Annotated in this window: 42 protein-coding genes and 4 pseudogenes (1 of these 46 cut by a window edge); 14 read left to right on the top strand and 32 right to left on the bottom strand. The window is 62.7% G+C overall.

Annotated features, from left to right (window positions below; all coding sequences use genetic code 11):
• Positions 1-108 (top strand): annotated as a pseudogene (locus tag AC1RRP_RS17910) (LysR substrate-binding domain-containing protein); the annotation flags it as partial.
• Between the two features lie 132 nt (positions 109-240).
• On the opposite strand, the pseudogene AC1RRP_RS17905 reads toward AC1RRP_RS17910, so the two are convergent.
• The 8 genes and pseudogenes from AC1RRP_RS17905 to AC1RRP_RS17870 all read right to left on the bottom strand — a co-directional run.
• Positions 241-357 (bottom strand): annotated as a pseudogene (locus AC1RRP_RS17905) (3,4-dihydroxy-2-butanone-4-phosphate synthase); the annotation flags it as partial.
• 52 nt (positions 358-409) lie between these two features.
• Entirely contained in the window at positions 410-1,855 is a 1,446-nt protein-coding gene (locus AC1RRP_RS17900; RefSeq protein ID WP_493038576.1) for an NAD-dependent succinate-semialdehyde dehydrogenase, read from the bottom strand.
• Positions 1,856-2,216: 361 nt separating this feature from the next.
• Entirely contained in the window at positions 2,217-3,056 is an 840-nt protein-coding gene (locus tag AC1RRP_RS17895) for a carbohydrate ABC transporter permease (protein ID WP_493038574.1), read from the bottom strand.
• Entirely contained in the window at positions 3,053-3,940 is an 888-nt protein-coding gene (locus AC1RRP_RS17890) for a carbohydrate ABC transporter permease (RefSeq protein ID WP_493038572.1), read from the bottom strand. The genes AC1RRP_RS17895 and AC1RRP_RS17890 overlap by 4 nt, the downstream gene beginning before the upstream one ends.
• Before the next feature lie 58 nt (positions 3,941-3,998).
• Positions 3,999-5,339 (bottom strand): ABC transporter substrate-binding protein, encoded by a 1,341-nt coding sequence (locus AC1RRP_RS17885; RefSeq protein ID WP_493038570.1) that lies wholly within the window; start codon positions 5,337-5,339, stop codon positions 3,999-4,001.
• A 62-nt stretch (positions 5,340-5,401) separates the two neighbouring features.
• Positions 5,402-6,487, bottom strand: a complete 1,086-nt coding sequence (locus AC1RRP_RS17880) for an ABC transporter ATP-binding protein (protein WP_493038568.1) — start codon at positions 6,485-6,487, stop codon at positions 5,402-5,404.
• The gene (locus tag AC1RRP_RS17875) at positions 6,487-6,723 is read right to left on the bottom strand and encodes a hypothetical protein (protein ID WP_493038566.1); all 237 of its coding nucleotides are present in this window, start codon (positions 6,721-6,723) and stop codon (positions 6,487-6,489) included. The genes AC1RRP_RS17880 and AC1RRP_RS17875 overlap by 1 nt, the downstream gene beginning before the upstream one ends.
• Positions 6,724-6,865: 142 nt before the next feature.
• The gene (locus AC1RRP_RS17870; protein ID WP_493038564.1) at positions 6,866-8,503 is read right to left on the bottom strand and encodes a GMC family oxidoreductase; all 1,638 of its coding nucleotides are present in this window, start codon (positions 8,501-8,503) and stop codon (positions 6,866-6,868) included.
• A gap of 86 nt (positions 8,504-8,589) precedes the next feature.
• On the opposite strand from AC1RRP_RS17870, the gene AC1RRP_RS17865 reads away from it, so the two are divergent.
• The 3 genes and pseudogenes from AC1RRP_RS17865 to AC1RRP_RS17855 all read left to right on the top strand — a co-directional run.
• Positions 8,590-8,883, top strand: a complete 294-nt coding sequence (locus tag AC1RRP_RS17865; protein WP_493038562.1) for a hypothetical protein — start codon at positions 8,590-8,592, stop codon at positions 8,881-8,883.
• Positions 8,843-9,745, top strand: a complete 903-nt coding sequence (locus tag AC1RRP_RS17860; RefSeq protein WP_493038560.1) for a LysR substrate-binding domain-containing protein — start codon at positions 8,843-8,845, stop codon at positions 9,743-9,745. The genes AC1RRP_RS17865 and AC1RRP_RS17860 overlap by 41 nt, the downstream gene beginning before the upstream one ends.
• Positions 9,746-9,804: 59 nt before the next feature.
• Positions 9,805-10,320: pseudogene (locus AC1RRP_RS17855) on the top strand (transposase); the annotation flags it as partial.
• A gap of 365 nt (positions 10,321-10,685) precedes the next feature.
• Here AC1RRP_RS17855 and AC1RRP_RS17850 read toward each other — a convergent pair.
• A complete protein-coding gene (locus AC1RRP_RS17850; protein ID WP_493038558.1) occupies positions 10,686-11,135 on the bottom strand; it encodes a MarR family winged helix-turn-helix transcriptional regulator in 450 nt (149 codons plus the stop codon).
• Positions 11,136-11,553: 418 nt separating this feature from the next.
• Here AC1RRP_RS17850 and AC1RRP_RS17845 point away from each other — a divergent pair, with 418 nt between their 5' ends.
• The 5 genes from AC1RRP_RS17845 (at position 11,554) to AC1RRP_RS17825 (ending at position 16,708) form a co-directional block, all read left to right on the top strand.
• Entirely contained in the window at positions 11,554-12,708 is a 1,155-nt protein-coding gene (locus tag AC1RRP_RS17845) for a cytochrome P450 (protein WP_493038556.1), read from the top strand.
• Positions 12,709-12,743: 35 nt separating this feature from the next.
• On the top strand, positions 12,744-12,947 hold the full coding sequence (locus tag AC1RRP_RS17840; RefSeq protein ID WP_493038554.1) for a ferredoxin: 204 nt from the start codon (positions 12,744-12,746) through the stop codon (positions 12,945-12,947).
• On the top strand, positions 12,944-14,128 hold the full coding sequence (locus tag AC1RRP_RS17835; protein ID WP_493038552.1) for an NAD(P)/FAD-dependent oxidoreductase: 1,185 nt from the start codon (positions 12,944-12,946) through the stop codon (positions 14,126-14,128). Before AC1RRP_RS17840 ends, AC1RRP_RS17835 begins: the two co-directional genes overlap by 4 nt.
• 101 nt (positions 14,129-14,229) lie before the next feature.
• The gene (locus AC1RRP_RS17830; RefSeq protein ID WP_493038550.1) at positions 14,230-15,207 is read left to right on the top strand and encodes a Bug family tripartite tricarboxylate transporter substrate binding protein; all 978 of its coding nucleotides are present in this window, start codon (positions 14,230-14,232) and stop codon (positions 15,205-15,207) included.
• Positions 15,208-15,271: 64 nt separating this feature from the next.
• A complete protein-coding gene (locus AC1RRP_RS17825; protein WP_493038548.1) occupies positions 15,272-16,708 on the top strand; it encodes an NAD-dependent succinate-semialdehyde dehydrogenase in 1,437 nt (478 codons plus the stop codon).
• A gap of 109 nt (positions 16,709-16,817) precedes the next feature.
• Here the strand turns inward: AC1RRP_RS17825 and AC1RRP_RS17820 are convergent, their stop codons facing one another.
• From AC1RRP_RS17820 to AC1RRP_RS17810, 3 genes and pseudogenes are all read right to left on the bottom strand, one after another.
• The gene (locus AC1RRP_RS17820; RefSeq protein WP_493038546.1) at positions 16,818-17,120 is read right to left on the bottom strand and encodes a hypothetical protein; all 303 of its coding nucleotides are present in this window, start codon (positions 17,118-17,120) and stop codon (positions 16,818-16,820) included.
• An 86-nt stretch (positions 17,121-17,206) separates the two neighbouring features.
• A pseudogene (locus AC1RRP_RS17815) lies at positions 17,207-17,752 on the bottom strand (Mu transposase domain-containing protein); the annotation flags it as partial.
• A 529-nt stretch (positions 17,753-18,281) separates the two neighbouring features.
• Positions 18,282-19,400 carry a tyrosine-type recombinase/integrase gene (locus AC1RRP_RS17810; protein WP_493038598.1) on the bottom strand — a complete coding sequence of 373 codons (1,119 nt, stop codon included), beginning with the start codon at positions 19,398-19,400 and terminating at the stop codon, positions 18,282-18,284.
• 202 nt (positions 19,401-19,602) lie between these two features.
• Here AC1RRP_RS17810 and AC1RRP_RS17805 point away from each other — a divergent pair, with 202 nt between their 5' ends.
• Positions 19,603-20,631 carry a DNA-binding protein gene (locus AC1RRP_RS17805; protein WP_493038544.1) on the top strand — a complete coding sequence of 343 codons (1,029 nt, stop codon included), beginning with the start codon at positions 19,603-19,605 and terminating at the stop codon, positions 20,629-20,631.
• 273 nt (positions 20,632-20,904) lie between these two features.
• Here the strand turns inward: AC1RRP_RS17805 and AC1RRP_RS17800 are convergent, their stop codons facing one another.
• From AC1RRP_RS17800 to mltG, 14 genes are all read right to left on the bottom strand, one after another.
• Positions 20,905-21,300, bottom strand: coding sequence for a phosphosulfolactate synthase (locus AC1RRP_RS17800; protein WP_493038542.1), 396 nt, complete (start codon positions 21,298-21,300; stop codon positions 20,905-20,907).
• A gap of 10 nt (positions 21,301-21,310) precedes the next feature.
• Complete coding sequence (locus AC1RRP_RS17795) at positions 21,311-21,832, bottom strand: chemotaxis protein CheW (protein ID WP_493038540.1); 522 nt, start codon at positions 21,830-21,832, stop codon at positions 21,311-21,313.
• A 3-nt stretch (positions 21,833-21,835) separates the two neighbouring features.
• Complete coding sequence (locus AC1RRP_RS17790; RefSeq protein ID WP_493038538.1) at positions 21,836-22,306, bottom strand: hypothetical protein; 471 nt, start codon at positions 22,304-22,306, stop codon at positions 21,836-21,838.
• Between the two features lie 22 nt (positions 22,307-22,328).
• Complete coding sequence (locus tag AC1RRP_RS17785) at positions 22,329-25,193, bottom strand: hybrid sensor histidine kinase/response regulator (protein ID WP_493038536.1); 2,865 nt, start codon at positions 25,191-25,193, stop codon at positions 22,329-22,331.
• A 39-nt stretch (positions 25,194-25,232) separates the two neighbouring features.
• Positions 25,233-27,026 carry a HAMP domain-containing methyl-accepting chemotaxis protein gene (locus AC1RRP_RS17780; protein ID WP_493038534.1) on the bottom strand — a complete coding sequence of 598 codons (1,794 nt, stop codon included), beginning with the start codon at positions 27,024-27,026 and terminating at the stop codon, positions 25,233-25,235.
• A gap of 48 nt (positions 27,027-27,074) precedes the next feature.
• Positions 27,075-27,686 (bottom strand): chemotaxis protein CheW, encoded by a 612-nt coding sequence (locus AC1RRP_RS17775; RefSeq protein ID WP_493038532.1) that lies wholly within the window; start codon positions 27,684-27,686, stop codon positions 27,075-27,077.
• Positions 27,687-27,697: 11 nt separating this feature from the next.
• Entirely contained in the window at positions 27,698-28,051 is a 354-nt protein-coding gene (locus tag AC1RRP_RS17770) for a response regulator (protein ID WP_493038530.1), read from the bottom strand.
• Between the two features lie 45 nt (positions 28,052-28,096).
• Positions 28,097-28,459, bottom strand: a complete 363-nt coding sequence (locus tag AC1RRP_RS17765) for a response regulator (RefSeq protein ID WP_493038528.1) — start codon at positions 28,457-28,459, stop codon at positions 28,097-28,099.
• Between the two features lie 24 nt (positions 28,460-28,483).
• A complete protein-coding gene (locus tag AC1RRP_RS17760; protein ID WP_493038526.1) occupies positions 28,484-29,320 on the bottom strand; it encodes a response regulator in 837 nt (278 codons plus the stop codon).
• 254 nt (positions 29,321-29,574) lie between these two features.
• A complete protein-coding gene (locus tag AC1RRP_RS17755; RefSeq protein ID WP_493038524.1) occupies positions 29,575-30,384 on the bottom strand; it encodes a TatD family hydrolase in 810 nt (269 codons plus the stop codon).
• Between the two features lie 50 nt (positions 30,385-30,434).
• Positions 30,435-30,800, bottom strand: coding sequence for a PilZ domain-containing protein (locus AC1RRP_RS17750; RefSeq protein ID WP_493038522.1), 366 nt, complete (start codon positions 30,798-30,800; stop codon positions 30,435-30,437).
• Positions 30,801-30,822: 22 nt separating this feature from the next.
• Positions 30,823-31,818, bottom strand: a complete 996-nt coding sequence (locus AC1RRP_RS17745) for a DNA polymerase III delta subunit-related protein (RefSeq protein ID WP_493038520.1) — start codon at positions 31,816-31,818, stop codon at positions 30,823-30,825.
• Positions 31,815-32,450, bottom strand: a complete 636-nt coding sequence (tmk, locus tag AC1RRP_RS17740) for a dTMP kinase (RefSeq protein WP_493038518.1) — start codon at positions 32,448-32,450, stop codon at positions 31,815-31,817. The genes AC1RRP_RS17745 and tmk overlap by 4 nt, the downstream gene beginning before the upstream one ends.
• On the bottom strand, positions 32,451-33,437 hold the full coding sequence (mltG, locus tag AC1RRP_RS17735; protein WP_493038516.1) for an endolytic transglycosylase MltG: 987 nt from the start codon (positions 33,435-33,437) through the stop codon (positions 32,451-32,453). It lies immediately after the preceding gene.
• Positions 33,438-33,484: 47 nt separating this feature from the next.
• Between mltG and ygfZ the strand changes: the two genes are divergently transcribed.
• A complete protein-coding gene (ygfZ, locus tag AC1RRP_RS17730) occupies positions 33,485-34,399 on the top strand; it encodes a CAF17-like 4Fe-4S cluster assembly/insertion protein YgfZ (RefSeq protein WP_493038514.1) in 915 nt (304 codons plus the stop codon).
• On the opposite strand, the gene AC1RRP_RS17725 is transcribed toward ygfZ, so the two are convergent.
• A complete protein-coding gene (locus tag AC1RRP_RS17725; RefSeq protein WP_493038512.1) occupies positions 34,396-35,271 on the bottom strand; it encodes a YbgC/FadM family acyl-CoA thioesterase in 876 nt (291 codons plus the stop codon). The two genes, ygfZ and AC1RRP_RS17725, sit on opposite strands and share 4 nt — an antisense overlap.
• Positions 35,268-36,227: an alpha/beta hydrolase gene (locus AC1RRP_RS17720; protein WP_493038510.1), complete on the bottom strand. Its 960-nt coding sequence runs from the start codon at positions 36,225-36,227 to the stop codon at positions 35,268-35,270. The genes AC1RRP_RS17725 and AC1RRP_RS17720 overlap by 4 nt, the downstream gene beginning before the upstream one ends.
• A gap of 70 nt (positions 36,228-36,297) precedes the next feature.
• Here AC1RRP_RS17720 and gbd point away from each other — a divergent pair, with 70 nt between their 5' ends.
• Positions 36,298-37,434, top strand: a complete 1,137-nt coding sequence (gbd, locus tag AC1RRP_RS17715) for a 4-hydroxybutyrate dehydrogenase (RefSeq protein WP_493038508.1) — start codon at positions 36,298-36,300, stop codon at positions 37,432-37,434.
• 20 nt (positions 37,435-37,454) lie between these two features.
• On the opposite strand, the gene AC1RRP_RS17710 is transcribed toward gbd, so the two are convergent.
• The 4 genes from AC1RRP_RS17710 to AC1RRP_RS17695 form a co-directional block, all read right to left on the bottom strand.
• Complete coding sequence (locus AC1RRP_RS17710) at positions 37,455-37,616, bottom strand: DUF3012 domain-containing protein (protein ID WP_493038506.1); 162 nt, start codon at positions 37,614-37,616, stop codon at positions 37,455-37,457.
• 61 nt (positions 37,617-37,677) lie between these two features.
• On the bottom strand, positions 37,678-38,784 hold the full coding sequence (locus tag AC1RRP_RS17705; RefSeq protein ID WP_493038504.1) for a patatin-like phospholipase domain-containing protein: 1,107 nt from the start codon (positions 38,782-38,784) through the stop codon (positions 37,678-37,680).
• Between the two features lie 25 nt (positions 38,785-38,809).
• A complete protein-coding gene (locus AC1RRP_RS17700) occupies positions 38,810-39,616 on the bottom strand; it encodes an HDOD domain-containing protein (RefSeq protein ID WP_493038502.1) in 807 nt (268 codons plus the stop codon).
• 137 nt (positions 39,617-39,753) lie between these two features.
• A complete protein-coding gene (locus AC1RRP_RS17695; protein WP_493038500.1) occupies positions 39,754-42,084 on the bottom strand; it encodes a Tex family protein in 2,331 nt (776 codons plus the stop codon).
• Positions 42,085-42,300: 216 nt separating this feature from the next.
• Between AC1RRP_RS17695 and AC1RRP_RS17690 the strand changes: the two genes are divergently transcribed.
• Both AC1RRP_RS17690 and AC1RRP_RS17685 read left to right on the top strand, forming a co-directional pair.
• Positions 42,301-43,092, top strand: coding sequence for an N-acyl amino acid synthase FeeM domain-containing protein (locus AC1RRP_RS17690; RefSeq protein WP_493038498.1), 792 nt, complete (start codon positions 42,301-42,303; stop codon positions 43,090-43,092).
• 187 nt (positions 43,093-43,279) lie between these two features.
• Positions 43,280-44,974: the 5' portion of a putative bifunctional diguanylate cyclase/phosphodiesterase gene (locus AC1RRP_RS17685; protein ID WP_493038496.1), read on the top strand. It continues 1,245 nt past the right edge of the window; the window shows 1,695 of its 2,940 coding nt (coding positions 1-1,695); the start codon lies at positions 43,280-43,282; the stop codon falls past the right edge of the window.

Here is a 44,974-nt window from a genome sequence, read left to right as displayed (position 1 = left end):
CCACTCGCCGGTCGGAAGCGAATCCGGTTGGTGGAGCTTCATCGGCAGCCTCTGGTATTGCTGCCAGAAGCTTTCGCGACCCGCGCCATGCTCGATGAGTGCTTTCGCCTGCACCGCCGGCAAAAGCAGCCAACGGTCATCCGCAATCTGTTTAAGGAAAAACATGTCAGATACGCCGCGTGATTCGTTACGCACTATTTATGGGCCGGCTCAGTAAGTTTCCTTAAGAATCGAACACTACACTAGGTCGTTCGCCGTTGCATTCACGGCGACCGCCGCCCGAACTGTCCTGGCTCGGTCGGCCGCGGAAATCCCGGTAGTAACGCCACAAACGGCTTCAATGGAAACCGTGAATGCTTATCGACTCCCGGAACTCATACCGGCTCGCTGCGATGAAGTCTCAGCCATCTCACACGGCCAGGATCGACACGGACTTGGTGGCCAAGTAGGCCTCCATCGCCTCGGGCCCGCCTTCGGAGCCGTAGCCGGAGTCCTTGATGCCGCCAAAGGGCATCTCCGGGGAGGTCACGGCAGGCTGGTTGATCCAGAGCATGCCGACTTCCATCTGCTGGGAAAGCAAGTGTGCATTCCTGATCGACTTCGTAAAGGCGTAGCCTGCCAGGCCGTAAGGTAAGCGATTGGCTTCGACGATGGCCTCTTCCAGGGTGTCGAATCCTCGGATCGCGACGATCGGGCCAAAGGGCTCATTGTTGAACACATCGGCCTCGATCGGAACGTCGGCCAGCACGGTCGGCGCGAAGAAGCACCCGTCCGAGCCCACACGTGCGCCGCCGGTCGCTACCCTGGCACCCGTGAGCTGCGCATTTTCGAGCAGCTTGTCCATCGCGGCGACCCGACGCGCATTGGCAAGCGGGCCAAGAGTGGTGCCTTCGGCCAAGCCGTCACCGAGCTGAAGGTTCTCAGCATGTTTCACCATCTGCGCCACGAACGCGTCCTTCAAGCTGTTGTGCACCAAAAAACGGGTAGGCGCGATGCAGATTTGCCCGGCATTGCGGAACTTGGCGGCGCCCGAGGCCTTCACGGCGAGTTCCACATCGGCGTCCTCGGCCACGATAACGGGCGCGTGGCCGCCCAGCTCCATGGTCGCACGCTTCATGTGCGCCCCGGCGAGGGCCGCTAGCTGCTTGCCGACCGGCGTGGATCCGGTAAAGGTCACCTTGCGGATGATTGGATGGGGGATCAGGTAAGAAGATATCTCGGCGGGGTCACCGAACACCAGGCCGACGGTACCAGCGGGCACTCCCGCATCGACGAAGGTCTGCAACAGCGCGGCGGGCGACGCCGGTGTTTCCTCTGGGGCCTTCACGAGGAAGGAGCAGCCGCTCGCCAGCGCTGCACCGAGCTTGCGCACAATCTGGTTGATCGGAAAATTCCAGGGCGTGAATGCGGCCACCGGCCCCAACGGCTCCTTGATCACCAACTGCTGGGCGGCCAGGTTGCGTGAAGGCACGATGCGACCATAGGTGCGGCGCCCCTCGTCGGCGAACCACTCGATGATGTCCGCGGCAGCCAGCACCTCGCTACGGGCCTCGAGGATAGGCTTGCCCTGCTCAATTGTCAGTAACCCGGCGATCTCACCGGCCCGCTCGCGCAGCAAGCCCGCAGCCTTGCGCATGATCAACGCGCGTTCGTTCGCCGGTATCCTCCGCCAAGCCTCAAAACCGCGCTGTGCCGCGGCCAGCGCGCGGTCCAGATCGGGAATGCCCGCGTGCGCAACCCTGCCGATCGTCTTGCCGGTCGCCGGGTTGATCACATCGATCGTTCTGCGGCTTGCCGCGTCAAGCCATTCATTGTCGATCAGCAGGCGGGTGTCGGTGTAGTTGTGGGGTTTCATGGAAATAATTCGATGTTCAAAAAAATAATGGGGAAAATCCGGTCAACGTCGCGTCGGACGCTAGATCACTTGCGCGCTGCGCAGCTCCGCGATCCGAGTAGTGACCACACCCAGTTCCGCGAGCACTTCGTCGGTGTGCTGCCCCAGCGCCGTCGATATAGAGAGCTAGTTGCGGATACATAATTGCTTACAATAGAAAGGTCATTTGAGCCGGGTGCTCACGTTTGGTGGTGAAGCTGCCAGGCAGGGCGTTACTGCAGGTCAGGTGAGGATTTTGACGCGGGTCGAGGGCTGATCAAAGGCGCGATACTGCAGCTCATGTGGTTGAAATTCCTATCCGTTCAAGCCAAAGTCCATCTCATCACCCCTTCATGGCACCGGCTGCGAGGCCTTGGATGAAGTAGCGGCTGAGAAACGTGAACAACACCAGCAGGGGTAGCGCAATCAACGTGGCGCCGGCCATCAGCTCACCCCAGCGCGCGTCGAAGGTGCCAAGGATCGACGCCAGGCCGACCGGCAAGGTCTTCTGGCTATCACTGCTGACCAGGACGAACGCGAAGATGTAGTCTGTCCAAGAGAGAAGGAAGGCAAAAATCGCCACGGTGACAATACCTGGCAGAGACAAAGGCAGAACCACCCGAAAAAACGCGCCAGCGCGGGTGCAGCCGTCGACCATCGCAGCCTCTTCAAGGTCGAGTGGCATCACCTTGAAGAAACCCCACAACAACCACACGCCGAGCGGGATGGTCAGCGTGCAGTGCGCAGCAATTACCGACCACAGACTGTCGGCCAGTCCCAGGCCGGCAAAAATCGACAGCAAAGGAATGGCGAGCAGCATTGGCGGGAACATATAAGCGTAGAGCATGCTGCCGACGATGATCGTCTTGCCCGGAATACGGTACCGGGTGACCACATAGGCTATCACCACCGACACCAGCAAGGTAATGACCACAACGGCGCCAGCCACCATCACGCTGTTCAGAAACTGCAGCGGGTAGTCGGTCAACTCCAGCAAAGTCCAGTAAGCCTTGAAACCAGTGTCGAAGCTGGTTGGGATCAGCGTCGGCGGCGCGAACAGGTCGCGCTCAGGGCGTAGGCTGGAGACAATCATCCAGTAAATGGGGAAAAACGACCACAGACACATCAGTGCCACGCCGCCCAGCAGGGTAACGCGAGCAGTCAGCGAACGGCGCAAGCTCATGATTTTTCTTCCTTCTCTTCAAGCGGAAAGTAGTGAAAATAAACGGCGATCAACACGGTAAGTACCAAGAATGACAATGTCGCCACCGTAGCGCCACCGCCCACATCGAACTGGCTGAAGGCACGCCGGTAAGCCAACACCGGTAAATGTTCCGTGGCTGACAGGGGCCCTCCCTTGGTGAGCAGCCACACCACGTCGAATTTGTTGAACATCCAGATGCTGCGCAGTAGCACGGTGACGGTCAGCATCGGCGCCAGCATCGGGATGGTGATGTGCCAAAAACGCATCCAGGCGCTGGCCCCGTCGACCCGCGCCGCTTCGTACAGCGACTTCGGCACCGTCTGCATCGCGGCAAGAAAACACACGGTCACAAAGGGTGTCCAGGTCCATACGCTGACCACGATCAGGATCAGCATGGCAGAGGTCGGGTTCTCGAACCATGCAGGTCGGCCCAGCCCTATGTGCTCGGCCCAAACGGTGAATAGGCCGAGCCCGCCGTCGAGCAGCCACTGGAAGATGACCGTCACCACGACAGTTGGAAGCAGGTAGGGCAGCACCGTGATGCCACGCACCACCGGTCGACCGGGGAATGGCTGATCGAGCAGCAGTGCAAAGAGCACGCCCAGCACCACCTGTGCGGCGATGGTCGTGATGGCGAACAGCAGGCCGATGCCAAAGGCATGCCAGAAGGTCGGGTCCGACAGAATGCGCGTGTAATTGGCCAGACCGACCCAGGTTTGCGCTGAAATGAACGACTCGGCCTGGTACAGGCTGAGCCGAACCGCGTCCAGCACCGGCACGAGGATCAATAACAACGTCGTGCTGACGCCCGCGACGAAGGCCAACAGCAGCGCGCGGTCGCTGAAGGTTCTGATTCTTTTCATGAGTGCAGACTCGGTAGGCATGCCAGCGCTGGGCTGGCATGCGGAACTAAAAGCGGTCTTACAAGACCGCGCGGTACTTCTTCGCCATGATGTCCACTGCTTCGGCGGCAGGCATGTCTTTGAGCAAACGGTTCTGGATCGCTTCGCTGATCGCAAAAGTCTCGAACATCTTGCCGGGCCGCAAGTCGATCCTTGGACCTTCAGTATCGATGGATCGAATGATTACGTCCTTACTCGAGAGGATGCCCCGCATGAACTCGACCAGTTCGGCGTGTTTTTCGATCAGCGGATGAGCACGCCAGCGCGCGTCTTCGTACACATCGAGCCGCGGCGGCTGGAAATGCAGCGGCGCCGAGTGCAGGAAGTTGATGTAGTGGCGCTCGGTAAACCACTCCATGAACTTGTAGGCCTCGTCGCGCATCGGTGTGTTTAGCAGAACCCATCCATCGGCTGCATGGTTGACTGCCTGCGCCTTGCCCGCGCTGTCCGGGTACATGAAAAAACCGGTCTTGCCTGCCAAGTCGGGCGCGCGATCCTCCAGAACCTCCATCAGGCGACCGGCGTATGGGGCATGCGCGATTTGCCCGCCGGAATACTGGGCAAGCACGGTGCCAAACAGCGCTTGCGTCATGCCGGGCGGCATTGAGGGCTGCAGCTTCTTCATGAAATCGAGGTAGCGGATCATGCGGGGTTTCATATCGGCGTTGTCGATCAACAGCTTGAAGTTATCGTCGAGCATCTTCAAACCATCGGCCCACAGGTAGCCGATCGACATCCACTGCGTGGCCGAATTCGCGCCCAGTGGATGGCCCACACCGAACTTCCCGCCTTCGGTGAGCGCCTTGCAGTTCTCGGCCATTTGCTCAAAGGTGGTTGGCACCTTCAGCCCTTTTTGCTGGTACAGGTCTTTACGGTAGTACATCCAGCAGAAGTTGTAATCGTACGGGTACCAGTAGTGCTCGCCCTTGACTGGGAACAGAATGCGCGGCCCCCACTTGGATTTTTCGATTAGCTTGGTCATCGGTACCAGCTTGCCGGCCTCAGCCAGTATCAGCATGTGGCCGGCAAAAGCCAGTGTTCCGATGTCGTAGGGAGTTCCGCTGGAGAGCGACGCCTGTAACTTGCTGTAGGCGTCGTCGGGCGGCACGGTGTCGACCACTACCTTGACACCGGTCTGTTTCTCGTACTCGGCTGCTGCCACACGCAAGGCCCGCACCGATTCCCGACCCGGTTCGGCGTTCAGAAAGCGAATGGTCTTGGTCTGGGCATGCACGGCCGGGGCACCGAGCGCCATCAGCGCCGCGCCGGTGGCGGCCGTCGTGATCACGCGCCGCCGCGAAAATGTGTCCGTGGTTGCGCTGGGGGGAATCAACGCCTTGCTGCTGTCTTGCTCTGCCATGTCTGTCTCCAGTTGGTTATGTAATTCTCGGCTTCCTCATTCGAGGGCTCTGAGGGGGATGCTCATTGCGGCGGCGACAGCAAGCTGCTGCCGTCTTCCGCGTCGAACAGGTGCATTTTTTGCGGCATCAAGGCGAGCCGGCATGGCATGCCGTGCGAGAAGCGGTCTTCGCGACCGGACAACACCCGCAGGCTGCCACCGTGACCGGTGTCGCACACCAGCAATGTCTGCGCACCCAGCTGCTCGACCAGGCCCACAGTGGCGGCAATCTGTCCGGCATCGCTGAGCGATACATGCTCGGGGCGTACACCCAGAACCGCCCGGCCTGTGGCGGGTCGCGTCAGGCGCTGGGCCGGCAAGGCCACTTCCATTCCTGCGCCACGGAAGCATGCGCCATTGACACTGGTCGTCAGCTCACCCTCGAGAAAGTTCATCTCCGGCGCACCGATGAAGCCGGCCACAAAGCGGTTGGCCGGGTGGTCGTACACCTGCAACGGCGTGCCTACCTGCTGCACCCTGCCCTGGTTCATCACCACGATGCGATCACCCAGCGTCATGGCTTCGACCTGATCGTGGGTGACGTAGATCATGCTCGTGCCGATACGTTTGTGCAGTTCACCGATCTCTTCGCGCATGCGCACGCGCAGCTTGGCATCGAGGTTGGACAGCGGCTCGTCGAGGAGGAAGGCATCCGGCCGCCGCACTAGCGCGCGGCCTAGCGAGACGCGTTGCATCTGCCCGCCCGATAGCTGACCCGGCTTGCGTGTCAGCAGGTGTTCAATGCCCAGAATGTCGGCCGCCCACTTCACTTGCCGCTCGATTTCCGCCGGTTCGGTCTTGCGCATGCGCAGACCAAAGGCGAGGTTGTCGTAGACCGACTTGTGCGGGTACAGCGCGTAGTTCTGGAACACCATGGCGATGTTGCGGTCCTTGGGCTCCAGGTCCGTCACGTCACGCTCGCCGATGCGGATGCTGCCGCTGCTGGTATCTTCCAGACCGGCCACCATGCGCAGTGTGGTCGACTTGCCGCAGCCCGAAGGCCCGACGAGCACGATGAACTCGCCGTGCTCAACCGTCAGCGAGAACTCGGCCACCACGGTCAAAGGACCAAACGCCTTGCGCACTTTGTCGAGAATGATCTGTGCCATCAAAGGCCTCCTTTTGCCGCTGTAACGGGCATCACCGGCAACCTGGACAAGGCATGATTCACCACCGCCAGCCCGCGCTGCGCCTGCTTGTAGAGCGCGAACAGTTCGGTATAGAAAGCCGCCCGCTGCGGATCAGGTTGGGCAGTTTCGAGCACCTCGGTGCAGGCTGTTGCGGCGCTGTACTCATCGCTGAAAACACCCACACCCACACGATACGGTTCGATCAGCTCAGTCATGATTTCATCCTTATGATTGCTTGAGACGATGGTGTTGCAATACGCGGATTACCGCGGCCTGCAGTGATGTATCTGGCGCAACGCGGGTGCACCAGTTCATCGATGAAATAGGTCACTCAGCGGTTTTGAGATGTTCGGACCGTCAAGCTGACTGCTTTTTGGTAGCGGCACCTGACTGCCTCGTCTCGTTGCTTCCCGCAATTAGTTCGGCGGCTTTTTCGGCCATGGCCATGATCGGCAGATTGGTATTTCCGCTGATTACGGTCGGCATGATCGAACCATCGATGACTCTGAGGTTGTCTATCCCCCTGACCCGCAACTGACCATCGACAACAGCGTTGCTGTCTTCGCCCATGCGGCAGGTGCCGACAGGATGGTAGATCGTTTCGGCGCGCTCCCGAATCCATTTTTTGCGGGAGTCGACACTGGTAAACGCATCGATATCGATCTTTCGTTTCACGAATTTTCTCAGACCAGGTTGATCGATAATCTCGCAAAGCTGTTTGACGCCTTCCTGCATGCTGACGAAATCCGACTCGTCAGAGAGAAAACGGGGATCGATAGCGGGAGTGTCAGATGGGTCTGCCGATCGCAGTCGCAATGTTCCACGGCTCTTGGGCCGAAGCTGGCAAACGCGAATCGCGAAACCATGAGCGATGCGTTCGTTGGGCGGCGGATTTCGGAGTGCGACGATGAGATGAGCTTGCCACTCCGGCAGCGACGAATTTTTATCGGGCCCCCAGAAGGCGCCGGCTTCGACGCCTTGCGACGTTGCGGGACCCGTGCCCCGAAGAATGTATTGCGCCCCCGCGAGGCCGCCCTTGATCAGGCCGAGATACGGCGTCAGCGTAACGGGCTGAGAGGCTTCCAAGCGAATCGCACAGTCCAGATGGTCCTGCAGGTTGTCTCCGACGCCAGCGGAATCGAGGACAGGCTTGATGCCAAGCGATTGCAGGTGATCCGCGGGCCCGATCCCCGACAGCATCAGCAGTTGCGGTGAGCCGATGGCTCCGGATGTCAGCAGTACCTCGCGCTCTGCCGAGATGGTTATCTCGCATCCTCCTTTCTCGATGACCACGCCGCGCGCGCGCGTTCCCTCCATCGCGATCCGGCGAACTCTGCAGTTGGTCATGAGGGTGAGATTGCTTCGTCCCTTCGCGCGATCGAGATACTTGAAGGCTCCGGATCGCTTTCCTTCCGCAATGGTGAGTTCGTAGAAGCCGGTGCCAACCTGGGACGGGCCGTTGAAGCCATTGTTCTCCGGCAAGCCGGCCGAGACCGCGCTTTCAATGAACGCCTTTGAAATTGGATGTTGGAGAGTGCCGTAGGACAGCCGAATAGGACCAGAATATCCTCTGTCCTGATCGCGCTCCCGTGTCACCAGGGTGGCATCCTCGATCTTTCGGAGGTAAGGGCGCAGGTTTTCGTAGCTCCATGACGGCAGGCCCTGGGCGGCCCACGAGTCGTAGTCCCAGGCGTTGCCTCGAATCGCAATCATCGAGTTGATGGAGGACGATCCACCCACAACCCGACCACGAGGGATGTAGATCTTTCGATTGTTGAGATGGGCCTGGGGCTCGGTCCAGAACTGCCAGTTGTATTTCGGACTTGTGTAGAGCACGCGAATGCCGGCCGGCATGTGAACGAAGATGGATGCGGATGGAGCTCCGGCCTCGATCAGCAGGACATTGACGTTTGGATTCTCGCTTAGTCGCGACGCCAGCACGCATCCCGCCGATCCCGCGCCGACGACGATGTAGTCATATCCGGATAGTTTCATTTCGAATCCCCCTTGGGAACGCCCGCGGCTGCCAGCGTGGCTGGTATGGCAAGAAGCGAGTAGCCCGCCGAGGAAGATACTTTCCGATGCGGGTGACCCATGTTCAAAGTCTCAAGGTGGTCAGCCCTCGGGCAACATCGAATCGCGCCGTTTCCCAGTTTCAGGCTCTGGTCCCAATCCCGATCGGCTTGCATTGTGAGTCTCCTGGTTTTGTAGCGAATTACATTGCAACGTCTGCAGATGTAGGCGTATTTGACGGCGAATCAACAAAAGATAACAATGATTATTTTCAACAAAAATCATCGATACCATCGATAGATTTGGCATCAGGAGAAAAGAGTGGAACTCAGGCACTTGCGCTATTTCGTGTCTTTGGCTGAATGCCTGAATTTCACCCGCGCCGCAGAACGGGTGCACATCACACAATCCACCCTGTCTCACCAGATTCGCCAACTCGAAGAGGAGATAGGGGAGCTATTGTTTGAGCGGGTGGGCAAACGTGTCTTGATCACGGAACGAGGAGAATTGTTTCTCAGCTACGCCGCTAAAGCGCTGAAGGAAGTCGATCAGGGCATGGCCGCATTGAAAGAGTCTGCCCAGGGCCTTACAGGCAAATTGCGCATCGGCTCCACACATACGTTCAACCAAGGATTCATTCCCGAATGCATCGCCACCCTGTTGGTACGGCACCCCACCGTGAAAGTGGCCGCGAGTGAGTTTACTGCTGACGACATAGGAGAAAGGCTGGCTTCAGGGGTGCTCGATCTGGGGATTTCCTATCGGCCCCGCACCGTGGGCGACCTTTGGTTCGAGCCCCTGTACAACGAGCAGATGGTCTTAGTCGTTTCGCCCCAGCATCCACTCGCCGGTCGGAAGCGAATCCGGTTGGTGGAGCTTCATCGGCAGCCTCTGGTATTGCTGCCAGAAGCTTTCGCAACCCGTGCCATGCTCGATGAGTGCTTTCGTGCATGTGATGCCGAGCCTCTCGTGGTTGTGGAAATGAATACGCTCGCCCCCATGCTGGCACTGGTGGAAAGAACGCAGATCGGCGCCATCGTTTCCGAAAATGCGATACGGGAGCGCTCCACGCTGCGCGCAGTCCCACTGGAGAGCCCAACGCCCATGCGTACCCCAGGGATCCTCTGGAAGCGCGATGTAGACAAGACGGCGCCGATGCGCGCGTTCGCGTCCATCGTCCGCGCGATTGCACTCAGCAGCAGATTGCGCCGGCCGTCGGACTAGGAGTCTGCGCGGCAGAAGCCTGAAGTCATCGTTTTGTGAGGTCTGGGCGTTACAGCTGGATGCCTGCCAGCTACCTACCCTACCTGCCGGACCAAGACATGCTGCTGCCGCACTCGATGCGCGAGTGGCTGCCCGAAGGGCACTTGGCGTATTTCATCAACGACACAGTGGCCAGTCTGGACCTGCAGGCGTTCCACGCGAGGTATTTGGCAGGCGGCTCACGTAACCAGCCCTTTCACCCCGCCATGATGGTCAAAGTGCTGATCTATGGCTACGCCAGAGGCGTGTTCAGTTCACGTAAGCTTGCCCGCAAGCTGCACGAAGACGTGGCGTTTCGCCTGCTCGGGGCAGGCAACTTCCCGGCGCACCGCACGCTGAGCGACTTTCGGGCGTTTCACCTCAAGGAGCTCAGCGATCTGTTCGTGCAAGTCGTTCGACTGGCGCGCGAGATGGGGCTGCTCAAGCTGGGCACCATCGCGGTGGACGGCACCAAGATCAAAGCCAACGCGAGCCGCCACAAGGCCATGAGCTACGACCGAATGCTCAAGGCCGAGGCCGAACTCAAGGCGCAGATAGCTGGACAGGGTATTGGGTCCTGACCCCGTTGGCCTTCAATTTGGCCACTCCCAACTGAAAGTTCAAAAGTGACAGATTGAAGGGAAACCGACACCTGGCGCCGGCACCCGTTGCCGTTGATCGACTATGAGCACGCGCCGAGTCGATCATAGCGGGGTCGGATCGGATGAGCGCAGCAGCTTGATTTGAGCTCGATAGGTCGAGCTGCTACGCGCGGTTGCGAACGGCTCGCGCAGTTCCTATTTGATCCAGTGGTGCAAACCAAGGTCATCGGCAGACATTTGATACTTGTCGATCTGAATTCGCGACGAACTGATCGAGCAGTCCGTGGGTCCTCGCTCAATCTTTGCACCAGAGCCAACCGTCACACCTGAGTGTCGCTCCAAGGCTCCTGCCTAAACATCTTGTCGAGAATCGATACCAACTTGTGCAGCAGGTTTAGCTCGTCGCTGTCCAGCGTCGCCATGCGTTGTACCAACAATTCGGTGCGTTGTTTCGCGAGCTTGCGCGCCACCGCCGCCCCTTTCGGCGTAATGTGTATCAGGTTGTTGTAGCTGCCGGAAGGGCCCGCGCGCGACACCAACCCAGCAATCTCCATGCGTCCGACGATCTGCGTCATTGTCGGCAACTTGACCCCCTCGTTGCGCGCTAGATCGCTGACGCGCATGGCTCCGCCGATCAACAACGCACTAAGGACTGCGCTCTGGGCGACGGTCACGGGCGCGGATTTCATTTCACGTCGCATGGCGACGCCAATGCGCATCAGCCGGGGTCGCAGTTCATCTGCGATCACCTGGCGTCTGTTGGGCTTCACGGTTTCATTCAAGGTAGACCAGCATGGCTGCAGTGGGATTCGAAGATTCGGATGGGCAAGCCATTTGTAATGGCCAGCGCAACATATGTCGCAGAGCACCGTCTGGCGCGCTCGCGTACGGAGGGAAATTCTGCCCGACCACCTCCACACAGCGACCAAAGCTTGGTGCAACGCTTGAAAACGAGTATACCGGCGAGTTCCTCGCGGAATTGGCGAGGCCAATCCCGTATGCGGGTTTGCCCTCATTGTATAAATTAGTTAGCCTACCTAATATACGAACCATATTTCGTGAAGGAGACTAGAAATGCATGTCAATAGCGCTTCCCATCCCGCGTCTGGTGGCTGCCCTCATTTGGCGAACCGTGCCGCCCAACTCCGGGACACGTTGCCGAGTTTTCCGCCGCCCCGAATAGATCCGATGGACCCGCCGCCGGTCTACGCAGAAATGCGCAATGCGAAGATACTTGGAAAGGCCCGGTTGTGGGACGGCAAGGATGCATGGCTTATCACGCGCTATGACGACGTGCGCGCGGTACTGAGCGATCCGCGCTTCAGCTCCAACATCACGCTGTCCGGCTATCCCACGGTCAGCGCGGCTATGAAAGTGGCGCGTGGCAACAACCGTACCTTCATCACCATGGATCCACCAGACCACACGGAGCAGCGCAGGATGCTAACGGGGGAGTTCTCCGTCAAGCGCGTCGAAGCCTTCCGTCCCAGGATCAAGGAGATCGTCTATCACCTGATCGATAAGATCCAGGCGTGCGAGCAACCCGTCGACTTGGTCGAGGCGCTCACGTTGGCGACGCCTGCGCTCGCTATCTGCGAATTGCTCGGCGTTCCCTATGAGGATCATGACTTCTTCCAGGCCCAGGCGATGATCCTCACGTCCAGCACGGCCACGGTCGAGCAGGCGCAGGCCGCGAATGAGGCGCTGTGCGAAAAATACCTGACGCAGTTGGTGCGCCGAAAAATGAAGGAACCGACGGACGACCTCCTCAGTCGTCTCGTGGTCAACCATGTCAAGAAGGGGAATTTGACCGAGGTTCAGGTGGTGTCCCTGGCGCGTCTTCTTCTAATTGCGGGCCATGAGACCACGGCTAACACGACCGCCATGGGTGTGCTGTTGCTGTTGCAGCGTCCGGCGGTGTGGGAAGAATTGCACCAGAACACCGCGCTCGTGCCGCAGGCGATCGAGGAGATGCTGCGCTTTGTGGACGTGACGCAATCTGGGAAGCGGCGTGTTGCGTTGGAGGACGTGGTCATTGGCGACCAGCTCATCTGTGCGGGCGACGCCGTCGTCGTACTGAGTGTGGCGGCCAATCGCGATGAATCGGCCTTCCAGGCGCCTGAGGATTTCAATATCCACCGCGAGGCACGACATCAGGTTTCCTTCGGCTACGGCATTCACCAGTGCATCGGACAGCCCCTAGCCAGGATGGAGATGCACGTCGTCTTCGAAGCACTGTTGCAGCGCATGCCCAAGTTGCGTCTGGCCGTTCCATTCGAGGCGCTCGAATTTAAACCGGACACGCTTATGTACGGCGTCAAGGCGCTTCCAGTAACTTGGTAGTCAAGGCCATCAAGAAAATTAAGGAGCACAACCCCATGAAGATCACTATCTATCCCGAAAAATGCTGCGGCTCCGGTCAATGCGTGATGAACGCACCGGCGGTGTTCGACCAGCGCGACGAAGACGGCATCGTAGTGCTGCTCAACGAAACCCCTCCGGTCGAACAGCACGTTAATGTGAGGCGATCGGCGCAGATCTGTCCTGCACTCGCGATCCGGATCGAGGAGGATCGCCAGTGAAAGCACCGGAGCGCATCGTGGTCGTGGGCGCGTCAGCCGCAGGGGCCAGTGCCGCGCATGCGCTGCGCGCTGCGGGCTATGGCGGTGCGCTCGCGCTGGTCGGAGAAGAAAGCGATCTGCCCTACGATCGCCCGCCACTTTCAAAGCAAGCGCTCTTGGGTCCATGGCAGCCGGAGAAGTTGCAGCTCATCAATGCAGCCGGATACAGCGAGATGGCGATCGACCTCGTTCTGGGGAGCCGCGCGGTCCAACTCGACCTCGACCAGCGCACGGTACGCCTTAGCGATGGAGAGCGCCTGGCGTTCGACGGCTTGATCATTGCGACCGGTTCGTCGCCCAGAATGCTGCCGTCGCTTTCTGCAGCTGTCAATGTCCACAGCCTCAGAACCACCGGCGATGCGATGAAGCTGCGCCAAGTGTTCGAGAAGAAGAACGCGCGGCTGGCGGTGATCGGTGCCGGCTTTGTAGGCACCGAGCTCGCCGCTACGGCGCGCATGGCTGGCCTGTCGGTCACGCTCATCGACTCGGCAGCCAACCCGCTCGAAGCCCGGCTCGGACCCACCGTCGGAAAGTTGCTGACACAACTGCACCGCGCCCAGGGGGTAGATCTGCGCATGGGGGTCAGTATGGAGGGGGCCGTCGGATCTTTGCCGGGGCAGCGCATCGAGGCACTTCGATTGAGCGATGGCTCGATGGTCGAGTGCGATGCCGTGGTCGTTGCCATCGGCGCTGCACCTAACATAGACTGGCTCAAGAACAGCGGCCTGCAATTGGGTAACGGCGTCGAATGCGACTCGTTTTGTCGCGTCGCCGAAGGAATCTACGCGGCTGGCGATGTTGCCGAATGGCTTCATCCGGGCTACGGCAGGCGCTTGCGCATCGAGCACCGCACAAATGCTGCCGAACAGGCGGTCGCCGCAGCGAAAAACATGCTCGGGGCGAACACGCCTTATGCGCCCATGCCATTTTTCTGGTCGGACCAGTACGAGGCCAAGCTCCAGATGCATGGAGTCGTCTCGCATACGAACGACGTTCGGGTGCTTCACGGAACGCTGGACGACGCGCGTTTCGCTCTTGGTTTCTACGCGCATGAAAGTCTGACAGGGGTTTTGAGTTGGGGTGCCCCGAAGCAGGCACGCCAGTGGATTCCGGTGTTGAGAAGCCATTGGAAGAGTTTTTAGCAAAGCGGCACACTGTAAATGAAGTCGATGCGGGCTTTGACGATGATGCGAATCGACTTGAGCAGAGGTGCCTTTAATAATGAACGTCAAAGGAGACAAAGATGAATGCGATAAGGTTTGTTCGATTGTTTTTTTGTGCCGCTCTGTCGGCGGTAGCGCTTGTTAATTCGGCTTGGTCACAGCCGAGAGTCTTTCCGCATGGTCCCGTAAAGCTGCTGGTTGGATTCGGGCCGGGTGGAGGTACCGATATCACGGCCCGGCTCATTGCCGATGACCTCAGTAAAATGTGGGGGCAGCCGGTCGTGATCGAGAACAAGCCGGGTGCTAACGGTGCCATCGCAAGCACGCAGGTCGCGCGCGCAGTGCCCGACGGTCTCACCCTGCTGGTGATGCCTCCCACCACCATGATGATTGATGCCGCGTGGCGGCCGAACGTTGCCATCGATCCGGCGAAGGAACTGACGATGATCGCGGGTCTTGCATCCACGCCTCTTGTGTTCACGGTCAACAGCAACTCACCGATGAACAACGTGCGCGATTTCGTCGCGACGGCGAAACAGACGACGAGTGGATTGAACTACGGGTGGGGCAATCCAGGTATGCGAGTTGTGGCGCAATTGTTCAGCGAGGTGGCGCAGGTCAAGATGTTCCCGGTCGGCTACAAGTCAGCGGGACAGAGCGTTCCAGCATTGATTGCCGGCGATGTTCAGATGCTGCTGATCGATCCGGGCCCGGTTGCCGGCCTTATCAAGGCCGGCAAGGTCAAGGCGCTGGCGGTCACCACGCCCACCCGCTCGCCGATGCTGCCGGATGTACCGACGCTGCGTGAACAAGGGATAGATCTCGACTGGACAGGGTTCATCGCGCTCTATGGCCCCGCACACCTTCCTGCCAACGTCCGCACGAAGATCCAGGCCGACGTGGCGACCGTTCTCAAGCGCGCCACAATCCAGAGCCGTTTGTTTGCGGCCGGCATGGACGCCAGCACGATGACCCCGAAAGAATTGGATGTCTGGCTTGACAATGTGCGCAAGCGCATCCATGGCGTGATGTCGACGCCGGGCTTCTCGTTGGACTGACACCGCTCATCCTTTTTGCTTCTACAACGCTCTGGCCAGTATCCCTGTCGACTACAAAATTAGCATGAAATACACAAACTTGGGTCTCTATATCGACGGCGAGTGGCTGGGCACCAGCTCCGGCGGCATACAGCCAGTGAGCAACCCCGCTGACGATTTGACGTTGGGCGAGTTGCCGCTGGCGGGTGTGGCGGAGCTTGATCGTGCCCTTGATGCGGCGAGTCGAGGTTTTGCACTTTGGAGGCGCACATCGGCCCACGACCGCTATACGCTCCTGCGTAAAGTGGCGCTTTTGGTTCGAGAACGTCATCAGCGCATGGCCGAACTGATAACTCTAGATCAGGGCAAGCCGCTGGCTGAGTCGTTGATGGAGGTTAAAGCCGCAGCGGACCACATCGAATGGTATGCCGAGGAAGGTCGGCGTGCATATGGCCGCGTGATCGCACCGCGGGGCCCTTCCGTTCGCGCCAGCGTTATCCGTGAGCCGGTAGGCCCGGTTGCGGCATTCACGCCGTGGAACTTTCCGATTAACCAGGCCGTGAGAAAGATTGCAGGTGCGCTTGCGGCAGGATGCTCCATTGTGATCAAGGGGCCGGAGGATACGCCGGGTTCCGTGGTCGAGCTGGTGCGTTGTTTTGCTGACGCCGGGTTACCGGATGGCGTTTTGAACCTGGTATTTGGACGGCCCGCAGAGGTTTCGGCGCATCTCATTCCATCACCTGTCATCCGAAAGATTTCGTTTACCGGTTCTGTGCCGGTAGGCAAGGCACTCGCTGCCCTGGCGGGTACCCATATGAAGCGTGCCACGATGGAACTGGGCGGCCACGCACCGTTTATCGTCTTCGCCGATGCCGATCTTCAGTCTGCAGCCACAATTGCTGTGGCCCTAAAGCACCGCAATGCCGGCCAAGTGTGTGCTGCACCGTCACGGTTTTACCTGCACGAAAGCATCCATGATGAATTCGTGAAAGCTTTTGTCGAAAAGTCGCGGGCGCTCAAACTTGGCTCCGGCACGCAGAAAGCGACGCAGATGGGTCCGCTCACGATGTTCAAACGGGTCGAAGCCATGCAGCGTCTGACTGAGGACGCGTGCGCTCACGGCGCCAAGGTCGTGACTGGTGGTGAGCGCCTTGGTGATTCGGGCTGCTTTTTCCAGCCCACCACGCTGACAGATGTGTCCGAAAAGGCTTTGGTCTCCTTTGAAGAGCCCTTCGGCCCGATCGCTCCTATGTATCGGTTCAGGGGGTTTGACGAGGTGGTCGCCCGCGCGAACGCGCTTCCGTTCGGGCTTTCAGCGTTCGTTTTTACAAAGTCGCTGAAGACCTCCATCGACGTTTCCAATGAGCTTGAAAGTGGCATGATTTCTATCAATCATTATGGCTTAGCTTTGCCAGAGACACCTTTTGGCGGCATCAAGGACAGCGGTTACGGAAGCGAAGGCGGCACTGAAGGGCTCGACGCTTATCTGTCGACCAAGTTCGTTTCTGAGCTGGGCGTCTGACCACCCCAATATGCCCCGCCCCGACCTAGAGCGTGTTAACCTGAAGTTCCTCCCCCAAAAGAGCGATTTTCCCCTCTCAAACAGCCGCAATTGAGGTTCCGCGTTCTGTCTACATTTTTATTTGACTGATCAGGTCGAGAGCGCGTTTTTGCTTTGCCGTGGGCGTAGTGGTGATCTGGAAAGTAGGTGCGTCCTTAGCGCCGTTGGGTGTGCGGCAGCTATTGCGCGTGATGGTTGAGAGGTCCTGCATCAAGGAGTGCAAACTGTGTGCTGGAGTGCCGTCGTCCAGCATGAGGCTTGCCACCTTCTTCATCGCCGCATCCGAGCGCTGGGCCGGGGCCACCGGGTCGCGCGTAAGCTTGGCCTGCTGATCGCAATCGGCAAACATCAACTCGCGCCAAGCCTCGCGCATGTGCCACTCCACGTAATAGGCCAACATGCAAAGAAAGATGTGCGCACGCACCCGACCCTCCAGGTGGTGATGAATCGGTCGCACTTTCAAGTCGACCGTCTTGAGCGAACGAAACGCGCGCTCCACCTGGGCCAGGCATTGGCTGTGGGCTCAATGCGCAGCTTCAAAGGCAGATGTACGAGCTCAGCGGCCATGGCTTCGCCCAGGTTGGCTGCTGGCGTATTACTTTTCAGGCGCGCCAACACGTTCAAGACATGCTCACCACTGGGCTTGCCAGACTCCAGCGCCAACTCGGCGGCGACCAGCACCGCATCAAGTCCGTGCACCGGTACGGCAGCCAGAACTTGCGCCATGACCGTATCACCGCCAGATTTGCGCACAAGAATAGCTTGCAGTTGCTTGAACGCCGCAGGCATGGTCTCAAACGGTGCGCCGTTGCGCAGCCCGCCGGGTTTGCGTTCGAGCAGGCTGATGTAGTGCTGCCAGTCGTAGAAGGTTTGGCTGCGATCAAAGCAGCGCGGGTGCGCTGCCACCCGCACGCCATCGGCCACGGCGGCAATATGGTCATGGTAGATCCGCAGGCTGACGACACTGTTGGCGTGCTCAGTGGGAACCCTGTACCCGTTTGCCTGCAAATCTCTTTGATCGACTGTTTGTCCCGAAAGTACAAACGCCTTATCTTGGCTAATGTTCCCACTTTGATCACTCCTGTCTCCTGTGCATAACTTGGCATGCACAGACTTTCTAACAGGGGTCAAATTTCAATGAAAATATCTGGCCTTAAGGGGTCAATTCTGAGTGGAATTCAACACCAGATCAACGCCAACTCGTGTAATCTCACTCATGGCACTTCCCCTTTCAAAGGTTTTAGATTGACTCCGAAAAACCAATCTTGGCACTTGATGCCGTTACCGGAAAGTGGGGAGTCCCTTCGTATTTGATTTGATCGAAGTTTTCGACCTCAAGCGCACCGATTTGCACAAAAAGTACGATTCCCCCTGATCGAGCGCTGCAAGCCGCGCAAACCCGGGCGACCGCAGGGCCAACGGGCAACGCTGCAAGACCGTAAGTCAGGAGCGGCATTCGCCGCAAGGATTGCTTAAAACCTAAGCAAAATCACGTTCTCGGCTCTTCGCGGCGCGCATCGTAGCCACGACGGCCTCAGGAGGGCTGGCCCGTCGTCGCCGCGTGCCGTCGATCGTCCTCGGCGTGCAGGTAGATGGCGGTCGTCTCCAATGACGCGTGCCGCAGGTTCTTCTGGATGAAACGCAGATCCGTTCCCGCATCGGCCTGGTGGGTGGCCGCCGTATGTCGTAGCCAATGCGTGGAAGCACGCCGCAACGTGGCGGCACCTGCTGGATCGTCGGCCTGCCGCGCATCGGCTGCGGGGACGAAGATGTCCTTGACGATCAAGTAGACCGCCGTCGATGTGAGGCAGCGACCGTTGCCACCGGCTATTGCCATGATCAACGGCGTGCGCTCGTCGGGTCGAGGCAGCGCCGCCAGACCATGGAAGGCGCGATAGCGCCCCAGGTCGGCCATCCAGGCATCGCTGACCGGCACATCCCCTGGCACGCCACCCTTGCCAATGACCTGGAGCCACCATTTGCCGCGCCGCTGCGCCAGATCGCAGGCGCGCGCCTGCGCCGCCTCGGCCGCGCGCAACCCCGCGCCGTGCAGTAGCCGCAGAACCCAGCGCGCACGCTCGCGGTGCTGCTCCTCACGCCCAGTGTCACGCGGCATGCCTTCGACGAAGTCAAGCACAAATTGCCACAACGCCTGGTCGAGATAGCGCTCGACGGCGGCCCGTCGCAGGTAGCCCACGGTGTGGCCTGTGCGGCCGCGCCGCAAGGCCAGCGGATTGCCTGCCAGATAGCCCGCGGCGACCAGGTAGTTGAACAGTCCCGACAGGATTCCCAAGGCGTGGCGCACGCTGCGCGCCGACAGTGGCCCGTCGAACAGCCGCCGGCCGCCACCGCGCCGGGGCAGCCTCGGATCGATCCAGTCCTCGCTGGGTTGGGCCAGGAAGGCTTCGTAGGCCAGCAGGTCCTCGCGCGTCAGGCTCGACAGTGGCTTACCTTGGCCACGGGTGGCCCAGACGAGCAGCCGTTCAACTTCTTTGCGATAACTGCGCAGCGTGTGCGGCGAGTTGGCGTATTCCGCGAGCCAGGCACGCACGGCTTCAAGATCCGTATCCGCCGAGAGCTGGCATACGCCGCCCCGGGCCCGGTTGCTGCCCTGACGGCCGTCGAGCGTGCCGACAGCCCTCGGATCCGCCATGCCGGTGGTCGCTACGGCTTCGATCAGGTCACAGGAGGCTGGCATCGGATCAGGCATGTTTTGAGAGGCGGTTGCGCAAGGGTACAGACTTTTTTCTTTTGATAAGAAGCATTATCGTAAATTTATGGATTGAAAGATTACATATATAACGTAATACATGGATATACACTTCATTCAATATTGAATTTGAAGGAGACCCCTGATGACTCGGACCAGTGATACCCGTTTGCGCACGCGCGAGGCCGCTTCAAAAATCGTTGCCGGCGGACGGCCCGCGCATGCGATCACGGTCGACCTGATCTATGCGGAAATTCGCCAGGGCAGCCGCACCACGATCAATGACGAGCTCAAGCTCTGGAAAGACGAGCAGGCCAAGGTGGATGCGCTCAGCGCCGCGCTGCCGCCGGCGGTGGCCAACGCCATGCTGGCCACCTGGGCGATAGCCGTGGAGCACGGCGAACAGGCCTTTGACGGCCGTCGCGCCGAGGTCGAAGGCGAGTTGGCGCAGGCGGTGAGCCGGGCTGAAGCCGCCGAGGCAACCCAGGCCAGCCTGCAGGCAGAGCTGGCAACACTCAAGGCTCAACTCGACGACGCGCGTGGGGAAGCCCTGGCAGCGCGCGAAGAAACCCGTGGCGAACGGGAGGCGAAGGCGTCGGCGCTGGAGAAGCTGGATGCTCTGGCGCTGCGCTTGGCGTCCGACGCCGATGAGGCCGTACGCCGGCTGGATGGGCTGCGCGACTCGTACGAGCAGCGGTTGCAGCAGCAGCGCGAGGCGCACGCAGCCGCGGAGGCGTCGTTTCGCGAGGAATTGGCGCGCGCCACGGAACGGCTTGAAGGGGTGCAAAGGCATGTGATGCAGCAGGTCAGCGAGGCGCGTGTGGCGCAAAAGCGCGCGGAGGATCAACTGGCCAAGGCCGTGCAGCGCGGCGAGCGCTTGGGTACCGAGCTCGAAGCGTTGCGCGCCCAGGCGGCAACGCTGGCCATGCAGTTGCAGCGTGCTACACAGGATCACCAAGCCGCGGCCACGCAGGCGGTCCAGGCGCAGGCCGAACGCGACGAGCTCAAGGTGCAGTTGGCCAATACGGCGGGTCGGCTGGAAGGCACACAACAGCAGGTGCGTGAGTGGGAGGCGCGGGCGGCGGCGTTGGCCAGCGTTCCAGCTCGGACCGGGAAGGCCCGTCGAGCATCGGGAGACGCGACGAAGCCGCCGGAGGAGCAGTCCTTGCTGTAGTTTTTGGGGCCGTTTACTGCGATCCGCGCTTCCACTGGGAAAAATTCATATGGATCAAATACTCCATTCAAGATTGCCGCCTGTGACACCCGTCCTGTCACTTCCCCAGCAAGGGGGTGCGCTGCTCGTTTTACCTTTTCGAGGGGTTGGGCAGAAATAGCCACTTTGGCAGTGACAGGGAAGGCCCGGCCAAATTCGTCCGGCGCATAACAACTTGAACTTTTGCTACTTTTTGGCTTAAGTATCATTTTTACCCGTATCCCGGCATACCCCCTAGAACTCCTCGGCGAAATCGGCGATGTGCTTGCCCTTTTCCTCGCTCGAAAGCGGCAAGGTGCCGTTGGAGATCTCGACGATCTGGCAGTTGTAATGCTTGAGGAAGCGGTAAAACGCGTCCAGCTTCTTCTGGGCCAAGGCCTTTTCGAACAGGGTGCCACCGAAATAGAACATCACGTCGTTGTCGGCCAAGCACTGGATCTTCTTTTCCAGCTCGCTGGTGACCATGGCCGTGCACCAGCCGAACTTGACGACATCGATCAAGGCTGCATCGCTTTCCACCACATCCGTGAAGTACCGGGTCGGGACGCCGTTGTCGATCAGGGCTGTGAGGCCCAAGTCCCGGGGCTTGGAGATGCGTTTGGGGGTATCCAGAAAGTTTTGCGACAGCATACGACCTCTTTCAAGGAATGGCGGGGGAAACCGGACTCGTGAAAATGCGTGAAGGTTCAAGCACGGGAATCGCCCTTCCCTGCTGCAGAAAACAAGAGATGGCGATGCCGGCCCAACGCGCTTGGTCACCCGGCAGCGGACACTGGTCGCTGTCGAGCACCTCGACCATGCGAACGAGGGAGGGGGCACAAAACGCCCCGTAGTCGATGGCGAAACCGGGCGCGACCTGATAGGCCACGATGAGCACATGACTGAACGGGGGAGCGGCCGGTGCATCGACGCCTCCCAGGTAGGCCTGGAGGTCGATCAGTGGCAGTTGCCTGCCCTGCCAGGCCACCAGGCCCCTGCAGAAGTGCGCCATGCCCGGCACCGGCACAAGCCGGGGCGACTCGACCAGCTCGACGCCCGCATGGACCGGCAGCGCGATGAACGAATCCGCAGCGTATTCCAGCACACAGGCCAAGGCCGGGGTTTCACACCCTGCATCACCGGCGAGCGCGTCGTCAACCAGAACAGGCAGTTGCAACTCCATGGCTCAGTCCGCATGCCGCAGCGTTTCGGGGAGCATGCGCTCGGCCGTCGTGCAAAAAGCAAGCTCCTTGTCGATCTCGACGTAGGCGTCGATCAACGCCCCCTTGCCTTGCATGACGACAGGCATGGCATGAAAATCAAGCTCCGTATCGATCAGGACGCGGACTTCGGTCCAGGCCAGTGCGGTGCCGTGACGGGCGCCCGTGAAACGGGTCAGAAGGAAGCGATCCGGTGGAAACGTGCACAGCAAATCCATCTGCGCGGACAGCGCCAACACCCCCCGCTCCCCGCCCGGCTCATCCCCCAGCACAAAAACGCCCGGCTCGGCAGTCGCCACAGGTGTCTGATCGATGTATGCGGTCGACGACACGTCGCGCTGAGGGATCAACAGGCGCAGCGAATCGGCGCGCAACAGCACGAAGTCGCCGCGCATCTTCATGGTCCGGGACTGGCCTGTGCGGCTCGGATCACTCATGTGTTGCGGCTCCCCGGTTCCTTCATGCCACCAGTGCCTCGCGTATGGTCTGCAGAAGTTCACCCTCGTTGTAGGGCTTGGTGATGTAGTTGCTGACGCCAGCCTGTTCGGCCAAGCGACGGTGCTTGTCCTGGGAGCGCGAGGTGATCATGATCACGGGCACCGTCTTGAGATCGGTGCGGTTGCGGATATGGGTGGTGAGCTCGATGCCGTTCATATTGGGCATCTCCAGGTCGGTCAGCACGATGTCCGCATTGAAGGACCCCAGGGTGTCAATGGCATCGATGCCGTCGCGCGCTGACTGCACCCGAAAGCCCGCATCCTGGACCAATTGCATCAGGGAGGTGCGGACTGACAAGGCATCGTCGACGATCAACACGCCCGGCGAGTCTTTCTGCGCCGCCGCCGCGGTACCGGACGAGCGCAGGCTTTTCACCTGACGCAGGACGCTTTCGCTGGCAAGCAGCTGGCTCGTGTCCAGATTCACGGCCACGCTGCCATCCCCCAGGATCGACAGTCCGGCCACGCCGCGGATGTGGCGCGCAAACCGCCCCGGGTTCTTTACCAGCAACTCGCGCGAATCGACGAGACGATCAACGCCCAGTACATGCGTCCTGTTGTCCGCCCGGATGATGACGGCATCGTAATCATCCAGCGACTTCTCGTTGTCCACGGCCAGCCCGGTCAGCTCGGCCAGCAGACGACCGCCCAGTATCCGCTTGCCGTGGTGGTAGACCAGCTTGTCGCCCGTGCGTTCGAACCGCCCGACGCCCCTCGGGACGGCCTGTTCGATATGCAGAGAAGGCAGTGCAAAGCGCTGGCCGTCGACTTCCACCACCAGCGACTGCATGGTCGACAGCGAGGCGGCGAAACGCAGTTCGAAGGTGCAGCCCTGCCCTTCCCGCGTGCTGATGCGGATGGTGCCATTCATGGCGCTGATCCAGTCCCGCACCACGTCCAGGCCCACGCCGCGCCCCGACACTTCATTCACGGCATCACGCGTCGAAAAGCCGGGCAGCAGGATGAGGCGCGCCAACTCCTCGTCCGTCAATACCTGGTCCGGGTTGATGAGGCCCCTTTCCATGCCGCGCCGGCGGATGGCGGCCAGGTCCAGCCCGCGGCCATCGTCGCTGCACTGGAGTACCACCTGCTGGCCCTGGCGCGAATACGCCAGTTCGATGCGACCCACAGGTGTCTTGCCGGCAGCCCTGCGCTCCTCAGGCGATTCGATTCCGTGATCGACCGCATTGCGCAACAGATGCAGCAGTGGCTCCGCCAGGCGATTGAGCATGTCGCCGTCGATCAGCGCCTCGCTGCCCTTGATGCCCAGCACCGCCTGTTTGCCGGTGGCCTGGCAGGTCGCACGCACATTGCGCTGCAGACGCGGCTCCAGTATGCCGGCCGGACTCATCCGTGTGCGGATGACCAGATGCTGCAAGTCCTTGGACAGGCGCTGCTGCAGCGACTGCACCCCTGTCAACTGGGAAATATCCTCTTCGAGCCGGAAAGCGAGCGTGCGGGCATCGGCGGACTCCTCCATCAGCGCGTGGGTCGTGCTGTGCAGTTCGCTGTACTGGTCCATTTCCAGCGGATCGAAAGCCTCTTCGTTATCACGGCGCGTACGGGCACGCATCATGGTCAGGGCTCGCACGTCGACCAGGGTCTCCAGTTCGAACAGGCGCTTCTGCACCCGCAGGTTCTGGTCGATCAGATCGCGGGCGTGCTCGGTCAGGCGCTTGATACGGGCCTCCAGCGCGGCGCTGTTGACCGAGACTTCGCCCGAGACGCGGAACAGTTCGTCAACCTGCTGGACGCTGACACGCAGCGCGGTGGCGTTGCGCGCCGCAGACGAGGCGCCTTCCTGCGCTTGTCCGACCGCCTGCAGGGATGGCGGCGTGCTGCTGCGGGACGCGACCTGTGACGGCGCCGTACTGGCCAGCACGACGGAGGTGGAGCGCGACAAGGGCTGGTCGATGGCTTCGCCGCGGTCGATGCGATTGGCCAGGTCCAGGACTCTTTGCAGCACCTCCTGAGCCTGTTGAGGGTAATCGTCCGTGCCGGTGACATAACCGACCATCTGCTCGAGGCAGTAGGCGGCATCCAGCAGGGTGTCCGCGGCCGGCTTGGCCACGACCCCGCCTTGGCCTTCGAAGTGATCCAGGATGTCCTCGAAATGGTGTCCTAGCGACGCCAGGCCGCGCAGGCCGATGATGGCGCCGGAACCCTTGAGGGTGTGGGCCATGCGCCGCGCGGCAACCAGATCCGAACTGTCGCCCTGCCCCTGTGCCATATTGCGCGACAGGTCCACCAGGTAGCGCGCCTGGTCAGGCGCTTCGTGGAAAAAGCCTTCCAGCAGCCTGGCATCCACGTCAGCAGGAATCTGCAGCGCGACGTCCTCCGGCGTGGCCAGCACCGCGCGCGACGGCTGGCCGTCTGCGCCCGGTTGTTGCACCTGCAGCGGCATGGCGCCCAGCATGTGCATGATCTTCAGAGCCTGTTCCTCATCCAGCCCATAGGGCGCATGAACCAGGTGGTCGACCAGGCCTGCAGCCGTGGTCGGATCGGAGATGTTGCGCAGGTAATAGATGATCAGCGGCGGCCACGCGCGCAGAAACCTGATCAGGTCCCCGCGTTCATGGTTCTGCAGCGCCGGCAGCGCCAGCGTGTTCTCGAGCACATGGTTGCAGACCGCCTGCAGACCGGGAAAACCCGCCATTTCGGCGGCCTCCCCCATCCGCTGCGCCAGGCTGCTGTATTCATCCAGCGCCACCAGAAAGGCCTGGTCGGCGGCATCCAGAGATGCCAGTTCGTCCAGGTCGCGGTCGAGCTGCGGCTGGGCGAGTTCGATCTCGGCGGCCAGGGCATCGATCAGGTCGTTCAGCTTCACGGGCGTAGCCTCCTCGGGTATGCAATACCGACGTCGGACTCAGGCCATCTTCGGCAGCTTGAACACGTTGACCGACTCCACCAGGCGGCGCGCCGATTGCAGGAGCGACTCGGTTTCGCGGTTCTGCGCCGAGATCTGGTCTGCCGTGCGTTCCGTGCTCAGGCCGATGTGCTGCACCGAGGCCAGCAGGTTGGCCGACATCTCGCGCTGCTCCTCGGATACCTCGGCAATCCGCTTCACCTGCGCCACCAGTTCTGCGGTGATCTGCTGCGTCATGCGCATCTGCTCGCCCGCCTTTTGCGCCTGTTCGGAGCCCTGCACCACCTGGCCGATGGTGCGGTTCACCGTGCTGATGGTTTCATTGGTTTCGAGCTGGATGTTGTTCACCAGCGTGCTGATCTGCTGTGTGGCGGTCCGTGAGCTTTCAGCCAGTCGCTGCACCTCTTCCGCCACCACCGCGAAACCTCGCCCCGCTTCGCCGGCCACCGCGGCCTGCATGGACGCGTTCAGCGCCAGCACGTGGGTGCGTTCCGAGATGGTGTTGATCAGGTTCACGATGCCTGAAATTTCCTGCGAACGCTCGCCCAGGCGCTTGATGCGCTTCTCCGTCTCGGCAATCGTTTCGCGGATCGACTCCATGCCCTTGACCGTGCCGTTCACCGTTTCCAGGGCGGTATCGGTCACGGCCGTGGCCTTGTTCGCCGACGCATTGGACTGTTCCGCCAACACGGCCACCTGGTTCATGGTCTGCGTTGCGTTGGTGAGCGATTCGATCATCTTGCCCACGCTGGTGCGCTCGTCTGCGGCCGTCTTGGACACCATCTCGGCCTGGCTGCGCACCTTGTCCGAGGCCTGGGCCACGTGGCCGGCAATCTGGCTCACGCCCTGCAGAACCTTGGAGGTCTCGGCCGTCAGGGAGTTGATGGAGTCGGACACGGTGCCGATCACGTCCTCGGTGACGGGTGCCTTCACGGTCAGGTCACGCTGGGACAGTTGGTGCACCGACTCCAGGATCGAGATGACCGACTGGTTCAGACGGTCGTTTTCTGTCTCGGCCTTCAGCTGGGCGTCACGGCGTTCCTTCAACAGACCGTGCACCGTTCGCCAGATGGCACCCAGTTCGTCCTGCGACCTGACGCCCTCGGCTTCCTTCAACTCCTCGCCCGCGCGTACGCGCTTCACCGTGTTCTGCAGGTCCTGCAACGGACGGCTGATGCCGCGGTACACATACAGCGCCGTGCCGATGCCGAGCAATGCCAGCAGCAGGCCGGTCAGACCCATCAGACGGTTGGCTGTCGAGTGGATCTGGGCAATGCTCTCTTCGTTGTTCTTCTGCGCCAGCTTGCGCAAATCCGTGATGCCCTTCACGGTGGCAATCGCCCCGGGGGTCGTCCATTTGAGGCGGATCTCCTGCACCTCATCCACCTTGCCTTCGTCGAACATGCCGAAAAGCAGCGGCTGCTTGGCCACATACTCCGCAAGAAACGCCCGCGTCTGCTGCAGCTTTTCAGCTTCTTCTTCCGTCAGGTTGGGGAGTTCCGAGTAGGCTTGCAGGCCCTGCTCGACGTCCCGGATGTGTTTCGGGTTGGCGTCCTTGATGCCCTGGCGCCGTTTCGCATCCGGACTGGTCATGTACAGCGGGAAGCCGGAACGCAGCTCCCAGACGGAGTTTTCCGCCTGCGCAATGATCGAGAACTTGGTCTCGGTCAGCGCCTGCAGACGCTGGAAGGTGTTCACCTGCCAGGTGGCCACCACGGCGAATACGGCGGAGAGGAGCAGCAGCAGGCTGAAGCCGGCCAGCACCTTGGTTCGGATCGTCAGGTTCATTGTCATCACGGCACTCCAGTCGTTGCAATCGTCAAGGGGGCGGCCATGGCCCGGTTACGCGCCTGTGGCCGCCAGTTCGTCGCTCAATTGGCTCAGCAGCGCCGGCACCTGCAAATCCATCCAGGTGCGCTCGGCAGCCCAGTAGGTCTGATGCACGCAGGCTTCCAGCACGGTCGGCACCGGGGCGCCCTCCGCACGGTCGCCGGGTTTGAAACGCAGACGCTGGGGCAGGCCATCGATGAGCACGCCCGCGGCGTCTGCGCCATGCCCCAGCACCAGCAGCATGGGCTTGGCGCCCTGTTGGTGCTCCAGGCCCAGATAGATCGCCAGATCAAAGACGGGCACCAGCAGGCCATGCAGGTTGGCGATGCCGATGAACCAGTCCGGCGCGTTCGGCAGGCGGTAGGTCGCAGGCATGTCGGACAGTTCGCTCCCGTCCTCGTAACGGATCATCAGCCCGAGGTGGCCGATGAAAAAGCCCTCGCGCTGCTGCAGCTCGTCGCCGGCTGCAGCCCCGCCGGTGCCGGTCCCGGCGGTGGCGTAGGCGGTCGCCAGTGCGGTGCCTGCCGGACCCGCTCCTTCGAACGTGAATCCGCGGCGCAACGCCTCGGTGGGCGGCATCAGCGCGCGAATCGGGGTCTGCGCATCATTCATTGCGGGCTGCATGGTCTCGCCACTCAAGCCAGTTGCGCCAGGATCTGCTCGCGGCTATAGGGCTTGGTGACATAGCCCCGGGCACCCAGCATCTGGCCCCAGGCCATGTCGGCTTTCTGGTTCTTGCCCGAGACGAATACCACGGGGATGTTCCTGGTCGACTCATCGGCCTTGAGCATGCGCGTGGCGGCAAACCCGTCCACTTCCGGCATGTTGATATCCATCAGGATCAGATCGGGCTGGTCACGCCTGGCCCGCTCCAGCGCCATGACGCCGTTCTCAGCCAGCAGTGGCTGGTGGCCGGCCTCGGAGACGATGCGCTCGAGATGGGCGCGGTCGGTCTGCGTGTCATCGACGATGAGGATTTTTCTTGCCATCTTTGCTCTCCCTGTGTTCTGACGAGGATGTGCGCAGGCCGGCGCTCAATGCAAGGCGCGGACCTGCGACAGCAGCTGCTCATCACTGAACGGCTTGGTGACATAGCCCTTGGCACCGAGCATCTGGCCCCAGGCCTTGTCGGCCTTCTGGTTCTTGGCCGAGACCAGGAGTACCGGGATGTCCTTGGTCTGCGCATCGCCCTGCAGGGCGCGGGTTGCGGCAAAGCCGTCCATTTCGGGCATGTTGATGTCCATCAGGATGGCATCGGGCCGGCTCCGCTTGGCGGAGGCCACGGCCTGGACGCCGTCGGCGGCCGTTGCCACCATGTAGCCGGCTTCGCTGAGCAGCTTCTCAAGACGCAGGCGGTCGACCGGGTTGTCTTCGACGATGAGGATGTTGCGGGTCATGGTGCGTACTCCTGGGATGGGGATTCAGTTGGGCAGATGCACGGCAAGGACATCGCCGAGGTGCTGGGGGTCGATGGGCTTGGTCAGGTAGGCGTCGCAACCGGCCATCTTTCCGCGGATGCGATCGAAGGGGGATGACTTGCTGGTGAGCATGACCACCGGCACGGCGTGGCTGCCGCGCAGCATGGACTTGATCTGACGGCAACCTTCATAGCCGTCGAGGCCGGGCATCAAGACATCCATCAGCACGCAATCGACCCGTTCGTGGGAGAGGATCCTGAGCGCAGACGTCACACTGTCGGCTTCGCTCACGGCGAAGCCGCCTGCTTCCAGCAGGGAGCGCAGATGGTTGCGCACGGCCAGGCTGTCGTCGACCACCAGGATGGGACGATCGGAGAAGCGTCCGAGAAAAGTGCTATGGGCCGTGTCCTGCGCCGCAGCCTGCACCACGGACGGGGCGCTCGGGCCGTTTTCCAGCGCGCGCGCCAGCAGGATGGGCAGGATGGACCATTGCACCGGCCGGCGGATGATGGTGTGACCCGCCGGCACCGGGCCGCGGCCTCCGATCCAGATCACGGCCTTGTTTTCAATCCATGGCTGCTGCCTGGCCCAGGTGACGGCCGTACTGTCGCCGGCTCCGATCAGGACCACGTCGGCCCGCTCGACGTCGTGTTCTTCCAGGATTTCCAGGCGCGGTGAACGCCTCAGAGAAACCCGGACCAGGCCGTCGAGCAGCTGGCGTTCGTCGCGTTCGAGCCCCCGGACCAGCAGCTTGAGCGCGGGGCCGGCGGCTTCCTGCTTGCGTGCCGATGGTGTCGCCTCAGCCATGGCGGCCGAGGGGCGCAGAGAAGTGCGCTCCATCCCCCTTGCGTGGATTTCACTGCTCACAGCCACCTCCCAGATTTGACTGCCTAGACGTGACGAGCCTTTTTTCCTCTGTTGCCGCGGGCTCATCTGCGCAACAACGTGGAAAAATCTTGCGCTGCGGCTGAACGGGGCTCAAGCAACACTACAGTTTTTTACATTTGCACCAACTTTGAAACGAAAGACGTTACAAAGCCTGCCGTCCCGTTACGAGCCGGGGTGGAGCGGCCCGGACCGGGGGACGCGGCGATTCAGCCTTGTGCTGCGTCGCGGGAGCAGGAGGAAAACAGGCGCTCGAAGTTGCGGCTGGTGAGGTCTGCGATGGACTCCACCGTGCATTGCCGCAATTGCGCGATCTGCTGCGCGACGAAGAGCACGTAGGACGGGTTGTTGGTTTTCCCGCGGTGCGGCACCGGCGCCAGATAAGGGCTGTCGGTCTCGATGAGCATGCGATCCATGGGCACGAAGCTGGCCACTTCACGCAGGTCGGCGGCATTCTTGAAGGTCAGGATGCCCGAGAACGAGATGTAGAAACCAAGGTCCAGCGCCGCACGCGCCACGGCCATGGTTTCCGTGAAGCAGTGGAACACCCCGCCGGCCGCGCCGGGCGAGCCGTCCTCGCCCTCCTCGCGCAGGATGGCCAGGGTGTCGTCCGAAGCGCTACGGGTGTGGATGACCAGGGGTTTGCCCAGTTGTCGTGCCGCCCGGATATGGGTGCGAAAACGCTGGCGCTGCCATTCCATGTCCGTCACGGTGCGTTCACCGAGGCGGTAGTAGTCCAGCCCGGTCTCGCCAATGCCGATGACACGAGGCAGGCGGCCGCGGGTCAGCAGGTCGTCCAGTGTGGGCTCGGTCACGCCCTCGTTGTCCGGGTGCACGCCGACCGTGGCCCAGAAGTTGTCATACCCCAGCGCCAGGCCGTGCACCTGCTCGAACTCTTCCAGCGTGGTGCAGATGCACAGGGCCCGGTTCACGCCGGCCTGGGCCATGGCCTCGCGGATGCGCGGCAGATCTTCGCGCAGCTCGGGAAAGGTCAGGTGGCAATGGGAGTCGGTGTACATGACAAGGAGGCCACGGCCCCCTGCGGTGCGCGCGGGGCAGCCGCGGCTGCTCAGATGGTCTGGGTGGTGCGGTCGGAGGACAGGTGGGAGCCCAGAATCTCTTCGATCTTGTTCTTGAGCAGGCGCGATTTCTCGTCTGCCGGGAAACGCACGCCCACGCCCTGGGTGCGGGTGCCGGCCGCCTTGGCAGGCGTGACCCAGGCCACCTTGCCGGCGACCGGGTAGCGCTGGTTGTCGTCCGGCAGGGACATCAGCACATAGACATCGTCGCCCAGGCGGTATTCGCGCGTGGTCGGGATGAACACGCCGCCTTCAGCGAACAGGGGGATATAGGCGGCATAGAGCGCCGCCTTCTCCTTGATCGCCAGCTGGATGACGCTGGGGCGGGGTGTGGCGGTGGTGGGGGCTGTGGACATGGTGCGGGGCGATGCGAAGCTGCTAGTTTAGAGCGGTTTGGGCACGACTCACAAGCGCCTCGATCATCAGGCCCGTGTTGAAGGGGTGTTCCGCGCTGCGGCTCTCCTGCCCCAACTCGCGCTGCCAGGCGCTCAGCACCCGCAAAGCTGGCGGCGGCGGCAGGTCGCTGGCATCGAAATAGCGTGGTGTTGCGCCGCTGCCCAGCGCCAGCAGGTCGTGACAAAGCTTGTGCAGCGCGTCGATCAGCTGGACCGGGCTCCAGTCGGCCACCGTGGCGAGTTCGCCGCGCTGCATCGCACGCGGCAGGTTGCGCCAGCTCTTGGGCTCGCGCCCCGTGGCGGCAAACGCCAGGGCATCGTCGGGCCGTCCGCCCGCTGCGCGCAGCAGTGTGCGGGCATCGGCCGCGGCCAGACCCTGCCCCTGCAGCCAGCTCAAGGCCTCGCTTTCGGTCGGCCACGTCATGGTGTGGGTCAGGCAGCGGCTGCGGATGGTGGGCAGCAGCTGGTGCGCGGCCTCGCTGGCCAGCACGAAGCGCACGTCGCCAGGCGGCTCTTCCAGGGTCTTGAGCAGGGCGTTGGCCGTGACGTGGTTCATGCGCTCGGCCGGATAGACCAGCACGGCCTTGCCGCGTCCGCGCGCACTGGTGCGCTGGGCGAACTCGATGGCATTGCGCATGGCCTCGATACGGATTTCCTTGCTGGGCTTGCGCTTCTTCTCGTCGATGTCGCTCTGGGATTTTTCGTCCAGGGGCCAGCCCAGTTCCAGCATGACGGTTTCGGGCATCAAGACGCACAGATCGGCATGGGTGCGCACCTCGATGGCGTGGCAGGAGGGGCAAGTCCCGCAGGCGCCCCGCTCCGTGGCCTGCTCGCACAGCCAGGCGCGCACCATTGCCAGGCCCAGGCTGTGCTGCCCCAGGCCGGACGGCCCCTGCAGCAGCCAGGCATGGCCGCGCTGGGCCAGCAACTGGCGGCCTTGCTGCGCAAGCCAGGGTGCCAGGACGGTTTCTTGCGTCATGCCAGCCATCCCCTGTGGCGCACGGCGGCCAACACGTCCTGCCAGACCTTTTCCCGGACCTGCGCCGCGTCGATACGGGCAAACCGTTTGGGGTCCTGGGCCAGACGCTCCGCATACCCCTGCGCCACGCGGCGGAAGAATTCGACCGGTTGCGCCTCGAACTTGTCCGGCACGCGCGCACCCGCCAGGCGCTGTGCCGCAATGACCGGGTCCAGGTCGAACCATACAGTCAGGTCGGGCTGGCGCAGGGCCGTGGAGCCGGGCATGGCCTGCACCCAGGTTTCCAGCACCCGCAGCACGGGCAGATCGAACCCTCGACCACCACCCTGGTAGGCGTAAGTGGCGTCGGTAAACCGGTCGCACAACACGACATCGCCGCGCGCCAGGGCCGGTTCGATGAGCTGCTGCAGGTGGTCGCGGCGTGCCGCGAAGACCAGCAGCGCCTCGGTCATGGCGTCCATGGCGTCGTTGAGGACCAGGGTGCGCAGCTTTTCAGCCAGCGGCGTGCCTCCGGGCTCGCGCGTGAGCGTGACATGACGGCCTTGCGCACGCAAGGCCTGGGCCAGGCCTTCAATGTGGGTCGACTTGCCGGCGCCGTCTATGCCCTCGAAGCTGATGAACAGGCCCGGCATTCAGCGCTGTCCCAGCTGGTATCTCCGCACGGCGCGGTTGTGTTCCTCGAGGGTGGCGCTGAACTCACTGGTGCCGTCACCCCGCGAGACGAAATACAGGGCCTTGGTCTGCGCCGGCTGGACGGCCGCCAGCAGCGCGTCCTGGCCGGGCATGGCGATCGGGGTGGGCGGCAGGCCGGCACGGGTGTAGGTGTTCCAGGGTGTATCGGTCTGCAGGTCCCGCTTGCGCAGGTTGCCGTCGAACTTGGCGCCCATGCCGTAGATGACGGTGGGATCGGTCTGCAGCAGCATGCCCATGCGCAGGCGGTTGTTGAAGACGCCGGAGATCTGAGCGCGGTCCGAAGGGCGGCCGGTTTCCTTCTCGACGATGCTGGCCAGGATCAGGGCTTGGTCCGGGCTCTTGAGCGGGCTGTCGGGCAAACGTTGGGCCCAGGCGGCCGCCAGCCGTTGGTCCATCTCCTGCAGTGCGCGCCGCAACAGGGCCAGGTCGCTGGATCCCTTGGCATAGCTATAGGTGGTCGGGAAAAAGCGACCTTCCGGGGGCACACCCGGGCGGCCAAGCTTTTCCATGACCTCCGCGTCGCTCAATTCCTTGATGTCGGACTTGAGCCGGTCGGCTTTGCCCAGCAGTTCGCGCCACTGGGTGAAGGTCAGCCCTTCGACCAGGGTCACGCTGCGCTGGGCCACGTCGCCGCGCACCAGCTTGTTGACCAAGGTGCGCGGGGTGGGCGTACCGCTGATCTCATAACTGCCGGCCTTGAGCTGGCGTGCCTGCCCGGAAAGGCGTATCCACCAGTAGAACAGCTGCGGCTGCACCTGCACCCCGCCGTCCACCAGGGAGCGCACCACCGTGCGTGCGCCGGTGCCGGGCTCGATGGTCAGCTCCACGGGTTCAGCCCTGAGCTCCAGGGGCTGTTGCAGCCACCAGGCCGTGCTGGCAACCGACAAGCTGGCCAGCAGGAAAAAAAGCGATGCAAGAAATTTCACAGCCCTAAGGAATTCATGTCTATGGCAGACGATGATAATTCACCCTCATGAACTCCATTTTGAACGGCCTGTCCTCCCTGCCCCATCTTGGGGTGATCCGCGCCGAAGGCGAAGATGCCGCCAAATTCCTGCATGGCCAGCTCACCCAGGACTTTTCCCTGCTGGGCCTGTCCGAAGCGCGTCTGGCAGCCTTCTGCTCGGCCAAGGGGCGCATGCAGGCCAGCTTCATCGCATTCAAGCGCAGTCACACCGACATCCTGCTGGTCTGCAGCCGTGACCTGCTGGCGCCTACGCTCAAGCGCCTCTCCATGTTCGTGCTGCGCTCCAAGGTGAAGCTCAGCGATGCCAGTGCCGAGGTGGTCCTCTGCGGCCTGGCCAGAGAGGCCGTACAAGCCCTGGCGCCGGGTGCGCACGCGCCCTGGAGCCGCAACGATCTGGGCCCTGCCACGCTGGTGCATCTCTATCCGGCCGATGGCACGCCCCGCGCCTTGTGGGTGGCGCCGGCCGGCACGCCGCTGCCGGCGGCTCCCGCCCTGAAACACGAGGACTGGCTTTGGGGTGAGGTGCGCAGCGGCGTGGCCACGCTGACCCAGCCCATCTTTGAGGCCTTCGTGCCGCAGATGCTCAACTACGAATCCCTGGGCGGCGTCAATTTCAAGAAGGGCTGCTACCCCGGGCAGGAAGTGGTGGCGCGCAGCCAGTTCCGCGGCACGCTCAAGCGCCGAGCCTACCTGGCACACGCCGCCGCCGACATGCAGGCCGGCCAGGAAGTCTTCGATGCGGCGGACCCCAGCCAGCCCTGCGGCATCGTCGCCCAGGCGGCTGCGGCGCCCGACGGCGGCTTCGATGCCATCGTCTCGCTGCAGACCTCGGCTGCCGGTGCCAGCCTGCTGGTGGGTCGGGCCGGCGGGCCGGCATTGCACTTGCTGCCCCTGCCCTACCCGCTGCTCGAAGACATCTAAGGCAGGGCCCGGACCATCTCGATGTGGGGGATGCCGGCCTCCTCGAACGGTTCCCCCTGCGGCTGGAAGCCGAGCTGCAGATAGAAGCCCTCGGCGCTGCGCTGGGCATGCAGCAGGACCGCACGGTCACCGCGTTGCGCCGCCGCCTGCAGCAGTGATTGCAGGATGTCGCGCCCCAGCCCGCTCCCGCGCAGCACGCGCGTGACCGCCATGCGTCCGATCCTGGCCATGTCCGGCCCGTGCTGCAGCAAACGCCCGGTGGCCACCGGCATGCCCAGGCGGTTGTAGGCCACGGCGTGCAGGGCCGTGGCGTCGTCTTCGTCCCACTCCAGTTCCAGCGGAATCTCCTGCTCCTGCACAAAGACTTCGGTGCGTACCTGGCGCGCCGCCTCGCCCAGCTGGACCCAGGTGCCCAGGCGGATCTCCGCCATGGCCTCGCCGGCCTCAAAACCCGTCAACGTGTCGCGCAGGGCCTGTGGCACCGGTTTTGACGTCTGGGCGGCCGGGTTGGCATAGACGTAGATGAGTTCGCCCTCGACCAGCAGCGTGTCGCCGCGGAATACGCCGCCGCGAAACTGGATCGATGAGTTGCCGATGCGCTCGCACTTCAAGCCGATGCGCAGCGGGTCGTCGTAGCGCGCCGAGGCGTGATACTCCAGGCCAGCCTTTTTAACGTACAGGTCGCCACCCAGATGTTCCATGGCCGCCTCGTAAGGCAGGGCCAGGGCACGCCAGTAATCGCTGATGGCCGTGTCGAAGTACATCAGGTAGTGCGCGTTGAAGACAATCTTCTGCATGTCCACCTCGGCCCAGCGCACACGCAGGGGGTGGAAGAAGCGGAAGTCGGCGCGGGTGGTGGTGTGTTTGCTCATGCGGTCTGGAAGGCGTGTTTCAGGGCCCGTGCGGCATCGGCGTGGGCCTGCAGGGCTTCGGGTATGGCGCGGCCCATCTTGATGAACTCATGGACCACGCCGCGGTAGATCTCCAGGTCCACGGCGACGCCGGCAGCGCGCAGCTTGTCGGCGTACATCACGCCCTCGTCCACCAGCGGGTCGCATTCGGCCAGGCCGATCCAGGCCGGCGCCACGCCATCCACATCCGGCGCGTGCAGCGGCGCAAAGCGCCAGTCATCGCGGTCGGCCGGGGTGTTGACGTACTGGTTGAAGAAATAGGTGATGTGCGGCTCCTCGATCACGAAGCCATGGGCAAAGGTCTTGTGCGAGGGGGTGTCCTGGTGGGCGGCGCACCCCGGATAGAACAGCAGTTGCAGCGCCAGCGGCAGGCCGGCATCGCGCGCCTCCAGGGCGGTGACGATGGCCAGGGTGCCGCCCGCGCTGTCACCGCCCACGGCCAGGCGACTGCCGTCCAGGCCCAGGGCCCCGGCCTGTGCGGCCAGCCACTGCAGGGCATCCCAGGCGTCGTTGGAGGCGGAGGGAAACTTGTGCTCGGGCGCCAGCCGGTAATCCAGCGAGAGCACGGCGCAGTGCGCCAGATGGCTCAGATGGCGACACAGCGCATCGTGCGTGGCCACGCTGCCGATGGTGAAGCCGCCGCCGTGGAAATAGAGCAGCACCGGCAGAGGGTCCTGCGCCGGCGCATACAGCCGGGCCGGCAGCCCATGGCCATCACGTGCCGGGATGCTCAGGTCCTGCACACGCGCCAGTTTGTGCCCCGGGATGTCCAGCATGCCGGAGCCCACCTCGTAGACCTGGCGTGCCTGCTGCGGGCTCAGTGCATGCAGGGGCAACTGGCGTGTGCGCGCCATGCGGTCCAGCACCTGGTGCATGGCGGGGGTCAGCAGTGCCCGCGGGTTGCGTTGGTGACTCATGGGTGGGGATTTGCTTGCTAAAGTGGCTCGACTCGGAGTTTTTGATCGTACACCGCGGAGACAAACCACCATGGCGCTTATCCACTACATCACCCAGGTCCAGTTCGAGTTCGGCGCCATCAGGCTGCTGAAGCAGGAGTGCGAGCGCAACGGCATCAGCCGCCCGCTGATCGTGACCGACGCCGGCGTCAAGGCCGCCGGCCTGTTGCAGAAGGCGCTCGACGCCCTGCCCGGCGTGCGTGCGGCCGTGTTCGACCAGACCCCGTCCAACCCGACCGAGGCCGCCGTGCGGGCCGCTACCGCGATCTACCAGGCGCAGCAGTGCGACGGCCTGATCGGGCTGGGTGGCGGCAGCGCCATCGACTGTGCCAAGGGCGTGGCGATCGCCGCCACGCACGCAGGCCCTTTGAAGACCTACGCCACCATCGAGGGCGGCTCACCGAAGATCACCGAGCGCGTGGCGCCGCTGATCGCCGTGCCCACCACGGCGGGCACGGGCAGCGAAGTGGCGCGTGGCTCCCTCATCATCGTCGACGACGGCCGCAAGCTGGGTTTCCATTCCTGGCACCTGGTACCCAGGACCGCCATCTGCGACCCCGAGCTCACGCTGGGCCTGCCCTCGAAGCTGACCGCCGCCACCGGCATGGACGCCATCGCCCATTGCATGGAGACCTTCATGGCCCCGGCCTTCAATCCGCCGGCCGACGGCATTGCCCTGGACGGCCTGCAGCGCGCCTGGGCGCATATCGAACGCGCCACCAAGGACGGCAGCGACCGCGAGGCGCGCCTGAACCTGATGAGCGCCTCCATGCAGGGCGCCATGGCCTTCCAGAAGGGCCTGGGTTGCGTGCACTCCCTGAGCCACAGCCTGGGCGGCGTGGACCCGCGCCTGCACCACGGCACGCTCAATGCCATGTTCCTGCCGGCGGTCATCAACTTCAACGCCGGTGTCGAATCGATCCAGAAGGAGTCGCGCCTGCTGCGTCTGGCCCAGGCCATGAACCTGGACTCGGCTGGCGACATCGCCTTGGCCATCAAGGACATGAACGCCCGCCTGGGCCTGGCCAGCGGCCTGCGTGAGATGGGTGTGAGCGAAAGCCAGTTCGACCCGATCATCAGCGGCGCACTGGCCGACCACTGCCACAAGACCAACCCACGCATCGCCAGCGCAGAGGACTACCGGGTCATGCTGCAGCAGGCGATGTGAGCCTGAAGGCAGCGTGCTGCTTACTTGAACAGGCAGTTCTTGGCGTAGTCGGCCGCCTCGTTGGCCGTCCAGTCACCCTTGGGCTTGGCCTGCAGCTGCTCACACCAGGCCTTGCTGCCCACTTCGGGTGAGCAGGCCGTCAGCAGATACAGGGCCATCAGAATGATCAGTAGTTTTTTCATGTCGCGTTCCTTCTCGGGAAGGTCCGATTCTGGCACCGCATGCGCCGTTTTCCCCTGATGTTCAGAGCGGTTGCAGTTGTGCCGGGTCCGGCTGCTCCAGCCAGGACTGGAACTCGTCGGCCAGTTGGCGGCTCATCTGCACGGCCTGGCTCCAGGCCTGCACGCGCGCGGCCAGGTCGTTGCCGTAGTGGGTGAAGTCCTTGCGGTCCGGCAGCTTGCCGTTGGGCAGGGTCCTGATCCATTCGGGGTTCGGTGCCAGCAAGAGCATATTGTCCAGGTGCTGCGTGGCCCGGTGCCGCCACGGCAATCCCTTGTCCAGCCAGCCCGGGACCACGGCGCGCTGGAAATGCGGGTAGAGCACCAGGCCGGGTCGCTGCGCCGCATCGGGGGCGGCGGCATAGTTCAGGTGCAGGTGGTAGTCGGTGATGCCGCCGTCCCAGTAGGCGCCGGGCGGTGCGCCCGGGATGTCGTGCACGGCCTGCAGAACGAAGGGAATGGAGCAGCTGGCCTGCAGTACCGGATAGAAGTTGGCCTCGTCCAGTGCCAGCTGGCGCGTGCGGTAGTCGCCCGTGGCGAAGGGCAGCGCGGCCTTGCCCTGCCCCGCCTCGCCGGGCACGGAGAACACGGCGCGCTCCAGCCAGGCCCCCATCGCCTTGCGCCGCAAGGTATTGCTGAGGAAGGCGCCCAGGTAACCCAGCGGCGTGCGCAGGCGGTGTTCACGGCCCAGCAGGTGACGGCCGCGCGAGGTGACGATGTGCAGGCGGTAGCGGGGATGCTGCAGCACCTCCTGCACGCGCCCGCCGTAGAATTTGCGCAGGTTGCGCCCGAACTCTTCGCTCACCAGCCGTGCCGGCGGCATCTTCTGGCCCGGGGGCAGCTCGTAGTGCTGGCGGATGTAGTCGTGCTCCAGCCGCTCGAAGCCGGCCACGGGCCGGTCCAGGCAGGCCGTGGCCATGCGCCAGGCGCCGATGGATGCGCCGACGAGGTCCACGGGCTGCTGCGACTGCGGCAGCCACTGACCGAACAGGTACTGGTCCAGCGGGCCCAGGATCAGCCCCTTGGGGCCGCCGGCGGCGGCCGGAATGGTGTGGATGTGGGCTGGCGCCAGGCCATGCTGGCGGATGTGCTCGCGGGCCGCCGGCCCGGCATACAGACGCAAAGCTTTCATGCGGAAAAATCCGGGAAACCGGTACTCAGGTATGGGCGGACCAGTCGAAGGGGTCCTGCTGCAGCACCATGTCGATGTCCAGGTCCAGCACCTCGCCGACTTCGCCGGGAAAGGTCACGGCCAGGGCACGCTCGTTGAGCTTGGCTTCCCGGGCACGGGCGCGCCAAGTGGCGAGGTGGATGACCCCGGCCAGCGGCTCATAGACGTTGTTGGAGAACGGTGCGTACTGGTGTTCCAGGGCATCGATGATGGGCTGCGGAAAGTGCCACTGGCGTGCATAAGCCGCCCCGACATGGGCATAGTTGTAGCCAAAGCGAAGGAACTCGGCCTTGGCGCGCTTGAGGTCCAGCGGCCCGATCTCCTTGTTCAGCAGGGCCATTTCGGCAGGCATGCCGGCGTGCATGACCAGTTCGCCGATCGCATGGATCAGGCCGCAGGTGAAGGCGGCACCCTGGTTCTGCCGCGTCACGCCGGCCAGCGAACGCGCCAGCTTGGCCACGTTGAGGCTGTAGACCCAGAACTGCGGCAGGTTGATGCCGGGGATGCCCTTGAGCGAGGCCGCCGAGGCGGCCTCGGACGCCATGTGGCGGATGTGGGAAAGCTCCAGGATGGCCAGGGCCTCGGCGGCACTGTTGACCTTGCCCGAGAGGCGGAACAGCGGGGTATTGGCTGTCTGCAGCACACGCGTGGTCAGCGCCGGGTCGGTACTGATCAGCTGGGTGATGTTCTTCAGGTCGGCGACTTCACGGTCCAGCTCGCTGAGCAGCAAGGCGACGACCTTGGGGATGCTGGGCAGCACGATGGGAGACGCCAGCAGGGCATTCAACTCCATGCTTGCAGTCTCCGGGCATCGTTCGGGCTCATGGCGCCATTATGTCCTGCCCTCACCCGCCACGTCGAGTGGCGAGGCCCCCAGGCGACAGCGGCGTGACCCGGTCCGCGCCGCCCGCGGCCCTCACGCCCCCAGGCTCAGCGCTTGAGCTTGGCAAAGGCCGACGCCATGGCCGATTGCGGCGCCGGGCCGGTGTCGCGGCGCGGTTGCTGCTGGCCCCGCCCGGCGCCTTCGTAACGGTTCTCGCGCGGGGCATCGCGGCGGGCCGGGGCGGCGTCGAGTTTCATGGTCAGGCTGATGCGCTTGCGCGCCACATCCACTTCCAGCACCTTGACCTTGACGATGTCGCCGGTCTTGACCACCTCGCGCGCATCGTTGACGAACTTGTTGGCCAGCTGGCTCACGTGCACCAGGCCATCCTGGTGCACCCCCAGGTCGACGAAAGCGCCGAACTGGGCCACGTTGCTGACCGTACCTTCGAGCACCATGCCCTCCTGCAGGTCCTTGATGTCGTCCACGCCTTCGTTGAAGCGCGCCACCTTGAAGTCCGGGCGCGGGTCGCGCCCCGGCTTTTCCAGCTCGCTCAGGATGTCCTTGACGGTGATGACACCGAACTGCTCGTTGGCGAACAGTTCAGGCTTGAGGGTCTTGAGCATGTCGGCCCGCCCCATGAGCTCGGCCACCGGCTTGCCGGTCTGCGCCATGATCTTTTCCACCACGGGATAGGTTTCGGGGTGCACGCCCGTCATGTCCAGCGGGTTGTCGCCGCCGCGGATGCGCAGGAAGCCGGCACTCTGCTCGAAGGTCTTGGCGCCCAGGCCCGTGACCTTGAGCAGGTCCTGCCGGCTGCCGAAAGCCCCATGGGCCTCACGCCAGCGCACCACGGCCTTGGCCACGCTGCCCGACAGGCCGGAGACACGCGAGAGCAGCGGCACACTGGCCGTGTTCAGGTCCACGCCCACCGAGTTCACGCAGTCTTCGACCACGGTGTCCAGGCTGCGGGCGAGTTCGCTCTGGTTCACGTCGTGCTGGTACTGGCCCACGCCGATGGACTTCGGGTCGATCTTGACCAGTTCGGCCAGCGGGTCCTGCAGGCGGCGCGCGATGCTGGCGGCGCCACGCAGGCTGACGTCGACATCGGGCATCTCTTGAGAAGCGAATTCGCTGGCCGAATAGACCGAGGCGCCGGCCTCGCTGACCACGACCTTTTCGATCTGCTTGTCAACCTTGGCGGCCAGCTTGATCAGGTCGGCAGCGAGCTTGTCGGTCTCGCGGCTGGCCGTGCCGTTGCCGATCGCAATCAGGTTCACGCCATGTTTCTCGACCAGCCGGGCCAGGGTGTGCAAGGAGCCGTCCCAGTCGTTGCGCGGCTCGTGCGGGTAGACCGTGGCCGTGTCCACCAGCTTGCCGGTGGCGTCGACCACGGCCACCTTGACGCCGGTGCGGATGCCCGGGTCCAGGCCCATGACCACACGCGGGCCGGCCGGCGCGGCCAGCAACAGGTCGCGCAGGTTGTCGGCAAAGACCTTGATGGCCACCTTCTCGGCCTCTTCGCGCAGGCGGGCAAACAGGTCACGTTCGGTCGAAAGGCTGAGCTTGACGCGCCAGGTCCAGGCCACGCACTTGCGGATCAGGTCGTCTCCCGGGCGGGCCTTGTGGCTCCAGCCCAGGTGCAGCGCGATCTTGCCCTCGGCGATCGAGGGCTTGCCCGGTTCCGGTTCGACGGGCAGCACGAGCTTGGCGTCGAGGATTTCCAGCCCACGGCCGCGGAAGACGGCCAGGGCCCGGTGCGAGGGAACCCGGACTATGGGTTCGTCGTAATCGAAATAGTCGCGGAACTTGGCCACGTCGGGGTGGTTCTCGTCCTTGCCACTGGCCAGTTTGCTCTGGAACAGACCTTCCTGCCAAAGCCACTGTCTCAGCGATTGCACCAGAGCCGCGTCCTCGGCCCAGCGCTCGGACAGCAGGTCGCGCACGCCGTCCAGGACCGCGGCCACGGTCGTGAAATCGTCGCCGGCCTCGGTCTTGTCCTTCAGGACAAAGGCTTCGGCCTCGGTGGCCGGGTTCAGGCCCGGATCGGCAAACAGCCTGTCCGCCAGCGGCTCCAGACCCGCTTCGCGGGCAATCTGACCTTTGGTGCGGCGTTTGGGCTTGTAGGGCAGGTAGAGATCTTCCAGTTCCTGCTTGGTCGGCGCCGCCAGGACGGCGGCCCGCAGCTCAGGCGAGAGCTTGCCCTGCTCCCCGATGCTCTTGAGCACGGCCTCACGCCGGTCTTCCAGTTCCCGCAGGTAAGCCAGCCTGGCTTCCAGTTCCCGCAACTGGATGTCGTCCAGGCCGCCGGTGGCTTCCTTGCGGTAGCGGGCGACGAAGGGCACCGTGCCCCCCCCATCGAGCAAGGCCACGGCGGCCTCGACCTGCTGTACACGAACCCGGATTTCCTGCGCGATCTGCGCGATGATTTTCTGCATGACTCTTGGGTAAACCACCGGCCAGGGAGGCCGGTCCAGGGGAACAAAGTCAGCGAGTGTGCCACAGCCGCAACAGAGCTTGTCAGGGAAACTCCTACAAGAGGATCAGGCAAAACCCGACTCAATTTTTTAACGGCAAGGGCATAAAGTGGCGCATGTCCGTAGGGGGGCTGGACTCAGCCAGACGGGCAACAACCTAGCCTGAGGTATCCACTTATGTCGACCAACCTTCTGGGAACTGAAGCCTCCGTTCGTTCCATGAGCATCCCGCCCGTCTATCAGGAGCCCGAAGAGCATCAGGCCGTAGCGGACAACGTGCAATACCTGCCATTCACGGTGCGCCAGGCGACCAATACGGACGATCTGAAGAAGGTTGTCGAAGTACGCCAACGGGCCTATGGCCGGCATTTGCCCCTGGTCGCGGAGTCTCTCAAGACGCCCGAACGGGACGACACCGAAGACGGGGTGGTCTTGCTGATCGCCGAATCGAAAGTGGATGGATCGGCATTGGGAACGGTGCGTATCCAGACGAATCGGGTCAAGCCCCTGAATTTGGAAGAGTTTGTCGCTTTGCCCGAAGGGCTGCGCGACAAGACGATTGCGGAAGTCCGGCGCCTGGGCGTGGCCCAGGGCCTGCCCGGCCGTCTGGTGCGCATGTTGCTCCTCAAGGCGGTGTACCAGTACTGTGCGCACAACCACATTGACTGGATCCTGGTGGGTGCCCGGCCGCCACTGGACCGCATGTACGAACAGCTTACCCTGGCCGACGTGCTTCCAGGCAAGACCTTCCTGCCCAAGCACAACAACATTCCGCACCGCATATTGGGACTGGAGATCCGGGCCTTTCATGACCGGCTCGTCGCCAGCAACAATCCGCTGCTGGAGTTCTTCTTCTACACGAAGCATCCCGACATCCAGCGCACATGCCTGGAGCCGCTGCGCTGGAGTGGTGACAGGGAAAAGTTGAACACGACTTCCGCACAACATTCAGCGGGTGCGGAGGGCTAATTTTCTTGAAAACATAGCCAAACGCGTCGAGATCGCGCTATCCTAACGGCCGGAATCCATCGATTGACGATGTGGACTTCTAGGCCAGTCCGTTCCTGGCGTTGGAATGGAACAATAAACAAGGGAACCGATCTTGACAGCACTGTCACAAGGGCTGCTATCTGTAGCGAACGCGATTTCCCGAGGCTTGGACCGTCTATCCAACGCCATCGCTTTCTACGTGGTGCCTCTTGCGATCGCCTTGGTGTCGTTTGCCGCGCTTTTCTTTTGGCAAGATCTCTACCGCAGCGAATCCGAGCTCCAGCTCGAGTTGCGCGTGCTCGAGCCCACCGGGTCCGAGTGGACAGTTGAAGAGGCCAGAAACCGCCTGGCCACAGCGCCAACGAGCAGTTTCTACAAGACGAACCTGTCCGAACTTCCAGTCTGGTTCAGTTTTGAGATTCCGGAGCGGGGTTCAAGCCCGCAGCCCCGGCTGATCGAATTCCCGTCCAAGCATGCGGTAGACATCCAGTGCTGGGACGGGCAAGGCCTGCGTCCTATCGGTGGCACGACGGGCTACAGCCCCGAGCAGACGATCTATCGCGCCATGGCCGGGCATGCGATGCCCGTGGCCGTGTCCCTGCAGGACGTGCTCTGCCGCAGTTCATTTGTCGGGCCCGCCAGACTGAGTGCTGAATTGTGGGACCGCGACCGGTTCGACATAGCGATCCGCGACTACCACCGCAAGTCCGGCCTGATCGACGGCGGGATCCTGGTCCTGGCCGTTTTCGTCCTGATCACCGCGATCATGAATCGGCAGCGTCTCTATCTGGTGTTCGCAGCGTGGCTGATCGTGACCGTACGGCTCAGCGCCACCGCAGGCGGTTGGGATCACCAGTGGCTGAACCATGCCGTGCCACCCGACTGGTTGTCCCAGGGGCGTTCATTCACGCGCGCAGCGTGGGCCTTGCTGACGGTGACACTCTTCAAAGAGTTGTTCATGGAGGACCTTCGCCGCTTGCGTTACGCGCTTCCGATCACGATCCTCCAGTGGCTCTGCGTGATGCTTTTTGTCGCGGCCGTATTCCTGCCCAGAAACATATTCCTGCCCACGATGTGGGCGCTGGGTGCCGTGTGGGCGCCCTTCTTCGTCTATGTCCTGGCGCGGATCGTGATCGTGAATCGCAACCGGGTGGCCTTGCTCTATGCGGCTTCGCTGGGCGTCACCATGGTATCGACGCTGTTCGATATCTTTGCGGCATCGATGGGGCTCAAGGGACTGGATGAGTCCCTGAATACGGTGATCGTCACACTGGCTTCGGCGCTTCTGATTTCCTTGGCCATTGCCGAACAGATGCGTCAGGAACACAAGGCACGACTCGCCGCACAGGCACAGTTGCAGCACACCTACGACGCCATCCCCATCGGCATGTTCACGCTGGATCTGCAGGGCCGTTTCACCAGCATCAACCCGGCCTTGCGCAAGATGCTGGGCGCGCGAGCCTTCAAGACCACGCACAACACCTGGCAGCAATATTTCGGCGCCGACATCTGGAACGCGCTGCTCGATCTGGCGCAGAACCAGCCCGACGGTGATATCGAGATCCGCAGCCAGATGGACGTGACCGGCTTCGAGGCACCGCGTCGCTACCTGGTCAAGGCGGCCCTGGCCGGCGACAAGATCGAAGGTTCCCTCCAGGACGTGACGGACAAGTCCATCGCCGCCGAGGAACTGAATTTCCTGGCCGACAACGATGCGCTGACCAAGGTGCTGAACCGCCGTGGTGTCGAGAAGGCCTTCAACGAAGCGGTGGCCGCCGTCGACGAAGCCCACCCCCTGGCCCTGGCCTACCTGGACCTGGACCGTTTCAAGCTCATCAACGACCTCTACGGCCACAACGCC

The organism is Hylemonella sp. GW821-FHT12C09, from assembly GCF_058807395.1.
Note: the sequence above shows the minus strand (reverse complement) of the source record. Positions and strands in the feature narration are given on the sequence as shown.

What these genes read in the sequence shown, in the direction of transcription:
- AC1RRP_RS17700 (WP_493038502.1), bottom strand. Translation starts at nt 39,616, where the DNA reads ATGGAGTTGAATGCCCTGCTGGCGTCTCCCATCGTGCTGCCCAGCATC.
- AC1RRP_RS17705 (WP_493038504.1), bottom strand. Translation starts at nt 38,784, where the DNA reads ATGAAAGCTTTGCGTCTGTATGCCGGGCCGGCGGCCCGCGAGCACATC.
- AC1RRP_RS17765 (WP_493038528.1), bottom strand. Translation starts at nt 28,459, where the DNA reads ATGACCCGCAACATCCTCATCGTCGAAGACAACCCGGTCGACCGCCTG.
- AC1RRP_RS17790 (WP_493038538.1), bottom strand. Translation starts at nt 22,306, where the DNA reads ATGAGTGATCCGAGCCGCACAGGCCAGTCCCGGACCATGAAGATGCGC.
- AC1RRP_RS17745 (WP_493038520.1), bottom strand. Translation starts at nt 31,818, where the DNA reads ATGACGCAAGAAACCGTCCTGGCACCCTGGCTTGCGCAGCAAGGCCGC.
- AC1RRP_RS17845 (WP_493038556.1), top strand. Translation starts at nt 11,554, where the DNA reads ATGGACCCGCCGCCGGTCTACGCAGAAATGCGCAATGCGAAGATACTT.
- AC1RRP_RS17690 (WP_493038498.1), top strand. Translation starts at nt 42,301, where the DNA reads ATGTCGACCAACCTTCTGGGAACTGAAGCCTCCGTTCGTTCCATGAGC.
- AC1RRP_RS17725 (WP_493038512.1), bottom strand. Translation starts at nt 35,271, where the DNA reads ATGAGCAAACACACCACCACCCGCGCCGACTTCCGCTTCTTCCACCCC.
- AC1RRP_RS17750 (WP_493038522.1), bottom strand. Translation starts at nt 30,800, where the DNA reads ATGTCCACAGCCCCCACCACCGCCACACCCCGCCCCAGCGTCATCCAG.
- AC1RRP_RS17885 (WP_493038570.1), bottom strand. Translation starts at nt 5,339, where the DNA reads ATGGCAGAGCAAGACAGCAGCAAGGCGTTGATTCCCCCCAGCGCAACC.
- AC1RRP_RS17810 (WP_493038598.1), bottom strand. Translation starts at nt 19,400, where the DNA reads ATGGCGGATCCGAGGGCTGTCGGCACGCTCGACGGCCGTCAGGGCAGC.
- AC1RRP_RS17760 (WP_493038526.1), bottom strand. Translation starts at nt 29,320, where the DNA reads ATGGAGCGCACTTCTCTGCGCCCCTCGGCCGCCATGGCTGAGGCGACA.
- AC1RRP_RS17830 (WP_493038550.1), top strand. Translation starts at nt 14,230, where the DNA reads ATGAATGCGATAAGGTTTGTTCGATTGTTTTTTTGTGCCGCTCTGTCG.
- AC1RRP_RS17795 (WP_493038540.1), bottom strand. Translation starts at nt 21,832, where the DNA reads ATGGAGTTGCAACTGCCTGTTCTGGTTGACGACGCGCTCGCCGGTGAT.
- AC1RRP_RS17755 (WP_493038524.1), bottom strand. Translation starts at nt 30,384, where the DNA reads ATGTACACCGACTCCCATTGCCACCTGACCTTTCCCGAGCTGCGCGAA.
- AC1RRP_RS17825 (WP_493038548.1), top strand. Translation starts at nt 15,272, where the DNA reads ATGAAATACACAAACTTGGGTCTCTATATCGACGGCGAGTGGCTGGGC.
- AC1RRP_RS17820 (WP_493038546.1), bottom strand. Translation starts at nt 17,120, where the DNA reads ATGCGCGAGGCTTGGCGCGAGTTGATGTTTGCCGATTGCGATCAGCAG.
- AC1RRP_RS17890 (WP_493038572.1), bottom strand. Translation starts at nt 3,940, where the DNA reads ATGAAAAGAATCAGAACCTTCAGCGACCGCGCGCTGCTGTTGGCCTTC.
- AC1RRP_RS17865 (WP_493038562.1), top strand. Translation starts at nt 8,590, where the DNA reads ATGCGGGTGACCCATGTTCAAAGTCTCAAGGTGGTCAGCCCTCGGGCA.
- AC1RRP_RS17900 (WP_493038576.1), bottom strand. Translation starts at nt 1,855, where the DNA reads ATGAAACCCCACAACTACACCGACACCCGCCTGCTGATCGACAATGAA.
- AC1RRP_RS17805 (WP_493038544.1), top strand. Translation starts at nt 19,603, where the DNA reads ATGACTCGGACCAGTGATACCCGTTTGCGCACGCGCGAGGCCGCTTCA.
- AC1RRP_RS17840 (WP_493038554.1), top strand. Translation starts at nt 12,744, where the DNA reads ATGAAGATCACTATCTATCCCGAAAAATGCTGCGGCTCCGGTCAATGC.
- AC1RRP_RS17720 (WP_493038510.1), bottom strand. Translation starts at nt 36,227, where the DNA reads ATGAGTCACCAACGCAACCCGCGGGCACTGCTGACCCCCGCCATGCAC.
- AC1RRP_RS17875 (WP_493038566.1), bottom strand. Translation starts at nt 6,723, where the DNA reads ATGACTGAGCTGATCGAACCGTATCGTGTGGGTGTGGGTGTTTTCAGC.
- ygfZ (WP_493038514.1), top strand. Translation starts at nt 33,485, where the DNA reads ATGAACTCCATTTTGAACGGCCTGTCCTCCCTGCCCCATCTTGGGGTG.
- tmk (WP_493038518.1), bottom strand. Translation starts at nt 32,450, where the DNA reads ATGCCGGGCCTGTTCATCAGCTTCGAGGGCATAGACGGCGCCGGCAAG.
- AC1RRP_RS17710 (WP_493038506.1), bottom strand. Translation starts at nt 37,616, where the DNA reads ATGAAAAAACTACTGATCATTCTGATGGCCCTGTATCTGCTGACGGCC.
- AC1RRP_RS17880 (WP_493038568.1), bottom strand. Translation starts at nt 6,487, where the DNA reads ATGGCACAGATCATTCTCGACAAAGTGCGCAAGGCGTTTGGTCCTTTG.
- AC1RRP_RS17895 (WP_493038574.1), bottom strand. Translation starts at nt 3,056, where the DNA reads ATGAGCTTGCGCCGTTCGCTGACTGCTCGCGTTACCCTGCTGGGCGGC.
- gbd (WP_493038508.1), top strand. Translation starts at nt 36,298, where the DNA reads ATGGCGCTTATCCACTACATCACCCAGGTCCAGTTCGAGTTCGGCGCC.
- AC1RRP_RS17775 (WP_493038532.1), bottom strand. Translation starts at nt 27,686, where the DNA reads ATGCAGCCCGCAATGAATGATGCGCAGACCCCGATTCGCGCGCTGATG.
- AC1RRP_RS17780 (WP_493038534.1), bottom strand. Translation starts at nt 27,026, where the DNA reads ATGACAATGAACCTGACGATCCGAACCAAGGTGCTGGCCGGCTTCAGC.
- AC1RRP_RS17870 (WP_493038564.1), bottom strand. Translation starts at nt 8,503, where the DNA reads ATGAAACTATCCGGATATGACTACATCGTCGTCGGCGCGGGATCGGCG.
- AC1RRP_RS17800 (WP_493038542.1), bottom strand. Translation starts at nt 21,300, where the DNA reads ATGCTGTCGCAAAACTTTCTGGATACCCCCAAACGCATCTCCAAGCCC.
- AC1RRP_RS17695 (WP_493038500.1), bottom strand. Translation starts at nt 42,084, where the DNA reads ATGCAGAAAATCATCGCGCAGATCGCGCAGGAAATCCGGGTTCGTGTA.
- AC1RRP_RS17770 (WP_493038530.1), bottom strand. Translation starts at nt 28,051, where the DNA reads ATGGCAAGAAAAATCCTCATCGTCGATGACACGCAGACCGACCGCGCC.